Below are 57,671 nucleotides of genomic sequence, written 5' to 3' on the forward strand. Positions count from 1 at the left end.
CGCCGACGGGGTGGTCACCGAGGAGGTCGCGGCGGCCGCGCTGAAGGTCTACGACGTGGACGCGCTCGGCCTGGACCGGCTGGACCGGGCGGTGCTGCGGGCGCTGATCGAGTCCTTCAAGGGTGGTCCGGTGGGTCTGTCCACCCTCGCCGTCGCGGTGGGGGAGCAGTCGGACACCGTGGAGGAGGTGTGCGAGCCGTTCCTGGTGCGGGCCGGGCTGCTGGCGCGGACCCCGAGGGGCCGGGTCGCGACCGAGGCGGGCTGGGCTCATCTAGGCAAGACGCCGCCCACCGATGGCCGTGGTGGGGTGTTTCAGGGTGACCTGTTCGCCCGGGACGTATAAATATCCCTCGTGATGTGAACGTGACGTGTGCCGCATTCGTTATCTCCAGGTTGACCTACTAGACTCGCCGCCGTTCCAACCGGAATCTGCATATCGCCCCCGGCGCCCGCCCACTCGTCGCGCCGGCGGCTGACGGAAGGCCTTTCTTCGTGCTTGACGCAAGCGACGCGCCAGCGAGCGGCGGTAATTACTCGTTCCTGCTGATTCTCGTTCTGCTCTTCGGTTTCATGTATTTCGTCATGATCCGTCCGCAGCAGAAGCAGCGCCGCAAGGCCATGGACATGCAGAACTCGCTGGGCCCCGGCGACCAGATCGTGACCATCGGTGGCCTGCACGGCACCGTCACCGGCGTCACCGACGACCAGGTCCTCCTGGAGATCGCCCCGGATGTCGAGGTGCGTTTCGCGCGTCCCGCGATCGCCCGAGTCGTTCACAAGTCCGGTGAGGAGATTCCGGAGCCGGAGGCCGAGGCGCCCGTCGCCGACGACGCCACGCCGGAGACGACGGAGGCCGCTGACAAGCCGGAGGGCCCCGTCACCGAAGTGCGCAAGCAGGACTGACCCGTTTTTCCCACGCACCGGTCCGGCGGTGATCACGCCGGCCCGGTGCGTCAGCCCGCCGTTCGACCGTCGACGGCCGGTCACAGACACATAGCGCCGCGCAGCCACGCGGCCGAACACAGGGAGACCTAAAGCCGTGGCACGACCACCTCAGGGACAGATGCATCCTGGACGCCAACTCGGCGTGCTCGGTCTGGTCTTCGTCGTCCTGTATCTGCTCGTCTTCTTCGGCGCCGGTGCCGAGGGCTCGTGGAAGCAGCGGCTGGAGCCGAAACTGGGCCTCGACCTGATCGGTGGCACCCAGGCCACCTACATCGCCTCGCAGCAGGGCGCCCCGCCCACCCGGGAGGCGATGGAGCTGGCCCGGGAGATCATCGAGAACCGGGTCAACGCTCTCGGTGTCTCCGAGGCCGAGGTGGTCATCCAGGGCAACAACACCATCGTGGTCTCCCTCGCGGGTAAGGCCGACGACCAGCTCAAGGGTCTGGAGCAGGCCGCGAACATGCGGTTCCGGCTGCTCACCGGGGTGACCGGGGACGTGTCCTCGATCGCGCTGAACCCGCCGAGCCCGACCCCGAGCACCTCGGCCGGCGGTGCCGCGCCCGCTACCTCCGGTTCCCCGTCGGCGCCGGCGGCAAACCCGTCGACCGCCGGCTCCGCCGCCCCGGAGGCGTCGACCGGCGGTCAGGGCGGTGGCGCTCCGGCCCCGTCCGCCTCGGGCTCCGCCCCGGCCCCGGCGCCCTCGGGCTCCGCCGCCGCGCCGGCCCCGTCCGCCTCGGCCTCCGAGGCCCCGGTCTCGGCCAGCGTCCAGGAGCAGCGCGCCGCGGTCGAGCAGAAGGTCGGCGCCGCCGCCTGGGCCGCCGCCGAGAAGCTGACCGCCCCGGTCGACCTGAGCACCGACCCGGAGGCCGGCAAGCCGTTCAAGGCGTTCGCCACGCTGACGCCGCTCGAGGTCAACGCGCTCGACCCGCAGATGCAGTTCAACGTGCCGACGATCGGCTGCGCGGAGCAACTGGACAAGCGGCCGAACGGCTCGATCGACGCCATCGACAGCGAGGTCGTCGCCTGCTACCAGGGCGCCAAGGTGATGCTGGACAAGGCCGAGGTCGTCGGTGACGACATCAGCCAGGCCAGCCCGCAGCTGGACACGACCACCAACCAGTGGGTCGTCTCGATGGACTTCAAGAGCGCCGGCCAGAACAAGTGGGCCGCCCTGACCCGCAAGGCGTTCGAGGCGACCACCTCCGACCCCTGCTACATCGCCGCCAGCTCGCTCTACGGCGGCGTGGAGCACTGTGTGGTCGCCGTGGTCCTGGACAAGCAGATCGTCTCCGCCCCGCAGATCCAGGCGGTGCTGACCGGTCAGTCGCAGATCACCGGTGACTTCAACTCGGCCACCGCCAAGCAGCTCGCCGACCAGCTCAACTTCGGCGCCATCCCGGTCACCTTCGACGCCGGCCCGGCCCAGACCGTCTCCGCGACCGTCGGTGGCCAGCAGCTGGAGGCGGGTCTGCTCGCCGCCGCGATCGGCCTCGCCCTGGTGGCGGTCTACTCGTTCTTCTACTACCGGATGCTGGGCCTGGTCATCTTCCTGAGCCTGGGCCTCTCCGCGCTGCTCACCTTCGGCGCCCTGGTCTTCCTGGGCCGCTCGATCGGCTTCACCCTGACGCTGGCGGGTATCGTCGGCTTCATCGTCTCGTTGGGTGTGGCGGCGGACTCGTTCGTCATCTACTTCGAGCGATTGAAGGATGAGATCCACGAGGGTCGCAGTCCGCGCAGCGCGGTGCCACGGGCGTGGCACCGGGCCCGGCGCACGATCATCTCGGCGAACGCCATCACGATCATGTGTGCCGTGGTCCTCTACATCGTGTCGATCGGTCAGGTGCAGGGTCTGGCGTTCGCGCTCGGCCTCTCGACGGTCCTCGACCTGGTGGTGGTGTTCCTCTTCCGCCACCCGATCATGACGATGCTCGCCAGCACCAAGGCGTTCCTGTCGCCCAGGGTCAGCGGTCTCGGCCAAGCCCTGCGCAGCCACCAGCAGCAGTCCGAGGAGTCGGTCTCCTCGCGCGTGAAGGAGGCCTGACATGGCCAAATCGAGTTTGGCGAGTCGCCTCTATCAGGGCGAGGCCAACATCCAGATCATCGGCCGCCGCAAGATGTGGTTCACGGTGGCGGCGGTGCTCGTGGCGATCTCCATCGGCAGCTTCATCTTCCGGCAGTTCCACCTCGGCATCGAGTTCGCCGGTGGTAGTGAGTTCGGCGTCCCGGGCCAGGTCGCGGGTCAGACGCTGACCTCGGATCGGGTCTACGACTCGGTCGAGGCGGCGGTCCATGCCGTCGACCCGAACGTCCAGGTCAACGCCGCCCAGCAGGTCGGTGAGGGCGCGGAGGCCAACTTCAAGATCCGCACCGCGGTGCTCACCCCGGACCAGATGGCCGAGATCAAGGCCGCGATCGCCGCGGACCTGGGCTTCGAGGCCGGCCAGATCAGCGATCAGCAGGTCTCCTCGGCCTGGGGTGGCGCGGTCATCAACAAGGCCATCCTCGGCCTGGTGATCTTCCTGATCCTGGTCACGGTGTACCTGGTGTTCCGCTTCGAGTGGCGGATGGCGGTGGCCGCGCTGGCCTCGCTGCTACTCGACATGATCGTCACCGCGGGCGTCTACTCGCTGGTGGGCTTCGAGCTGACGCCGTACACGGTGATCGGCTTCCTGACGATCCTCGGTTTCTCGCTCTACGACGTCGTCGTGGTGTTCGACAAGGTGCAGGAGAACACCCGCGGGATCACGGCGGGCACCACCCGGACGTACGGCGAGGCCACCAACCTGGCCATCAACCAGACCCTGATGCGCTCGCTCAACACCGGCCTGGTCGCCCTGCTGCCGGTCGGCGGTGTGCTCTTCATCGGTGCCGGCCTGCTCGGCGCGGGCACCCTGAAGGACCTGGGCCTGGTGCTCTTCGTCGGTATGGGCATCGGCGTCGCGGCCTCGATCGTGTTCGCCGCGCCGGTGCTGAGCTACCTGAAGGACAAGGAGCCGCGGATCCAGGCGCACAACGCCCGGGTGCTGGCCCGCCGCGCGCAGCGCGTGGAGGAGGCCGCCGCCAAGGGTGAGAACCTGACCGCCGCCGACGAGGTGCCGGTCTTCGCGGGCAGCACCACTCCGCGGCCGGGCGCGCGCCCCGCGCAGAAGCGTGGCGGCAACCGGCCCGGTGGCAAGCGTCCCTGACGTCACCTGACGGCTCTCCGGCCCGCCACCCCGCAGGGGTGGCGGGCCGCTGTCATCTAGGCTGTCCGCCGTGAGTAGCGAGATCCCGCCGGTGAGCGGCGACAGCGGCCCGGAGTTGGCGGCACTGGTCGCCAGTGGCACCGTCGACGTGCCGGACTTCCCGAAACCGGGCATCCTTTTCAAGGACCTGATGCCGTTCTTCGGTGACGGCCCGACCTTCCGCGCGGTGGTCGACGGGATCGTCACCCACTGGGGTGCCGGGTCGTTCGACGTGGTGGCCGGGGTGGAGGCGCGCGGTTTCCTGCTGGCGTCCGCCATCGGGTACGCGACGGGTGTCGGCGTGGTCCCGGTGCGCAAGGCCGGGAAGCTGCCGCGACCGGCCTTCTCCGCCACGTACGCGCTCGAGTACGGCGAAGCCACCCTGGAGGTGCACGAGGGCGCGTTCGAGCCGGGACAGCGTGTCCTGGTGGTCGACGACGTGCTCGCGACGGGTGGCACGGCGGGTGCGACGATGGACCTGGTGGAGCGTGCCGGTGGGGTGGTGGCCGGCTTCACCGTGCTGATGGAGCTGGGATTCCTGGACGGCCGGGAGCGGCTCAGCCCGCGTAAGGTACACGCGCTGCTGACCGTTTGATCCGTCTTCGATGTTCTTCGCCCGGCTGGGCCTGCTTATTCGTAGGTTCGGCCGGGGTATTCAGCAGGGCGGTGCGGGTAGGATGGGCGAACCTTCAGAATTCGGTGATCCAGTTTTCGGTGACTCAGCTTCCGGTGATCCAGCTTCCGGTGATCCAGTTTCCGGCGAACGTGTGAGGAGACCGGTGTCCAGCGACGTCGCCCCTCCGGCGGAGGGCACGGTGCAACCGACCCAGAATTCGGGCGACGGTCCGCCCACTGATCCCGAGACCACCCAGCCTCTGGCGCCCGTCGACGAGCCGGCCAGCGGCTTCGGGCTGGCCAGCGCACCCACCGGCCGCCGGGTTCGGGCCCGGCTGGCCCGGTTCAACGCGCCGTGGCAGAGCACGCAGGTCAGCGAGGTTCTCGAGCCGCTGATCGCGACCCACCGCGCGAGCCATCCGAAGGCTGACGCCCGGGCGCTGCAGAAGGCGTTCGACGTCGCCGCCCGGTGGCATTCCGGGCAGTACCGCAAGTCCGGTGACCCGTACATCACGCATCCACTGGCCGTGGCGACCATCCTGGCCAACCTCGGGATGGACACCACCACGCTGGTGGCCGCGCTGCTGCACGACACGATCGAGGACACCGACTACTCCCTGGAGAGCATGCGCAACGACTTCGGCGCCGAGGTGGCGCTGCTGGTCGACGGCGTGACCAAGCTCGACCGGGTCAAGCTGGGGGACGCGGCCAAGGCGGAGACGATCCGCAAGATGGTGGTGGCGATGGCCAAGGACCCCCGGGTCCTGGTGATCAAGCTGGCCGACCGGCTGCACAACATGCGCACCCTGACCTTCCTGCCCCGCGCCAAGCAGGAGCAGAAGGCCAAGGAGACGCTGGAGATCCTGGCCCCGCTGGCTCACCGCCTCGGGATGAACACGATCAAGTGGGAGCTGGAGGATCTGGCGTTCGGCACGCTGTTCCCCAAGCGGTTCGAGGAGATCAACCGCCTGATCGGGGAGCACCAGCCGCAGCGTGAGGCGCTGCTGCGCCAGGTGACCAACCGGGTCCAGCTCGATCTGAAGTCGGCGAAGATCAAGGCCGAGGTGACCGGCCGGCCCAAGCACCTCTACTCGATCTATCAGAAGATGATCGTGCGGGGCCGGGACTTCAACGACATCTACGACCTGGTCGGTGTCCGCATCCTGGTCGACACGGTCCGGGACTGCTACGCCGCGCTGGGTGTGATCCACGCGAACTGGCAGCCGGTGCCGGGCCGGTTCAAGGACTACATCGCGATGCCGAAGTTCAACATGTACCAGTCGCTGCACACGACTGTCATCGGCCCGACCGGCAAGCCGGTCGAGATGCAGATCCGCACTTTCGCGATGCACCGGACCGCCGAGTTCGGCATCGCCGCGCACTGGAAGTACAAGGAGCAGAAGGGCGCGACGATCGTCGGCCCGCCGGCGCACATCGACGAGATGACCTGGCTTCGGCAGCTGCTGGACTGGCAGCGGGAGGCGAGCGACCCGTCCGAGTTCCTGGACGCGCTGCGGTTCGATCTCTCCAGCCAGGAGGTGTACGTCTTCACGCCGAAGGGCGACGTGATCCCGCTGCCGACCGGCTCGACCCCTGTCGACTTCGCCTACGCGGTGCACACCGAGGTCGGGCACAAGTGCATCGGCGCCCGGGTGAACGGCAAGCTGGTGCCGCTGGAGTCGCCGCTGTCGAACGGCGACGTGATCGAGATCTTCACGTCCAAGTCGGCGACCGCCGGTCCCACCCAGGACTGGCTCGGTTTCGTGAAGAGCCCGCGGGCCCGGACGAAGATCCGCCAGTTCTTCAACAAGGAGCGCCGCGAGGAGGCGATCGAGGACGGCAAGGAGGCGATCGTCAAGGCGATGCGCAAGCAGGGTCTGCCCTTGCAGCGCATGCTGACCAGCGAGAACCTGATGACGATCGCCCGCGATCTGCATCTTCCGGATGTCGCCTCGCTCTACGCCGCGGTCGGGGAGAGCGCCGTCTCCGCCCAGTCGGTGGTGCAGAAACTGGTCGCCGGGTTCGGTGGCGAGGAGGGCGCGGTCGAGGACATCGCCGAGACCGCCGTCGCGACCCGCCCGCCGCGCAACCGCAGTGCCGCCCAGGATCCGGGTGTGGTGGTGAAGGGCGTCTCGGACGTCTGGGTCAAACTGGCCCGTTGCTGCACCCCGGTGCCCGGGGACGCGGTCTTCGGTTTCGTCACCCGTTCCGGCGGGGTGAGCGTGCACCGGGAGGACTGCGCGAACTCGCAGGATCTGCGGGAGCAGCCGGAGCGGGTGGTGGAGGTCAGCTGGAAGCCGACGTCCGCGTCGACGTTCCTGGTGGCCATCCAGGTGGAGGCACTGGACCGGCACAAGCTGCTGGCCGACGTGACCCGGGTGCTGTCCGAGGAGCGGGTCAACATCCTCTCCGCGACGGTCACCACCACCCGGGACCGGGTGGCGGTGAGCCGGTTCACGTTCGAGATGGCCGACCCGAAGCATCTCGGTCACCTGGTCGCCGCGGTGCGCAAGGTGGACGGCGTGTTCGACGCCTACCGGGTCACCTCAGGGGCATGAAGAAGGAGGGCGGCCCCGGGGCCGCCCTCCTTCACCGAGTGATCAGGAGACCGTCATGGTCTTGATCAGGACTTCCTTCTTGGGGTGACCGCCGCCGGCGCTCTCCTTGAAGGCGCCGTCGTCGCCGGCCTTCACGACATCCTTGATGATGTCCATGCCCTTGGTGATCGAACCGAGCACGGTGTACGCCGGCTGCAGCTGGGTGTCCTCGGCGACGATGAAGAACTGGCTGCCGGTGCTGTTCGGCTGGCCGGTGTTGGCCATCGCGATGGTGCCCGCCGGGTACGGCTTCTCGGTGTCGGTCGGCAGGTTCTCCTCGGGCATGGTGTAGCTCGGCCCGCCGGTGCCGTCGGTCTCGCGGTAGCCGTCACCGGTGGCGAACGGGTCGCCGCATTGGAGGACCTTGAAGGTCTCCTCGTTGACCAGGCGGTGGCACTTGCTGTTGTCCATGTACTTCGCGGCGGCCAGGTGCTTGAAGCTGGCGCCGGTGCACGGGGCCTTGGCCAGGTCGATGGTCGCCTCGATCGGGCCCAGGCTGGTGTCCAGGGTGAGGGTGCTGGTGCCGGTGTTCGGCACGTTCACCTCGGGCGTGCCGACGTCCTTGACCTTGCCGCCGGTGGCCTCGTCGGAGGGGGTCCAGGAGCAGGCCACGGTGCCCGCCGGGGGACCGCCGGCCGCCTCGGTCTTCTCGTCCTTCTTCATGGACCGCACGATGAAGAAGGCGGCGCCGGCGATGACCACGACGGCGAGTGCCGACCCGACGATCGCCTGCCGTTGGCGGCGCTTGCGCGCGGCCGCCGATCGCTCGGCCATCTCCTTCTCGAGGCGGGCCCGCGCCGCCGCGCGCTGCCGGTCCTTGGTCGACGACACGGTGTCCTCCATGCTGCTCTCTGCCTCCGCGTTCACGACTGGACGCTCGCCGAGGGCGCGGCGCCGGCCGAGGCCGTGGGTGCCGTGCCGGCGTCCGTGCCGACGGTCAGGGTCTTGATGGTGATCTTGTCCTTGGGCTTGACCTTGTCGCCAGCCTCGTTCTCCACGGTCGGGATCTTGCCGATCGCGGCCAGCGTGTCCATGCCGCCGGTGACCGAGCCGAGGATCGAGTACTGCGGGTCGGCCGACGTGAAGTCCTTGTGGAAGATCAGGAACTGGCTGCCGTTGATGCCCTTCGGGTTGCCGACCACGGCGACCGTCCCCTTCGGGTAGGTCACCTCCGGGGTGGCTGCCGCGCTGGCACTCGGCTCCGGTTCCGGGAGGGGAGCCGGTGTGTTCTCGTCGTAGTAGCTGTACGTCGGGCCGCCCTGGCCGGTGCCGGTCGGGTCGCCGCAGTGCACCGCGCCGTCGGCGAGCAACTCGTGGCACTCGGTGTCGTTGAAGAAGCCGCGGGCCGCCAGGTACGAGAAGCTGGCGGCGGCGCACGGGGAGGACGCCACGTCGATGCTGACCACGATCGGCTCACCCTTGTCTGTGGTGATCGTCATGGTCTCGGTGCCGTCCTCCGGGAGGTCCTTGGTGGGCGGTGTCCCGGTCTCCTGGAGGGCGTTGTTGCTGTCCCGGCTCAACGGCGTCCACAGGCAGTCGTCGGAGGCGGTGGCCTCGGTCTGCTCGTCGCTGTCGAACGCGCCACCGATCCAGGCGCCGCCGGCGGCGATCAGAAGGACGGCCAGTGTGGTGCCGACGCCCGCCGTGATCCGGCGGCGGCGGTGCTCGCGGTCGGCGCGGCGGGCCTGTTGCCGGTCGTACTTCGCCCGCGCGAGCTTGCGCTGCCGATCCTTGCTGGAAGCCACCGAACGCCTGTCCTTCCCTGTGCCTGCCGGATGTCAAGGGGTGCGGCACGCCACACGCCCGCAAGAGTGTACGGGTACCTCCTGAGAAAGTGGCGTGCGCCCGCCCGGCTAGGCTCGTTACGATTTGCGCCCGCTGCAGAGAGGTCCGCCACCGTGCTCGTCACCGGCTTCCCGGCCGACGCCTTCGGCACCAACTGCTATGTGGTCGCTGTGAGCGAGGGCGAACAATGCCTGATCGTCGACCCCGGCATCGGTGTGCTCGACCGGCTGGAGGAGACCCTCGCGAAGCACCGGCTGCACCCGGCCGCGGTGCTGCTGACCCATGGTCACCTCGATCACACCTTCTCGGTGGCGCCGGTCTGTGGCGCCCGGGGCATCACCGCCTACGTGCACCCGGCGGACCGGGAGATGCTGGCCGATCCGTCGAAGGGCCTGAGCGCCGACCTGACGTCGATGTTCGGCGGCCGTCTCCGGTACACCGAGCCCGACGACGTGGCGGAGCTGACCGACGGCGGGACGCTGAGCATCGCCGGTCTGGAGATCACCGTCGACCACGCGCCCGGCCATACCGGCGGGTCGGTGCTCTTCCGGCTGCCCGGGGCGGGCTCGTCCTGGGAAGCGGAGCAGATCTGCCTCTCCGGCGACGTGCTGTTCGCCGGGTCGATCGGCCGCACCGACCTGCCGGGTGGCAGCACCCCGACGATGATGACCAGCCTGCGGGACAAGATCCTCCCGCTGGCCGACGACACCGTCGTGCTGCCCGGCCACGGACCGTCCACCACCATCGGCCGTGAGCGCGCGTCCAACCCGTACCTGCGGGAGCTGACCGCCGCGCCCGGCCGTGGTCTCTGACACTCTTCTTTCGCACTAGGAGCAACAGTGCCCATTTCCGGCTTCCCCGAATGGCTGCCGCCGCAGCGCATCATCGAGCAGCAGGTGCTCGACAGGATCAGATCCACTTTCGAGTTGTACGGCTACGCCTCCCTGGAGACCCGCGCGGTCGAGCCGCTGGACACCCTGCTCAGCAAGGGCGAGACCTCGAAGGAGGTCTACCTGCTGCACCGCCTCCAGGAGGAGGAGGGCGCCAAGCGGGACGACCAGCTGGGCCTGCACTTCGATCTGACCGTCCCGTTCGCGCGGTTCGTCACCGAGTTCCACGGCAAGCTGCAGTTCCCGTTCAAGCGCTACCAGATCCAGAAGGTGTGGCGGGGTGAGCGCCCGCAGGAGGGCCGCTACCGCGAGTTCCTCCAGGCCGACATCGACGTGGTCAGCCGGGACACCCTGCCGTTCCACTTCGACACCGAGATGCCGCTGGTGATCGGCGACGTCTTCAAGTCGCTGCCGATCCCGGACGCGACGATCCTGGTCAACAACCGCAAGGTGTGTGAGGGCTTCTACCGCGGGCTGGGCCTGGAGGACACCGCCCAGGTGCTGCGGACCGTCGACAAGCTCGACAAGATCGGCCCGGAGAAGGTGGCGGCGGCCCTGGTGGAGACGGCCGGCGCGACCGACGCCCAGGCCGCGGCGTGCCTGGCCCTGGCGGAGATCTCCACGACGGACGGTTCGTTCGCCGACCGGGTCCGTGCCCTGGGCGTCACCGACCCGCTGCTGGACGAGGGCCTGAGCGAGCTGCTCCAGGTGGTGGAGACCGCGAACGAGCACGCGCCGGGCCTGGTCCGGGCCGAGCTGAAGATCGCCCGGGGCCTGGACTACTACACCGGCACGGTGTACGAGACCCAGCTCAAGGGCTATGAGCGGTTCGGTTCGATCACCTCCGGCGGGCGTTACGACAACCTGGCGTCGGTCGGTAACACGCGCTTCCCCGGGGTGGGCATCTCGATCGGGGTGTCCCGGCTGCTCGGCCTGCTGTTCGGGCAGGACGCGCTGACCGTCTCCCGTTCGGTGCCGACCTGTGTGGTGGTGGCGCTGCCCAGCGAGGACGAGCGCGCCGCGTGTGACCGGATCGCGGCGAGCCTGCGCCGCCGGGGGATCGCCACCGAGGTGGCGCCGACGGCCGCGAAGTTCGGCAAGCAGATCCAGTTCGCCGACCGCCGTGGTATCCCGTACGTCTGGTTCCCCGGTGAGACCGGCACGGTCAAGGACATCCGCTCGGGCGAGCAGGTGGAGGCCGACCCGGAGACCTGGCAGCCGCCGGCGGCTGATCTTCACCCGCTGGTGTCCGCGCGCTGACCCTCCGTGATCATGGTCCGGCGGTTACCGTGAGCGGATGCCGCTGGACCAGACCGCGCTGCTGATCGAGCTGGAGCCCGTCGTGGCCACCAACCTCGACCGGCATCTGTCGCTCGCCAAGGAGTGGTTCCCGCACGAGTTCGTGCCGTGGAGCGAGGGCCGGACCTTCGACGGGGTGCTCGGCGGCGAGGCGTGGCGGCCGGAGGACTCGAAGCTGCCCGAGGTGGCGAAGACGGCGCTGATCGTCAACCTGCTCACCGAGGACAACCTGCCCTCCTATCACCACGAGATCGCCTCCCTGTTCGGCCGGGACGGCGCGTGGGGCACCTGGGTGCATCGGTGGACCGCCGAGGAGGGCCGGCACGGGATCGCGATCCGCGACTACCTGACGGTGACCCGTGGGGTGGATCCGGTGGAACTGGAGCGGGCCCGGATGGAGCACATGCAGTCCGGGTATGTGAACGTCAATGGGCACGAGATGCTGCACTCGATCGCCTACGTCGCGCTGCAGGAGCTGGCCACCCGGATCTCGCACCGCAACACCGGCAAGGCCACCGGTGACCCGGTCGCGGAGCAGATGCTGGCCCGGGTGGCGGCCGACGAGAACCTGCACATGATGTTCTACCGCAACATCCTGACCGCGGCCTTCGAGCTGGCCCCGGACCAGGCGATGCGGGCGGTGGCGAACGTGACGGCGAACTTCCAGATGCCGGGCGCCAACATCGAGGGCTTCGGGCGCAAGGCGGTGCTGATCGCCCTGGCCGGCATCTACGACCTGCGCCAGCACCGGGACGAGGTGCTGCAGCCGGTGCTGCGCCAGTGGAACGTGTGGGATCGCACCGACCTGCGCGATGACGGCGAGCGGGCCCGGGACGAGCTGTCCGCGCGGATGACCGAGCTGGAGACGCAGGCGGCCCGCTTCGAGGAGCGAAGGGCTGCTCGGACGAAGCGGCATTAGCCGGATGTTTCGGTTTTGTTCCGATTAACCTCAGCAGTGTGGACGGGACCAGCCGGCTTCTGATCATGGGCGGGGCCGCCGGGCCGGACCTGCTCGGGCGCTTCGTGGAGCTGTCCGGCGGGGCGGCCGCCCGGATCGTGGTCATCGCCACCGCCAGCGAGGCGCCGGCCACCGCCGAGCAGGTCTACCTGCAGCGCTTCTCGGAGCACGGCGCCGGCACCGTCCGGGCGCTGCGCCTGTCCTGCCGGGCCGAGGCCAACGGGCCCGCCGCCGGCGCGGTGCTGCGCGAGGCCACCGGGGTCTTCTTCACCGGCGGCGACCAGGAGCGGATCACCGGTGTCCTGGGCGGCACCGCGGTCGACTCGCTGCTGCACGAGCTGGTCGGCGCGGGCCGGGTGGTGCTCGCCGGGACCAGCGCGGGCGCGGCCATGATGGCCGGCACGATGATCGTCGGCGGCGACCGCCCCGGTGTGACCGCGGACAGCGTGCGCACCGGCCCGGGGCTGGAGTTCCTGCCGTGTGTGCTGATCGACCAGCATTTCGCCGAGCGGGGCCGGCTCAACCGGCTGCTCAGCGCGGTCGCCCGCTACCCGCACGAGCTGGGCGTGGGCATCGACGAGGACACCGCCATCCTGACCGGAGGCGACAGTTTCGAGGTTCTCGGCAGCGGGGCGGTGACGGTGGTCGACGCCGGCGCCGCCACCGACATCCGGGTCCCGCCGGCCGGGCCGATCGTGCTCGCCGGGGCCCGCGTCCACGTGCTGCCCGCGGGCTGCACCTTCCACCTCACGGGCCGCCGACCCGTCACCGGCCCGCCGTCCCCAGAACGGGAACGAGCCACATGAAGATCGAGAGCCTGCGCCGCCTGCGTGGCCCCAACGTCTACCTCTCCCGGCCCGCGGTGGTGGCCCGGCTGCGTCTCGGCGACCTGACCGGGGTGGAGACCGCCGACGTCACCGGGTTCACCGAACGCCTGCTGCGGGCGCTGCCCGGCCTGGCCGAACACCACTGCGCCGCGGGCACGCCCGGCGGGTTCGTCAGCCGGCTGCGCGGCGGCACCTACTTCGGTCACGTCGCCGAGCACGCCTGCATCGAGCTGTCCCAGCTGATCGGGCGGGACGTCACCTTCGGCCGGACGGTGGGCACCGAGGAGGCGGGCGTCTACGACGTGATCATGGAGTGCCCGGTCGACGAGTCACCGGAGTCGCCGGTGCCGGGGGAACTGCTGACCGCCGCCATCGACCTGGTCCGGCAGGTGCACGCCGGGGCCGGCCCGGCCGCCGGGCAGCTGGCCGCGCGGCTCGCCGGGCTGGCCGCCCTGGCCGAACGGGAGGCCACCGGCCCGAGCACCCGGTCGATCATCGCGGCCGCCCGCCGGCGTGGCATCCCGGTGGAACGTTTCGACGACCTCAGCCTGGTCCGGCTCGGCTGGGGGCACCGCCGCCGGATGGCCTGGGCCGCGATGACCGACCGGACCAGCGCGGTCGGTGTGGACATCGCCGGGGACAAACACGTCACCCGGCGGCTGCTGGACGAGGCGGGCATCCCGGTCGCCCCCGGCGGCGCGGCCGGCACCGAGGCCGAGGCGATCCGGCTGCTCGGCGAGCTGGGCGGCCCGGTGGTGGTGAAACCCCGCAACGGCCGGCACGGGCGCGGCGTGACCCTACACCTGACCACCCCGGAGGCGGTCGCGCGGGCGTTCGCCGCGATCGGCGGGGAGGCGGTGGTGGAACGGCAGCTCGACGGCCGGGACTACCGGGTGCTGGTGGTGGCCGGCGAGGTGGTTGCGGTGGCCGAGCGGGTGGCCGCACACGTCACCGGGGACGGCCGGTCCACGATCACCGCGCTGATCGAGGCGGTCAACGCCGATCCGCGGCGGGGGACCGGGCACTCCCGGGTACTGACCCGGATCACCGTGGACGAGACGGTCCGTGGAGTGCTCGCGCGGGACGGCCGTACCCCCGAATCGGTCCCGGCCGACGGTGAGGTGGTCCGCCTCCGCGACACCGCCAACCTCTCCACCGGTGGGACCAGCCGGGACGTGACCGACCAGGTGCACCCGGACGTCACCCGGATCTGCCGGCGGGTCGCCGCCCTGCTCGGCCTGGACATCGCCGGCATCGACCTGCGCCTGCCGGACGCCGGCGCCCCGGTCCCGCCCGGCGGTGGCGTCACCACCGCCGGGGTGATCGAGGTGAACGCGGTGCCCGGCCTGCGGATGCACCTGGCCCCGGTGGAGGGCCGGGCCCGCGACGTCGGCGACGCGATCGTGCGGGCGATGTTCCCGGGCGGGTCGGACGGCCGGGTGCCGGCCGTCGCGATCACCGGCACCAACGGCAAGACCACCGTCACCCGGCTGACCGCGCACCTGCTCAGCGGCGCCGGCACCCGGGTCGGCACGGCCACCACCGACGGCGTCACCATCGACGGCCGGGTGATCCAGGTCGCCGACGCCACCGGCCCGCGGTCGGCGCAGATGGTCCTCGGCGACCCGCAGGTGGAGGTGGCCGTGCTGGAGACCGCCCGGGGCGGCCTGCTGCGGCGCGGCCTCGGCTACGACTGGTCCGACGTCGGGGTGATCACCAACATCACCGCCGACCACCTGGGCCAGGACGGTCTCACCTCGATCGAGGAGCTGGCGCACGTCAAGGCGGTGGTGGCCGAGCGGGTCCGGGACGGCGGGACGCTGGTGCTCAACGCCGACGACCCGTGGGTGCGCAGCCTGGTCGACCGGCCCCGGGTGCGTGCCGACCGCAAACGGCTGGTCTGGTTCTCGCTGGACCCGCGCAACCCGGTGCTGACCGAGCATCTGGCCCGGGGCGGCGCCGCCTACGTGCTGCACGACGGCTGGCTGGTGCAGGCGACCGGCGCCCGGCGGACCCCGCTGACGCGCCTGGCCGAGGTGCCGGGGGCGTACGGCGGGGCGGCCCTGCACGTGGCCGCGAACACCCTGGCCGCGATCGCCGCCGCCCGGGCCCTGGGCGCCCGTCCGGAGCGGCTGGCCGACCGGCTCGCCGAGTTCGACCCGGCCACCGGCAACCCGGGCCGGGGCACCCTGTTCCGGCTCGGCGACGTGTCCCTCTACGTGGACTACGCGCACAACCCGGCGGCCCTGGCGACCACTCTGCGGACCCTGCACCGGGTGTGGGGGCCGGAGCGGTGTGTGGCCGCGGTGACGCTGCCCGGAGACCGGCGGGCGGATCTGCTGGCCGCGTCGGCGCAGGTGCTGGCGGACGGGCTGACCCGGGTGGTGCTCTACGAGGACGAGGACCGGCGGGGCCGGGAGCCGGGTGAGGTGGCCGGGCTGGTCGAGCGGGAGATGCGGGCCCGCCGCCCGCAGTTGACCGCGGTGCGCGCGGACGGGTTCCGGGACGCCGTGACCCGGGCGCTGGACCTGGCCGCGCCCGGTGAGGTGGTCCTGGTGATCTACGAGTCGTGGGGGCCGATGCGGTCGTACCTGACCGGGCTGGGCGCGGTTCCGGCCGGTACCGTGCCGGTGACGGCCGGGCGTGCCCCGCTGCCGTCGCCCGCCCCGGCGGCGGCCCTCCAGGTGGCCCGGCGGTTGACCGGCCTCCCGGCCCGTGGCTGACCCGATTGACAGATCTTGGACACATTTGATCTCCCTGCGTCACCGGTTGTTGACCGATCGTGAACAGGTCCTCTGTGGACTCACCCGTTCGGTGGAGACCGCAAGTTCCGACGAAGCGGGCATACGCCGGTGTCCCCGTGGCGCAGCGTGTCCCACTGGTTGCGGAACGCGGGCAACCGTGGGCAACCGACAGTAATTAGCCGCAGGTGGATCGGTATGTGACGGGTCGAACTGCGGACCGATAGGGACTAACATCCTCGCCGTCGATGGGGGATGCTCGGAGTCCGACGGTGGGCCCGAGCTCACCCGACGCCGGAGGCATGGCGGTGCGGTCCGGTGTTTTTCACAAGCGCGCATGTGGGGGCACATGAGCACGGCGGACCTGCCCGGCTCCGGACTGCTCGCCGGTCGATACCGACTGGTCGAGCGTCTCGGCGCCGGCGGGATGTCAGTGGTGTGGCGAGGGTTCGACGAGGTGCTCGGCCGGCAGGTCGCGATCAAGGTCCTGCCGCCGTCCACCAGCGCCGATCCCTCGTTCCGGCGCAGGTTGCGCGCCGAGGCGCAGGCGGCGGCCCGGCTCACCCATCCGAACATCACGAACGTCTACGACTACGGCGAGGCCACCACGGTCGACGGCGAGCCCGTGCCGTACGTGGTGATGGAGCTCGTCGACGGCGAGTCCCTCGCCGCGGTCCTGGCCCGGGTCCGGACCCTGCCGTGGCCGACCGCGGTGCGGATCAGCGCCGAGGTGGCCGCCGCGCTGGCCTCGGCGCACTCGCGGGGCATCGTGCACCGCGACGTCACCCCGGCCAACGTGATGCTGACCCCGTCCGGCGCCAAAGTGGTCGACTTCGGCATCTCGGCCCTGATCGGGGAGAACGACACCGACCCGGACGGCAGCCTGATGGGCACCCCGGCCTACCTGGCGCCGGAGCGGCTGGAGGGCGGCCAGGTCAGCCCGGCCACCGACGTCTACGCGGTCGGCCTGCTGATCTACCGGATGCTGATCGGCCAGCTCCCGTGGGACGTCGGCACCACCACCGCCCTGCTGCGCGCCCATCAGTACACCGAGCCCGAGCCGCTGCCGCCGGTCGAGGGCCTGCCGCACTCGGTCGACGCCCTGATCGCCCGCTGCCTGGAGAAACATCCGGCGGACCGGCCGTCCACCGCCGAGGTGGCCGGCGCGCTGTCCGGCATCGCGGCCGGGGCGCCGCTGATCACCTCCGGGTTCGACGCGGACTGGGAGGACGGCGAGGACACCTTCATCCTGCCGTCCGGTTACCCGTATTCCGGTTTCGGCCCGGCCGCGGCCGCCGCCGGTGACGTGGTGACCGGCCCGGTCGCCGCCGAGTCCGCGGTGACGCCGCCGGCCCGGCAGCCGTCGCTGCGCCCGGGCGCGGCGGGACCGCCCACCGCCCCACCCGCCGGGCGCCCGCCGGGCCGCTCGCACGGCCGTCTGCGCCGGGTCGTGGTGGTGGCCGGGACGGTCGCGGTGCTGAGCGGCCTCACCTACGGCTGGACCGCGATGGGCCAGCCGCACAGCGACAAACCGGCGGCCGGTTCGACCCCGCAGCCCACCCTGGTCCCGGCCTCCGGCGACTGCGTGATCAGCTACGCGGTCTGGTCCGACACCGGCACCCGGTTCAAGGCCCAGGTGACCCTCGCCAACCGGGACGACGCGCCGATCGAGGACTGGGATCTGTGGTTCCTGCTCCCCGGCGACCAGGTGCTCTCCGGCAAGGGCAAGATCCAGCTCGCGCAGGACGACAGGTCGGTCCGGGTCACCTCGGCCGCCTCGATCCAGCCTCAGCGCACCACCACGCTGCAGATCACCGGCCGCTACACGGAGAGCAACACGGCGCCGCTGTTCTTCAAGCTCAACAACCAGACCTGCGAGACGTACGTGTCGAGTAAGCCCGGTGCGCCGTCCCGCCCGGTCGAGGTGCTGCAGGACGGGCGCCGTCGTCTGGGCGACTCGACCACCGGGCCGGGCATCTCGATCGGGCCCAGCGGCAGCGTGATCATCAAGCCGACGCCGACGACGGGTGTCAGCACCTCGCCCACGCCGGGGACCAGGCCGAGTGGCAGCCCCAGCGCGTCGGAGTCGTCGAAGCCGCCGGGTGGGGGTGGCGGGCCGTCGATCTCGATCGAGCCGTCGCCGCCGCCGATCCTGACGTCGGACAACCCCGGCATCGGGGACCCGGAGACGAGCACGTCTCCGACCACGCCTCCGCTCGAGCTGGACTGCGACCTGGACTTCGACGAGGACTGCTGATCAAAACGGCGGGCCGAACGGCCTGTCGTGGCGTTACGGTGAACTCAGACCGACAGGCGCTACTGCCCGATTTGGGTGCCCGGTTCGTGGCATTCAGGCACGGCGTGGCTGCCGGCCTGCGCGGCACCCGAGTGGATGATGGGCGAGGACCCGGGTACTCAAGGGGTGTCAGCCGAGTTCCAGCAGGTCGTCGACATCGGGGAGTTCGACAGAAATGATCAGCACAGTGAAGGATCTGGCCGCCGAGGCGTTGTTCGTCTCGTACCTCCAGCCGTCCGAGTGCCCCACCCAGGCGGCGGTGGAGGAGGCGATCACGGTGACGATCCTGCGGTATGGCAGCGACGGCTGCGCCGCTGAGGTCGCCATCGAGTTCGGGGACCATCCGGACGTCGCGGTGCAGCGCATGACGTGGGTGCACGAGGAACTGGCCGAGGTGCTGGTTCCGCGGATGCCCGTGCTGCACTGATCCATCCCTCTTTTCGGACCCGGCCGTGATCACGGCCGGGTTCTGTGTTTAAACCGCCTCGGTCCGGGTTGGTCCTTCCTGGCCTGAGGTTTTTCGTGAAAAAACTCCACAAATGCAACCGAGTTCGGCCGCCGCTGCACCTTTCGGCGCTCAGTGTTCTTCTCGTCAGCCGGTTTCCACAGCCGGTTAGTACCAGCGAGGAGGACTACGTGACCACCACGACCGAACTCCCCGCCACCATCGGCGTCACCCACGACGCGCCCTCCGCGCGCGACATCGAGGACCTGATCCGCGAGAACATGCCGATGGTTGGCCATCTGGTCCGGGAACTGCTCAACCGGGTGCCCGGCCATGTCCACGCGGACGACCTGTCGTCCGCCGGGTTCGCGGCCCTGCTCGGTGCCGCCCGCTCCTTCGACGTGACCCGCGGCATCCCGTTCCATCGGTTCGCCGCCGTCCGGATCCGGGGCGCGCTGCTCGACGAACTCCGCGGCCAGGACTGGGCCAGCCGATCGGTGCGGGCCCGGGCCCGGCGGGCGGCGACCGCCCGTCAGGAACTCACCGCCGCGCTCGGCCGGACACCCAGCGATGCCGAGGTGGCCGAGATGCTCGGCATCGGGGTCTCGGAGCTCGCCAGTGTCGAGGACGACGTGCAGAAGGCCTCCCTGCTCAGCCTGCAGGGATTCCCCACCGGGGCGGCCGAGGAGATGGTGCCGGAGACGTCCGAGGGCCCGGAGGATCTGCTGCTCAAACGGGAGCGGCTGGGATACCTGCATCAGGCTATCCAGGCCCTGCCCGAGCGGCTGCGCCAGGTGGTGGAGGAGTCGTTTCTGCAGGAACAGCCGCTGAGCGAGGTGGCGTCCCGTCTCGGCGTCACCGAGTCCCGCATCTCCCAGTTGCGGACCGAGGCGCTGCGGCTGCTCCGGGAGGGCCTCAACAGCTCTCTCGCGCCGGAACTGCTCACCGTGGCCGCGGGGGGACCACGGACCAGGAAAGGTTGCCTGCAACGACGCCGCACCGAGTATTTCGCGAAGGTCGCGCAGCAGGGCAGCCTGCACACGCGGCTGGCGCTGACCGACGCGCACGGCGTGCCGATCGCGGTGGCGGCCTGAGGCGGTGGCGAGGGAGGGCGGTCCGATCCCGCCTTCCCTCACCGGCGATCAAACCCTTGCGGGGGTACGCCCACCGACCTCGCCGAACGGGTCCAGCACCGCCTTGACCCGCCGGATGTCCTCGCCGACAGCGGTGGCCAGCACCCCGGGCCCGGCCAGTCGCATGACCGCCGCGTCCGGGCCGGGCACCGACGGTTCGGGCAGTTCCGGGCCGGCCAGGACGAGCGTGCCGACCGCCCGCCCGCCACCGAGCACCGCCGCGCCGTCCCAGCCCGGAGCGCCGGGGCCGACGGCCAGCTCGTGCCGGTACAGGGTGACCCCGGCGTACCGGATCAGGGTGTCCGCCCGAACCGCGCCGGACGCCTCCCGGTGCCGCCCGCAGACCAGGTCGTCGCGCCACAGCAGCGTCCCGCCCTCGGCCACGTCCACCCGCGTCACCACCTCGTGGTCGCATCCGGCCGCGGCGATCAGCGGCTCGGGCAGCCAGCGCAGCACCCCACCGGCGGCCACCGAGGCGGTCACCGTCATCCGGGAGGCGGGCGCCGGCCGGCCGGGCAGGGCCAGCTGTGCCGCCACACTGAGCACGGTCAGCCGGGCGCCCGGCCCCACCTCGACGTCCAGCCGCAGCTCGTCGCCGCGCAGCGGCCCGGCGGCCCCGCCGACCAGGTGCACGGTCATCCCGCCGGGGTCCCGGGGGCCGGTCCGCCGCAGCAGCAGCGGCGACTCCCCGCGCAGCACGGCGAGCCGGGTCCCGCCCCGCCCGTCCGGCTCGGCGACGACCCGGGCCTCGGCCCGCATCAGACTCGTGCCGCGACCAGCCCGCGGATCCAGTCCGCGACCGGCGTGGCCTGCTTGTCCTCGGCCAGCGACAGGAACACGGTCGGCAGCTCGTGCCGCCGGGCCCGGGCGTCCCGGTCCATCACCGACAGGTCGGCCCCGACCAGCGGAGCCAGGTCCGTCTTGTTGATCACCAGCAGGTCGGCGGTGGTCACCCCCGGCCCGCCCTTGCGCGGCACCTTGTCCCCACCGGCCACGTCGACCACGAAGATCTGCTGGTCGATCAGCCCCTTGCTGAACGTGGCGGTCAGGTTGTCCCCGCCGCTCTCCACCAGCACCAGCTCCAGTGGCCCGAGCTTCTCCTCCAGGTCCTCCACCGCGTCCAGGTTGGCCGAGATGTCGTCGCGGATCGCGGTGTGCGGGCAGCAGCCGGTCTCCACCGCGCGGACCCGCTCCTCCGGCAGCACCCCGTTGCGCAGCAGGAAGTCGGCGTCCTCGGTGGTGTAGATGTCGTTGGTCACCACGGCCAGCCGCATCTCGTCACCGAGCGCCCGGCACAGGGCCGCCACCAGCGCGGTCTTGCCCGATCCGACCGGCCCGCCGATCCCGACGCGCAGCGCCCGGGGGCCCTTGTGCAGCGGCTCGTGCGGGTCGACGCCCGGCTCGGGGTGGGTGTGCGGAACCTCATCAGGGCCGTGTTCATGCAGTTCAGGATGCAAAGAGACGCACCTCCCAGGAAGCGTGGTGCTCGGCACCGATGTCGAGCAGGGGAGCGCCCGCGGCCGGCAGTTCGTCGACCGGGTCGCCGGACCGTGCCGCGGCCCGAGCCGCGATCCGGTCACATTCAGGAGCGAGCCGCGCCAGGAGCGCGTGCACCGCATACGGATCGAGCCCCAGCAACCGGACAGCCGCACTGGCCACCCCGGTGACCACCCCATGAGCAGCAGCGACAGCCGCCTCACCGGGAGTCAGCCCGGCAGCCGCCGCGAGAGCCCCGAGCGCCACCGGCTGATGGGGTTCCCGCCCCACCTCCGGAAGCCGCCACATGGCACGCCCGGCCCGCAACAGAGCCCGCCCCTGAGCCCGGGACGCCTTCCGCAGCGCGGGCGAAGGAGTCCGGGCGTCAAGCCCACCATCAAGATCAAACCATTCGCCGGTACGCCGGCAGGCCGCCGCGGCGAACGAAGCCGAGACGAGCCCACTGGTAGCGAGCTTCCCCCGAAGAAACCCGTCGAGACCCATAGTGTCCCGAACCCGCCCAGCCACGATCTGCGCTTCCAGCCCACCCGAGTGCGCATGCCCACCGGAGGGCAACCGCCCATCCGCAACCAGAAGCAATGTCGCGAGGCTCACCCGTCACTTCCCCTGCTTCCTGAGGTTCGGGGCCCGGCCTGGCCCACGGAGGGATCAAGCCTGACCGCCCGGAGTGGGCCAGGCCGGGCCCCGAACCGACCCATCAGAACAGGAAGTAACGCTGAGCCATCGGCAGCACGTCGACCGGGTCGGGCTCGACAACCGTCCCGTCGATGCGTACCTCGAAGGTGTCCGCCTTGACCTCGATCCGGGGCATCGCGTCGTTGCGGATCATGTCGGCCTTGCCGACCGACCGGGTGTCGGCCACCGGGACGAGCGCCCGCTTCACCCCGATCCGGTCGCTGAGCAGCGCGTCGATGGCGGCCGGGGCGACGAACGCGACCGAGGTCTGCGCCGGCACCACCCCGTACGCGCCGAACATCGGCCGCGGCAGCATCGGCTGGGGAGTGGGGATCGAGGCGTTCGCGTCGCCCATCTGCGCGTACGCGATCATGCCGCCCTTGATCACCAGAGCCGGCCGGACCCCGAAGAACGCCGGGTCCCAGAGCACCAGATCGGCCAGTTTGCCGGGTTCCACCGAGCCCACCTGCTCGGCCATCCCGTGGGCGCGGGCCGGGCAGATGGTGTACTTGGCGACGTACCGCTTGGCCCGGTTGTTGTCCGCCGCGGAGTCGCCCGGCAGCGACCCGACCCGCGCCTTCATCACGTGCGCGGTCTGCCAGGTCCGGGTGACGACCTCACCGACCCGCCCCATCGCCTGGGAGTCCGAGCCGATCATCGAGATCGCGCCGAGGTCGTGCAGGTAGTCCTCGGCGGCCATGGTGGACGGCCGGATCCGGCTCTCGGCGAACGCCAGGTCCTCCGGCACCGCCGAGTTCAGGTGGTGGCAGACCATCAGCATGTCGAGGTGCTCGCTGAGGGTGTTGCGGGTGTACGGCCGGGTCGGGTTGGTCGACGACGGCAGGATGTTGGGGTGCGACGCGACGGTGATGATGTCCGGCGCGTGCCCGCCACCCGCACCTTCGGTGTGATAGGCGTGGATGGATCGCCCGGCGATGGCCCGGAGTGTCTCCTCGACGAAACCGGCCTCGTTCAGGGTGTCGGTGTGGATCGCCACCTGGACGCCGGAGGCGTCGGCCACGCTCAGGCAGGCGTCGATGGCGGCCGGGGTGGTGCCCCAGTCCTCGTGCAGTTTGAAGCCGCCGGCCCCGCCGCGCAGCTGCTCCCACATCGAGTCGGCGGACATCGTGTTGCCCTTGCCGAGCAGCAGCACGTTGACCGGCCAGGAGTCCAGGGACTCCAGCATGCGGGCCAGATGCCAGGCGTTCGGGGTGACCGTGGTGGCCTTGGTGCCCTCGTCCGGCCCGGTGCCGCCGCCGATGATGGTGGTGATGCCGGAAGCCAGCGCGGTGTCCAGGATGGTCGGGCTGATCAGGTGCACGTGGCTGTCGATCGCGCCGGCGGTGAGGATCTTGCCGTTGCCCGCGATGATCTGGGTGCCGGCGCCGATGACCAGGCTGGGGTGCACGCCGTCCATGGTGTCCGGGTTGCCGGCCTTGCCGATGGCGACGATCCGGCCGTCGCGGATGCCGACGTCGGCCTTGACGATGCCCCAGTGGTCGAGCACGACCACGCCGGTGATCACGGTGTCCGGGGTGCCGTCGGCGCGGGTGGCCGCGGACTGGCCCATCGACTCGCGGATCACCTTGCCGCCGCCGAAGACGACCTCGTCGCCGGGCACCGGGCCGGCGCTGCGGTCCTCTTCGATCTCGATCAGCAGGTTGGTGTCGGCGAGCCGGATCCGGTCGCCGGCGGTGGGGCCGAGGAGCGCGGCGTACCGGGCACGGTCGAGGTGGGTCAACGTGGGCTCCCGTTGTGCTCGCCCTCGCCGGTGTCCTCGTCGAGGGAGCCGGCCGGCTCGATGTCGGTGGGGTCGGGTGCCGGCGCGGGCGGGGTCTCGTCCAGTGGCCCGCCGGCGAGGCCGCGCAGGCCGGGAACGACGCGCCGCCCGGCGAACGCCACCAGGGTGACGTCCCGGGGGATGCCCGGTTCGAACCGGACCGAGGTGCCGGCCGGGATGGCCAGCCGGTGGCCCCAGGCGGCGGTGCGGTCGAACTCCAGGGCCGCGTTGGACTCGGCGAAGTGGAAGTGCGAGCCGACCTGGACCGGCCGGTCGCCGGTGTTGCGGACGGTCAGGTCCACCGTCGGGCGCCCGGCGTTGATCTCGATGTCGCCGTCGCCGAAGAGGATCTCGCCGGGGATCACGAGATCGGCCCGTGCACGGTGACGAGTTTCGTGCCGTCCGGGAAGGTGGCCTCGACCTGCACCTCGGCGAGCATCTCCGGAACCCCCTCCAGCACGTCGTCGCGGGTGAGCACCCGCCGGCCGGAATCCATCAGCTCGGCGACCGTGCGGCCGTCCCGGGCACCCTCCAGCAGGAAGGCCGTGATGATCGCGGTGGCTTCGGGATAGTTGAGCCGCAGTCCACGCTCGCGGCGTCGCCGGGCCACGTCAGCAGCGACGTGAATGAGCAGCCGTTCCTGCTCGTGCTGGCTGAGGAACAAGGGAACCTCCTGATCGCGCCCCGGAATGCTCGCAGGTGGAAGTTTCGGACGTGTAACCCCGGACGACCGATCAAAACACGGAACGGCCCCGCCCTCGTGTGCTTACACACGGTGGCGGGGCCGTTTCCCGGCAAAGTTCTACTTCGGCAGCTTCGCTCCCAGCAGCGGGGCCAGCATGGTCGCGTACCGGGTGGTGATGTGGTCGTCGTCCCGCCAGACCAGCAGGTTGCCGACCACCGACGGGCAGTTCCCGTCCACACAGAACCACGGCGTCGGATCCACCACCTGGACACCCTGGGCCTTCACCGTCCTGGCGATCAGCGCCTGCCGCTCCGGCAGCGGCACCGACTCGCCGGCCTCCGCGACACACCGGGAGATCTTGCGGGAGTGCTCGGCCAGGCACTCCGGGACGTCCTGGCCGGGCCACGGGGTGTCCTGGATCATCACGACCCGGGTGCCCCGCGACTTGATCGCCCGGATGGTCTCGGTCCAGCCGGCCGCCCACCGCGGGTCGATCTCGGCGGCCGTGCCCTTCGCCCGGTCACCGGACGGGCTGACCAGCGGGTTGCCGTCGTTGGCCGCGGCCGAAGCCACCACCAGGTACGGCTTGGCCTGCTTGATCTCGGCGAGCACCTGGTCCCGCCAGACCGGGCACTGGGTGTAGGCGCGCTTCAGGGCCGGGCTGTAGACCTCGACGTCCGCCGCGTGGCAGGCGCTCTTGGTGCGCACCAGCAGCCGCCAGCCGCGCTCCTTGGCGATCGCGTCGACGGCCGGGAACCAGTGTGCGGCGTGTGAGTCCCCGTACAGGAAGACGGTCCTTCTGCCGTTGGGGTCGCCGAAGGCGCAGTCACTGGGCGCGGCGGTCTCCTCGTACTCCAGGTGGCAGTTGACGTTGTAGTAGTCCGGCTTGTCGCGGCGCGCGCTCTGCACCCGGGGCCGGGTGTTCTGCGGCAGTTCACCGGTGCCGACCGAGGCGGCGATGATCCGCTGGAGCTCGGCCTCCGGGTCGGCGGCGGCGGCCACCGCCTGGGTGGTGTCGATCGCCGGGGCGCCCTTGGCCAGCTGCGGCGGCTTCATCGTGCCGACCTGGGCGACCAGCGCGGCGAGGCAGGAGAGGGCGAGACCGACGGCGATGCCCCGGCGGGCCTTGGCCTTGGCCCACTTGTGGTTGCGGGCCGGGTTCTCGATCAGGTGGTACGAGCCGATCGCCAGCACCAGCGCGCCGACGGCCAGGCCGAGGTTCAGCGGGATGTTCGGCTCGGCGTCCAGCATGTGCGGCACGATCATCAGGACCGGCCAGTGCCACAGGTACCAGCTGTACGAGTACTTGCCGATCTGCTGGAACGGCCAGGTGCGCAGGATCGCGACCACACCGTGCCGGGTTCCGGTGGCGCCACCGGCGATGATCGCGGCCGCGCCCAGGACGGGCACCGCGGCGGCGTACCCCGGGAAGGGGGTCTCCTCGGTGTAGAGGAACGCCGAGGCCACGATGGCCACCAGGCCCACCCACGTCATGACCGCGGCCAGGGCCTTGGGCAGACCGGCGAGCCGGGCCGCGCCGACCGCGATGAAGGCGCCGATGGCCAGCTCCCAGGCGCGGGTGTGCGCTCCGAAGTAGGCCCACGGCGCGGACGAGGCGGTCTGGAGGACGCTCACCGTCAGTGAGGCGGCGACCACGACGATCAGGGAGATGACGACCGGTGCGCGGCGCTTGCCGAAGAGCAGCGCGAAGATCAGCAGCAGCAGCGGCCAGACCAGGTAGAACTGCTCCTCGACCGCGAGCGACCAGAAATGCTGCAGCGGGGAGGGCTCGGCGTCGGCGTTCAGGTACTGCACGCCCTCGTCCGCGAGCCGCCAATTGATGCCGTAGAAGGTCGCGTAGATGGCGTCCTTGGCGATCGAGTCGAACCGGGTGGCCGGCATCCACAGCCAGCTCGCCACCACGGTGACCAGCAGGACCACGGTGGACGCGGGCAGCAGGCGGGTGGCCCGGCGGGCGTAGAAGGTGGCGAGCGAGATCTTCCCGGTCCGGTCCAGCTCCTTGAAGAGAAGCGTGGTGATCAGGAAGCCGGAGATCACGAAGAAGACGTCGACGCCGACGTACCCGCCCTCGAGGCTGCCGATGCCGGCGTGCGAGAGCACGACCAGCACCACCGCGATAGCCCGCATACCCTCGATGTCCGGTCGGAAACCAAGGTGAGGACGGGCGGTCTGTTGCGCCGCGGAAGTAGAGTCCGGGCGGGCACTATTAAGTTGATTGTCGTAGGTGACCGACATGTCCTACCTAGCGTTGAGTGACCGGCCGGGAATCGGTGGCCGAGCTTACCCGCGAAGTCATAGGTCTTCCACAGCCGATTCATCACTTCTTCATCGCGAAACGCGCTCACACCCGCGCTGAGACATCGTCGATCGACAGCTCCACCGCGAGCGCGAAACCGGTGCCGCCGACCTGGCCAGGCCGGATCAGTCGGCGCATCGTGCCGGTCACCGCGGTGTGCGGCAGTTCACCGACCGGAACCACCAGAACTGCCCCGGTTCGCTCCACTTCGACCTCCGGAAGACCGGCCGAACGGAGGACGGCCCACCGGGTTCGCCGGCCGGGTCTCTGTCACGGCTCACCCGCCGACTGCCCACCCGCATCCGCCGACGGTCCGCCGGCTGACGGACCGTCATCGGAGGGTTCGCCGGCTGACGGGCCGTCATTCGACGGTCCGGTATTCGACGGCTCGTTCTCGGACGGTTCGTCGTCCGGCGGCTCGGGGATGACGGCCGGGGTGCGGGGCGAGGTGGTCCGGCGTGGTGGGTCGTGCCGGGTCGTCGCGGTCACCGCCGGCGGGGGAGAGGCCGAGAGGCCGGGCGTGCCGGAGACCGGCGGGGCGGCCGGAGAGCGCGGCCCGGAGAACCAGCCGTACGGGTCGGCGACGGCTATCGCTGTTCCGGCGCCGATCAACAGTGATGCCATCGTCGCGAGGACCACGCCCCAGATGTCGCGGCCCGTCTCTCCCGGCTTCGTGTCCGCCCGGCCGGTGACCTCTCCTCCGGCGTCCTCGCTCCCGGCGGCCTCCCGCGGGAGGCCGTCCGCCCCCGCACCCGCCTTCTGGTCGTCTTTCCGGGCGAATCTCGCCAGCCGGCCGAATCTCGTGGTCCCGGGGCCGGGGCCGGTAGCGACGGCAGCGGAATGGTCGCCGCCTCGGAAGCCAGCAGGGTGGAATCGCCGCCGCCCGCGGCGGAGGCCGCCGCCGCCAGCGCCGCGCCCGAGGGGTGGCGAGCCGCGGGATCCTTGGCGAGGCAACGCCCGACCAGCGCCCGGACCTTCGGAGGGACACCGGCCGGCAACGGCGGCGGTCGTTCCGTCACGTGCCGGAGGGCGATCGCCACCGGATCGTCACCGGTGAACGGCGGTTCGCCCGTCAGGCAGTGAAAGGCCACCGCACCGAGCGCGTACAGGTCGACGGCTGGGCCGAACTCCCGTTTGGAAACCTGCTCGGGGGCCATGTAGGAGGCGGTGCCGATGACGTTGCGGGCACCGGTCAAGGTCTCCGAGGCCGACGACCGGGCCACCCCGAAGTCGACGAGCACCACGTTGCCGTCCGGCTCGATGATCAGGTTCCCCGGGGTGACGTCCCGGTGCACGATCCCGGCCTGATGCGCGGCGTGCAGGGCCCGGGCCGCCTGCGCCACGATCGTCATCGTCTCGGCGGGGGAGAGCCGGCCCCCGGTGGCCAGCCGTCGTTCCAGGGACTGCCCGTCGATCCGGGCCATCACCAGGTAGGCGCCCTCATCCGTGGTCCCGTAGTCGTACACCGCCGCCACACCCGGATGCCGTAACGCCGCCATGGCCCGGGCCTCGTGAGCGAACCGCCGTTGAAAAGTGATCTGCGCGGAGACCCCGGCCAGCAGCACCTTGACCGCGACCGGCCGGTCCAGCACGGTGTCGACGGCCTGCCAGACCTCACCCATGCCACCGGCGGCGATCCGGTCCGCCAGCCGGTATCGCCCACCGAGCGAATCCCCCGCCGAGGGCATGCGCTCAGCCTAGCCCCTCATCCGCCCTGATCGATGCCTTCCCGTCCGTCGCCGTCCGCGTGGCCGTCCCCGTCGGGCGTCCCGGCCGTCCACCACGATGGTTCGAGAACGTGGTCAGCGGATGGTGGGTTTCAGGCGGCCTCGTCCTCGCCGGGGCCGGTCGTCTCGCCGTCCGGCTCCGGCTCGTCGTCCGGCTCCGCGGAACCGGTCTCGCCGCTGGTCGGCTCGGTGCCGGCCGGAGCCTCCGAGGTCTCGCCGCCGGTGGGCGCGGTGGTGGCCGGCGCCTGCGGGGACCGGGTCTTCTCCGGTTCGGGGGAGCGGGCCGGGGCGGTCTTCCCGCCTTGCTGAACCCGCTGCCCCGGCTCCTCTCCCCGAACCTGTTCGGGTGCTGTGCCCTGCTCACCGCCGCCATCGTTCTTCTCGGCCGGTGGGTCCACGCCGGCCGGTGCGACCGGGGTGCTGATCGAGGGTTGCGGCTCGTCGTCGAAGAGGCCGGCCGCACCGGCCAGGCCCGCCACGGCCGCACCGACGGCGACGACCGAGACCAGCACCAGAATCGGGACCAGCCACCGCCGCCGGCTGGCCGCCGCGCTCATACCTTCTTCCTCCGGTTGCCCGGGGGCAGCCGCCCGGCCCGGAACACCGTGACCGCCCGCGCCACCGGAGCCGGTCTGTTCGCTGGAGGGCACCGGGCTGACACCGAGCCAGGGGGCACCGGCCCGCGTCGCCGTCAGGTCGCCGGATGTTCCGGACCTCTCGTCACCCGTCATGGACCTGCCGGCGCCGGGCCCGGCGGGATACGCGGCGGCTCCGGCCCTGGAGATGGTCTCCGTTCGCTGGGTGCTGCCCAGACTCCGGGTGGTGTCCGCCACCTGGCCGGCTTCGGTCTGTTGGGTGGCGTCGGCTTGGTGGCCGGCTTCGGTCTGTTGGGCGGCTCCGGCTTGGTGGGCGGCTTCGGTCCGTTGGGTGGCTTCGGCTTGGTGGGCGGCTTCGGTCTGTTGGGTGGCTTCGGCTTGGTGGGCGGCTTCGGTCCGTTGGGTGGCTTCGGCTTGGTGGGCGGCTTCGGCCATCGACCCCGCCGACGGGAACCGCGCGCCCGGGTCCTTGGCCAGCGCCCGCTCGACCAGCGCGACGACGACGGCGGGAACATCGTCCGGCAGAGGCGGCGGCGGATCCTCGATGTGCTGCAGGGCGACCGCGATCGGATTGGCCCCCTGGAACGGCGGATGCCCGGCCAGACAGTGGTAGGCCAGCGCACCCAGCGCGTACACGTCGGCAGCCGGCCCGGTCTCCTGCCGGGTGATCTGTTCCGGGGCGATGTAGAGCGCGGTGCCGACGACCTCGCGGGCGCCGGTGAGCGTGGCGGACCGTGCCGATCGGGCCACCCCGAAGTCGACGAGCACCACCGTCCCGTCCGGTTCGACGATCAGGTTGCCGGGTTTGACGTCACGGTGCACGATCCCGGCGGCGTGCGCGGTCTCCAGGGCCCGGCCGGCCTGCGCCACGATGGCCATGGTCTCGGCCGGGTCGAGGCGCCCACGGTCGGCGAGCAGGTGGTTGAGGGGACGGCCGTCGACATGGGCCATCACCAGATACGCGTCCTCCGCCTCGGTGTTCCCGAAGTCGTAGACGGGCACCACCCCGGGGTGGCGCAGTGCGGCGAGCGCCTGTGCCTCGTGCCGGAACCCCGGATCGCTGGCCCGGTCGGCGAGCAGTGTCTTGACCGCGACGGGCCGCCCGAGCACGGTGTCGGTGGCCTGCCACACCTCCCCCATCCCACCGGCGGCGATCGGATCGTCCAGCCGGTATCGTCCGCCGAGCATCTCTCCGGGGTGAGGCATGGATGTTCCTCTACCCAGGAGAGCGCCCGGCTATCCGTGGGGTGTCAGGCCCCGGTGTAGAGAACGGCGTCGATCTCGATGTCGAAACCGACCAGCGGAACCGGCAGCGTGGTGCGTACCGGCAGGTTGTCGCCCTTGATGTATTGCCGGTAGATCTCGTTCATCTCCGGGAAGTCGGCGAAGTCGCGGAGGTAGACACCGACCCGCACGGCGTCGTCCAGGCTGGAGCCGGCCGCCTCGGCGACCGCTGCCAGATTCTGGAAGGCGGAGTGGGCCTGCTCGGCGAAGGTGCCGGTGATCCGGGTGCCGTCCGGCAGCGCGGGGATCGCACCGGCCAGGTAGATGGTGTCGCCGGCGACGACGGCGTGCGAATACGGGCCACCGGGCGGCGCCGCCTGGTCGGTCATCACAGCGCGCTTGGGCATCAGGAACTCCTCGGTTCTGTTCTCGGGAACTGTTCGGCCAGGCCGGCCACGTCGACAAGCGGCGTGGTGAGCAGGGCACGGATGTCGCGTCCGCGTCGGTCCAGGGCCGCGCGTTGCGTGTCGGTGAGGGGGATCCACGGTGCGGGCGGCGCGGGCAGTCGTGGTGGCAGGAGACGGCCGGCCACGAACGTCGCCTCGTTGATCAACCGCACCGGGGACGTGCGGACCTGCCGGTGCGCGTCGACGAGACCGAGCGGCTCCGGACGGACCTCGAAGACGGCGATGTCGGCGGGGTCACCGACGGTGAGGGAACCGCCGGGCAGGCCCAGCGCCCGGGCCGGCCGGGTGGTGACCGCGGCCACCACCTCGTCCAGCGGCACGCCGACGGCCAGCAGTTTCGCCATCGTGGTGGGCAGGTCGAAGACCGGTCCGTGCAGTGACCGGGCGTGCAGGTCGGTGGAGACGGTGTGTGGGGCCAGGCCCGCGTCGAGCTGCGCCTCCAGCACGTCGAAGGCGAACCCGCCGGAACCGTGCCCGAGATCCAGCAGCACACCGCGCTCAGCCGCGGCCCGCACCGCCGGGCCCAGCGGCGCCGCGATGCCGCTGGCGCAGTGGGTGACCAGATCACCGGGGCGCATCAGGTCGAGCACCTCGTCCAGCGCGGGCGGCGCGGTCCCGATGTGGGCCATCAGGGGCACACCGCAGGCCTCGGCCGCGGCCAGCCCGCGGCGCAGCGGCTCCACCCCGTTGTCGCCGACGGTCTCGCTGTCGATGCGGACCTTGACGCCGTGGAACAGCTCCCGGTCGGCCTGGATGGTGTCGATCGCCAGCGGCACGTCGCAGTTGGCCAGGTCACGGCTCTCGCCGGTGCGGCCGGCCAGGCCGACCGCGGAGATGTTGAGCAGGGCGTGGATCCGGACGCCGGCGGCCCGCGCGACCCGGCGCAGGCCGTCCACCGTGTACGCCCCGGCGGACCCGGCGTCCACCCAGGTGGTGACCCCGGAATACCAGGCGACGGGGTCCGGGTCGATGCCCCAGTAGCCGGGGCCGACGTGGGTGTGCGCGTCGATCAGGCCCGGGGTGACCAGACGCCCGGTGACGTCGACGATCCGGTGCGCGTCGCGGGGCAGGCCGGGGCCGACCGCGGCGATCAGCCCGTCGCGGACCGCGATGTCCCGCTCGTCGCCGGTGAACAGCAGATCCCAGCTCACAGCGCCGCCAGGATGGACAGGCGGTACAGCCGGGTGGGCCGGCCCTTGCGGTTCTCCTGGGCGCTGCCGGTCTCCTCGACCAGCTCCGCGGCGGTGAGTTTGCGGATCAGGCGGCGCCCGCTGGGATCGGTGATGCCGAGCGCGCGGGCCAGCTCGCCGGGGGAGATCGGGCGGCCCTCCAGACTCCGCTCGATCGCGGCCAGCCGGGAGAGCGTGGCGGGACTGAGCCCGGCCCGGCCGGCCAGCTGCTCCAGCGGGCCGTGCTCCCGGTAGGTGTAGGTGAGTGGGGTCCCGGAGGCGCCCATCGGGCCGATCGTCATGCCGTCGCCGGTGAAGAGGTAGGCCCCTGGGTCGGGGTCCTGCTCGGCCCGGGCCGCGGCCCGCTCGGCCAGGGCCACGCTCAGCCGTGCCGAGCTGCCCATGCCGAACCCGGCCACCGCGTCCGTCTCGCTGAGGATCGGCAGGCCCACCCACTGGCTGGTGACCGTCTCGAAGAGCGAGACGGGTGCCAGCACCAGAACGCCACGGACACCGTGCCGGTCGATCCAGGCGTCGGCGAACTCCGGGGTGCCGACCAGCAGCCGCTGCAGCGCCGGCCGCTCCTCCGGGGTGCGGGCCAGGAACAGGCCGACCGCGAAACGGTGGCTGTCGGCCTGCCTGTTGCGGATCCGCAGGGCGAGCTCGTGCAGGTCGGCGCGGATGGTGCCGGGGGTGGCGAGGGCGTGCAGGACCGGGGTGTGGCCGTCCAGCGCGGCGGCGACACCCATCCGGACACTGATCACATAGGGCGCGCCGGTCCTGGTCAGGTGCTGCCGGTGGAAGCCGACCACCTCGCTGATCGGCTGATCCGGGTCGAACGGCAGCGTGGAGATGGCGGTCCGGTCCAGGTTGAGCGCGGACGCCACCTCGTCGACCGTCTCGCTGGTGAAGGTGTCGACGCTGACCGGGGTGGCCGGCCAGCCGTTGCCCCGGGCGCGGGCCCAGGCCAGGGCCAGATCGAGCGCCGCCGAACGGGTGACCGAGAACGGCAGATCGGCGGGGATCAGATCGCGGGCCCGCGCGAACGGCACCAGGCCCATCAGCAGCCCGTCCAGCCGGTGACGGGTGAGCAGGCCGGCCACCCGGTCGCGGACCTCGTCCTCGCGCTCGTAGACCGCCCAGGCGAAATCGATGCCGGTCAGCGTGCTCGCCGCGTCGGCGAAGCGTGCCCGGTGGCCGGCGTGCACCACCAATCCGATCATGTCCGGCCCCGTCCCGTACTTGTTCCCAAGTGGTTCGTATGTCTCCGGCAAAGCGTGTCGGACCGGCTACGCCCGGGTCAAGTCAAATCCTTGTTTCGACGGTTAAGACGCAGATTCGGGGCTTGACGGCCAGTCTCCCGGCCGAGCACGCTAGGGCGCACAGAAACGAACCATTAACGCACCTGGCTCGAAATATAACGTTCGTTTGGAGTGCTGATGAGACTGCGCATCGCGGCGGCCGCCGCGCTGGCACTGACCCTGACTGCCTGTGCCCCGTCCACCTCCGCGCCGTCGAGCACCGCGACCGACGGCGGCCCGCGGACCGGCGCCCTCAAAGTGTGGCTCTTCGACGAGCCCAACCGCGCCCCGAAGGAGGAGGTCGTCAAGAAGGCGATCGCCGAGTTCACCGCGTCCCACCCGGACACCACCGTCGATGTGCAGTACATCGCCGTCGACACCCGCAGCGAGCGGTTCAAGGGTGCCTTCAACGACCCGGCCAGCGCGCCCGACGTGGTGGAATACGGCAACACCGACCTCCCGGAGTATGCGTCGGCCGGCGGCCTCGCCGCCCTCGGCCCGGTCGTCTCCGCCTGGTCCGAGGGCGCCGACCTGACCGCCGACGCCAAGGCCAGCGCCACCTACCAGGGCACCCTCCTCGGTGTTCCGTGGTATGTCGGGGTTCGCGCCCTCTACTACCGCACCGACGTCTTCGACGAGCTGGGCCTGACGGCGCCGGCCACGCTGGCCGAGCTGACCACCGCGGCCCGGACCGTCCGGGCGAAGAAGCCGGACATGTTCGGCATCGCGGTCGGCGGTAAGTACACCTTCGGCGCCCTGCCCTTCGTCTGGGCCAACGGCGGCGACATCACCTCGATCAACTCCGCCGGGTCCCGGGCCGGGCTCAAGGCCTACACCGACCTGATCGCCGACGACGTCTGCCCGCCGCAGAACTGCGCCGACCTGACCGGCGGCAAGACCGTCGAGCTGTTCGCCAGCGGCAAGGCCGCGATGGGCATCGCCGGCAACTTCAACCGGGCCGCCGTCGACGCCGGCGCCGCCAAGGGGAAGTACGCGGTGGTGCCCCTCCCCGGGGTCACCGCCGGTTCGGTCGCGCCCGCCTTCGCCGGCGGCAACAACCTGGGCATCATGAAGAACGCGCAGCGTCCCGCGCTGGCCGCCGACTTCCTGACGCTGCTGGCGAGCAAGAAGTACCAGGCCGAGATGTACGACGCGATGGGCAACCTGCCGACCCTGAAATCGGCAAGTGACGAGGTCGTCGCCAAGGACGCCTTCGTCAAGCCGTTCGTCGACACCATCAACGCGGGCACCAAGTTCGTCCCGCTCGACCCGGGCTGGGGCAAGATCGACGCCTCCGCCGTCCTGCCCACCATGATCGAGAAGGTGGCGACCGGCAAGGCCAGTGTCGAGCAGGCCACCGACGAGGCCGCGAAACTGATCGACGAGGCCCTCACCCAGTGAGCCGAGCACGCACCACCCGGGCACCACTGTGGCTGCTTCTGCCGGCCGCGGTGGTGCTCGGCGGCCTCTTCCTCTACCCGATGTACCAGCTCGGCCTGCTCTCGGTCCTGGACTTCACCCAGGCGCAGGTCAGCGGCGGGCAGCCGACCCGGTTCGTCGGCGCGGAGAACTACACCAGGTTGTTCTCCGACTCCCGGTTCTGGGACGTGCTGCTGGCCACGGTGCTCTTCGCCGCCGCGTGTGTGCTCGCCACCCTCGCGGTCGGCGCCGGCCTGGCCGTGCTGCTCACCCGGGTCAGCCGGATCCCGCGCCTGCTGCTGTCGCTGGCCGCGATGGCCGCCTGGGCGGTTCCGGCCGTCTCCGGATCCACCACCTGGATGTTCCTCTTCGACACGGATCTGGGCTTCGTCAACCAGCTGTTCGGCATCGAGGGCTTCAACTGGATGTACGACCGCTACACCGCCTTCGGCCTGGTCGGCGCGGTGGTGGTGTGGGCGTCCTTCCCGTTCGTGATGGTCACCCTCTACGCCGGCATCGAGGCCATCCCCAAGTCGGTGCTGGAGGCGGCCGCGCTGGACGGCGCGAGCACCTGGCGCACCTTCTGGCAGATCATGGTGCCGATCCTGCGGCCGGTGCTGGCCATCGTCGTCATCCAGTCGATCATCTGGGACTTCAAGGTGTTCACCCAGATCTACATCATGACCCGCGGCGGCGGTCTGGCCGGGCAGAACCTCACCCTCAACGTGTACGCGTACCAGCAGGCCTTCGCCTCCAGTGAGTACGGCCGCGGCGCCGCGATCGGCGTGGTGATGATGTTGATCCTGCTCGCCGTCACCCTCGTCTACCTCAGGGCGCTGCGCCGGTCGGGAGAACAGCTATGAGACTCGGTCGCCGCCTCCTGGACTCGCTCGCCGTCCTGATCGCGCTGGTCACGGTCTTCCCGATCTACTGGATGGTCCTCTCCGCGGTGAAACCGGCCGGCGAGATCCAGTCGCTGGACCAGCGACCGTGGACCCTCGCGCCCAGCCTGGACGCCTTCCGCCGGGTTCTCGCGGTCAACGACTTCGGCCGCTACCTGCTCAACAGCGTCATCGTCGCGCTCGTCGTGGTGGCGATCTCCGGGCTGATCGCCTTTCTCGCCGCGGTCGCGCTGACCCGGTTCCGGTTCCGATTCCGCACCACCATCCTGGTGACCTTCCTGATCGCCCAGATGGTCCCGATCGAAGCCCTGACCATCCCGCTGTTCTTCCTGGTCCGCGACATCGGCGGGGTGGTCCCCGGGATCGGCTTGAACACGCTCGGCTCGCTGATGCTGGTGCACACCGCGTTCACCCTGCCGTTCGCGATCTGGATGCTGCGCGGCTTCGTCCAGGCCATCCCCGACGAACTCGACGAGGCCGCCCAACTCGACGGCGCCGGCCGTTTCACCGTGCTGTGGCGCATCCTGTTCCCACTGGTCGCCCCCGGACTCGCCGCGGTCAGCGTGTTCTCGTTCATCCACGCGTGGAACGACTTCCTGTTCGCCCGCACCTTCATCATCAGCGAGGCGGACAATCAGACCCTGCCGATGGCGCTGCTGGTCTTCTTCAAACCCGACGAGAACGACTGGGGTGCGATCATGGCCGCGTCCACACTGATGACGGTGCCCGTGCTGATCTTCTTCCTCATCGTCCGGCGCCGCCTCGTCGCCGGTCTCGGAGGGGCGGTGAAAGATTGATTCCCCAACCTCATTCGGTACGTGTGACGCCCGGCCCCGCCCTGGCCGGTGAATCGGTCACCACCCGCATCGACCCGGCTCTCGCCCCCGAAGGCTACGTCCTCACCTGCGATCCGTCCGGCATCGAGCTGGTCGGCGGCTCCGCGGCCGGGGTCTTCTACGGGCGGCAGACGCTGCGGCAGCTGGGGCCGGACGTGCCGTGCGTGCGCGTCGAGGACTCACCCCGGTTCGCCTGGCGCGGCGTGATGCTCGACGTGGCACGGCACTTCATGCCGGTCCCGGACATCCTGCGGTTCATCGACCTGATCGCCTTCCACAAGCTCAACGTGCTGCATCTGCATCTCACCGACGATCAAGGCTGGCGGATCGAGGTGCCCGGGTGGCCACGGCTCACCTCGGTCGGCGCCTGGCGGCCGTCGACCATGCTCGGCGCCCGCGTCCACGAGATCTACGACGACCGTCCGCACGGGGGCTTCTACACCACCGAGGATCTGCGCTCGATCGTCGAGTTCGCGGCACGCCGCCATGTCACCGTGGTCCCCGAGGTGGACATGCCCGGCCACATGCAGGCCGCCATCGCGGCGTACCCCCGGCTCGGCAACGGTTTCGACGGCCCGGTCCGGACCGGCTGGGGCATCTCCCATCACGTGCTCAACCTGGCGCCGGAGACCCTCGACTTCTGCCGCCAGGTCCTCGACCACGTCTGTGACATCTTCCCGTCCGAGCTGATCGGCATCGGCGGTGACGAGTGCCCCACCGACGAGTGGCCCGGCGGCCGCGAACTCCAGACCGAGTTCACCGCCCGGATGGCCGACCACCTGGCCGGCCGGGGCCGCCGCCTGTACGGCTGGGACGAGATCCTGGCCGGCGGCGCCCCGGCCGGCGCGGTCGTGGCCGCCTGGCGCGGGGTGGAACCGGCCGAGGTCGCCATCCGCGCCGGCCACCAGGTGGTGTGCTGCCCCGACGTGAAGCTCTACCTCGACTACCGCCAGTCCGACGATCCCGGCGAGCCCTCACCGGTCGGCACACTGCTCACCCTGGAGGACGTCTACTCCTACGAGCCACCGGCCTCGCCGTTGGTGCTGGGCGCGCAGGCCAACATCTGGACCGAGCACATGGAGTCGTTGCGCCGCGTCGAATACATGGCGTTCCCCCGCCTGTGCGCCCTGGCCGAGGTGGTGTGGAGCCCGCCCGACCGGGACTTCGCCGACTTCTCCGCCCGCCTCCCCGGACACCTGACCCACCTGGACACCCTGGGCGTCAACTACCGCCCGCTGACCGGCCCCCGGCCGGAGGACGCCCGCCCCGGCGCCCCCGGCAACCCTCGAACCCTCCCCGACCGCCTGGCCGAACTGCACGAGATGACCGCGGACCTGCGGTGACCACCCGCCCGGCCCACCTCCCACCATCCCGCCCGAGCCACTCCCGCTCCACCAGACACCCCGGTCTCGACCAGGCCCGCCCCTAGCCCCGTCCCGCCCCTAGCCCCGTCCCGTCCCGCCCCCAGCCCTGTCCCGCGCCGTCCCGTCCCGTCCCGCGCCGTCCCTAGCCCTGCTCTGTCCCGTCCCGTTCTCGCCCCGTTCCTAACCCTGCTCTGTCCCGTTCTCGCCCCGTCCCGTTCTCGCTTCATTCGCTTCGGAAAGGCCACAGCGTGACCATCGACTGGCGTAGCAAGGGTTTCTGGCAGCCCGAGGGCACCTTTTCCGGGCCTGTCTCGTCCGGGCCTGTCTCGTCCGGGCCTGCCTCTTCCGGGCTCGGCATTTCCGGGGCCGGGGCCGGGGCCGGTCAGCTCGGCATCTTCGACGGCGGGTTCACCTGGCCGTTGATGGTGGTGCGCGGTACCGCGGTCGAGGCCAACATCGCCACGATGGCCGGGTATTGCCGGCGGCACGGCTTCGATTTCGCCCCGCACGCCAAGACCACGATGGCTCCCGCGCTCCTGACGGCCCAGTTGCGGGCCGGCGCGTGGGGGATGACCGTGGCCACACCCAACCAGGCTCTGGTGCTGAGACGGCTGGGTGTGGACCGAGTGCTGATCGCCAACCAGGTCCTCGACCCGACCGTGCTGCGCTGGCTGGCCGCCGAGACGGCCGCGGGCTGGGAGGTCTGGTTCCAGGTGGACTCGCCGGCCGGCGTGGAGGCGGCGGCCGCGACCGGCGGTCCACTTCGGGTCCTCGTCGAGTTGGGCCATCCCGGCGGCCGGACCGGAGTCCGCGATCTGGACCAGCTCGAAGCGGTGGCCCGCGCGGTAGCCGCCGCTCCGGGCGTGGAACTCTCCGGCGTGACCGGGTACGAGGGCCAACTCCAGAACCAGCCCGACGTGGACGCTTACCTGGACCGCCTGGTGGACGGCACCGCCCGTCTGGCCTCGGCCGGTCTCCTCCCGGCCCGGCCGATCGTCTCCGCCGGTGGGAGTGCCTGGTTCGACCGGGTCACCGATCGCCTGGCCCGGCTCGGTGTACCGGCCCAGCTCATCCTCCGCAGCGGCGCCTCGCTGACCCACGACGACGGTTTCTATCGTGAGCGGACCCCGTTCAACCGTGAGCCCGCGGAGGGCCCGCTCACCGCCGCGGTGGAGATCTGGGCCCAGGTGCTGTCGGCGCCCGAACCGGGGCTGGCGCTGGCCGGTATGGGCAAACGGGACGCCCCCTTCGACGAGGGCCTGCCGATCCCACAGGAGATCCGCCGCATCGACGGAACGCTGGAACCCGCCACCGGCCTGACCGTCACCAAACTGAACGACCACCACACCTACCTCGCCGTAGACGGCCTCACCCTCACCCCGGGCGATCTGATCCGTTTCGGCATCTCCCATCCGTGCACCGCCTTCGACAAGTGGCGCCAGATCCCGGTGGTCGATGACTCGCACCACGTGGTCGACGTCCTGCACACCCTCTTCTGACCAGCACCCGCCCTTCTGCCCTACTCCTTTCCACTGACGCCGTGACCGCTATTCCTGGATGCGGTCCGGAACGTGATCATGTGAGACTCCGGTCCGTGAAGACCCTGACACTCTGGCGGCCCACCGGCCCGGAGGAACTGGAACTGGTCCGTGCCTCCGGCTGGCGACGCTGGCCACCACGCCTGCCGGACCAGCCGATCTTCTACCCGGTACTCAACGAGGAGTACGCGGTGATGATCGCCCGGGACTGGAACGTCCCGGCCTCCGGCGTCGGCTACGTCACCCGCTTCGAGGTGGAGGCGGACTTCGCGGCCCGGTACCCCATTCGTCAAGCCGGTGGCGACACCATCCTCGAACTCTGGGTCCCCGCCGAGGAACTGGAGGACTTCAACGAGCACATCGTCGGCACCATCGAGGTGGTCCGCGAGTTCCGCTGAAGCCGGTGGGGCCCACCGATGTCGTACGGGCGACGGGTGAATCAGCGGGCCCCCGCCCGTACTGATGAAGGTCTTTCCCCTCGCGGGGGATAGTCGGCCGGATCGGTGCTGTTTACGGTGATTGAGCGCTGAACGAGCGCTTTCCGCCTCTGCGCCGCTGGAGTCCTTCATGTCGGTTTTCCGGGGAAACGCCAGCGAACCCACCACTCACCGTCCCGATATCGAAACCACTGATCCGTCGAGTGCGCCACCTCAGCCGGGTGCGCCACCTCAGCGTCACCCGGCCTCCCCCGTCCACGAGGCGTCTCCCGTTCACCCGGTCCTTCCGGGGCACCCGGCCCCTGGCGGCCACGCGGTCCCTGCCGGTCACCCGGCTCGCTCCGGGCATCGGGCCTCGCCTCGGAGCCCGGCACCCGCTTACTCCGATGGTCCGACCGAACCGCTCGGCATGCCCCGGCAATCCGCCTCGGAGCCACGGACCGCCACTGACGCCCGATATGTGCCCGCCGGTCACCCCACCCCCGTCACTGGGTTTCCGCCCGCCGGGCGTCCCGAGCCCGTACCCGGTTTCCCGACCAATGGTCACCCCGAGCCCGGCTCCGGTTTCCCGCCCGCCGGACGTCCCGTGCCCGTCCCCGGTTTCCCGACGGACAGCCGTCCCACGGCGGGCTCCAGGCTGGAGCCGGAATACCGTCCGGTCACCGACGGTGGGCCGTCGCCGGAGCACCGCCCGGCGGCCGGTATCGGCTCGTCGCGAGGCTGTCATCCGGCCGATGCCGGCTCGGAGCGGGCCTATCATCCGGCCGCCGATGCCGGCTTGGAGCAGGCCCATCACCCCGTCGCCGGCACCGGTCCGGTCCGGGGTCACCGCCTGGGCCCCGGCGCTTCTCCGGCGCCGGGGAAGCGTCCGATCGCCGATGCCGAACTGATCCCGCAAAGCCGTTCCGCCGCGGGTGCCGGGCTGACTCCGGAGGGTCATCCGGTCACGGACGCGATGTCGGCGGCGGCGGATGAGCGCTCCACTGACACCGCCGGATTCGTATCCGGCGATCGCTACGTCCCGGGTGCCGGGCCGGGCTTCGAGAGCCGGCCCGTCCTGGATGCCGACTCTGACCTCGAAAACGACACCGATCGCGGGGGACACGGATCCTCGGTTCGTGGCCGGCCCGCGTCCGGGAGGCGGACCAAGCGGCGGTCTGCGAGGCAGCCCGCGAAACGGTCCGAGGACATGGACGAACCCGGCGGCGTGGATCGGTCCGGGAGACCGCGCAGAAGTCGCCGCTTCGGGGTCGCCCTCGCGGTTCTGCTGAGCCTTGTCGCGCTGCTGGCCGCCGCGGGTTCCGGATTTCTCTCCTGGCGCACCCTCGAAACGGTCAAGGCGATCGTCCCGAGCCCGGCGGCCGCGATCGCACCGTCGGCCACGGCGACCGAACGTCCCCGCCCGCCGGACCCGGCCCGCTATCCGGTCGCCTACGCCAAGGAGCCGCTCCGTCTCGACCTGGTCTGTGCCGCTGTCGCTCATCTCGACCTCGACGAGCCGCGTGCCGAAGCGGCCGAGAACCTGGCCGATCTCAGATACGAGAGCCGCTGTGGCTCCGAAACGCCGAAACTGAGCCTCGGCGCCGGTGCCGCGGCGGCAAGCCGGCAGGTCAGCGGCGACACCGACGCTCCTGGTTGCGATCGGGCCGTCCGCACCAGCCCGCTCGGGCGCGGCCTGCAGACGGAGGTGAGGAAGGGGACGGCCCTCTGCGTCCTGACCGCGGCTGTACCGGCCGCACTGGTCCTCGTGGAGATCATCGACGTCGGCGGCTCCGGCACCGCCGGCCTGCGTGCCACTTCGTGGCAGGTACCGAAGTAGAGAGCGGTAACCGGCCCGTGGCACGCGGCGCGGGGCGCTCCTGACAGAATGTCGGGTGCGCCCCGCGAACTCTGTAAGGAGACGTTTCCGTGATCCGTACCCATGACGCCGGCACTCTGCGCGCGAGCGACGCCGGCACGACGGTGACGCTCGCCGGCTGGGTCGCGCGTCGGCGCGACCACGGCGGTGTCATCTTCGTCGACCTCCGTGACGCCTCGGGCGTCGTCCAGGTCGTCTTCCGCGAGGAGGACGCGCACGCGCTGCGCAACGAGTTCTGTGTCAAGGTCGTCGGCGAGGTCAACGCCCGCCCGGCCGGCAACGAGAACCCGGACCTGGCCACCGGCGGGATCGAGGTGGTCGCGAGTGAGCTGACCGTGCTGTCCGAGGCGGCCCCGCTGCCGCTGCCGGTCGACGACACGATCACCGCTTCCGACGACCTGCGCCTCAAGTACCGCTATCTCGACCTGCGCCGCTCCGGCCCGGCCAAGGCGCTGCGCCTGCGCAGCCGTGCCAACCAGATCGCCCGTGAGGTGCTGCACGCCCGGGACTTCAACGAGATCGAGACGCCGACGCTGACGCGCTCGACGCCGGAGGGCGCCCGCGACTTCCTGGTGCCGGTCCGCCTCCAGCCGGGCACCTGGTACGCCCTGCCCCAGTCGCCGCAGCTCTTCAAACAGCTCCTGATGGTCGCCGGGATGGAGCGTTACTACCAGATCGCGCGCTGCTACCGCGACGAGGACTTCCGCGCCGACCGCCAGCCGGAATTCACCCAGCTCGACATCGAGATGTCCTTCGTCACCCAGGACGACGTCATCGCGCTGGGCGAGGAGATCGTCTCCCGGCTGTGGAGCGAACTCGCCGACTACCAGGTCCAGCTGCCGATCCCGCGGATCACCTGGACCGACGCGATGAACCGTTACGGCTCGGACAAGCCCGACCTGCGGTACGGCGTCGAGCTGGTCGAGCTGACCGAATATCTCCGCGGCACCGCCTTCCGCGTCTTCGCCGGTGCGATCGACGCCGGCGGTTACGTGGGTGCGGTCGTCATGCCGGGCGGCGCCTCGCAGACCCGCAAGGAGCTCGACGGCTGGCAGGACTGGGCGAAGGCTCGTGGCGCCCGCGGTCTGGCCTACGTCGTCCTGGACGCCGAGACCGGTGAGCCGAAGGGCCCGGTCGCCAAGAACCTGTCGGCCGAGCACCTGTCGGGGCTGGCCGATGTCGTCGGTGCCAAGCCGGGTGACGCCGTCTTCTTCGCCGCGGCCACCGAGCGCCGCGAGGCGCAGGAACTGCTCGGCGCGGCCCGCATCGAGATCGCCAAGCGGGCTAACCTGATCGACGAGTCGTCCTGGGCCTTCTGCTGGGTGGTCGACGCGCCGATGTTCGAGAAGACCGACGAGGGCGGCTGGACCGCGGTCCACCACCCCTTCACCTCGCCGAACGACGAGTGGGTCGACAACTTCGAGACCGCGCCGGACAAGGCCCTCGCCTACGCCTACGACATCGTCGTCAACGGCAATGAGATCGGCGGCGGCTCGGTCCGTATCCACCGCGCCGACGTGCAGAGCCGGGTCTTCGACCTGCTCGGCATCACGCCGGAGGAGGCCGCTGACAAGTTCGGCTTCCTGCTGGAGGCCTTCAAGTACGGCCCGCCGCCGCACGCCGGCATCGCTCTCGGCTGGGACCGCACCTGCATGCTGCTCAGCGGCAACGAGTCGATCCGCGAGGTCATCGCCTTCCCGAAGACCCGTGGTGGCTTCGACCCGCTGACCACCGCACCGACCCCGATCACCGCGCAGCAGCGGCTCGAGGCCGGCATCGACGCCAAGCCGAAGGCCGCCGCGGGCACCCCCGGCACCGACGGGCAGGCCGCTCCGGTCCAGCACTCCAACTGATCGTCCGGTAGAACCGGCAGCCGGGAACATCCCGGCTGCCGGTTTTTTCATTTCTGCCGTGATCCGGCGCTGGTGGATCACGGAGCGCGCCGCGTGCGCACTGACTGACGTCGCTGTCATCCCAGAACCCCCGTTCCGTGTCGTGCTTGAGCGTGGCACCTCTGCGGCTTCCATGCAAAGAGATTATGCAAACAAGTTGTGCAGAGTAACTGTGCACAACTATCGTGGAAGCATGGTTGGCGAAGAGAAGACCGAGTTCGATGCGAGTGAGCGAACCGCCGAGCAACCAGCGGAAAACCCGCTGGGGTTGACATTCGTGCACCTCAGTGGCCGGCAGATCCAGATGCTCGCGCATCCTCTGCGGGTCCGGCTGCTGGGGCAGCTTCGGGCCGAGGGCCCGGCCACCGCCACGCATCTCGCCGAGGCGCTGACGACCAACAGCGGGGCGACCAGCTATCACCTTCGCCAACTCGCGGAGGCCGGCCTGGTGATGGAGGAGGAACGCGATGGGGGCGGCCGGCAGCGCTGGTGGCGTGCCGCTCATGACATGTCCAGTTGGCGGCGTGCCGACTACGAGGACGATCCCGACGCCATGGCTGCCGTCGAGTGGATGGAGACCCAGCAGGTCAACAGATTCGTCGAGACGGCTCGGGCCTGGTGGGACGCGCTGCCCGGCGAGCCGGCCGAGTGGCGGGATGCCGGCGGGATCTCCGACTACCTGCTGACCCTCGACCTGGAGCAGCTGCAGGCGCTGATGACCGAGGTGGGCGAGGTGATCGACCGGCATCGGGCGGAAGCACACGCCCATCCCCGGCCGGGTGCCCGGCCGATCGTTCTGTACGCCGCCGCGCTGCCGTCGATGGACGAGGCGGACGGCTACCACGCAGTCGACTGACCAGCGAGAGGTGGGTGTGAGAGATGACCGCGAGACAGGTCCGATTCCGTTACCTGACCCTGCTCGGGTTGCGCTGGCTCCCCGTGGGGCTGCTGATCCCGGTCTTCGTGCTGCTGGCGCTGGAGCGAGGGCTCGGTATCGCCGAGATCGGGTCGGTGGTGGCGATCCAGGGGATCGTCGTGCTTCTGCTGGAACTGCCGACCGGTGGATTCGCCGACGCGTTCGGCCGGCGGCCGGTGCTGTTGGTCGCCGGGCTGATCAACCTGATCGCGCTGGCACTGTTCCTGGTCGCCGATTCGGTGCTGTTGCTCGGGCTGTCCTATCTGCTGCAGGGGATCTACCGGGCTTTGGAGAGCGGGCCGCTGGAGTCCTGGTTCGTCGATCAGTCGCTGGCCGCGGATCCGGATGCCGACATCGAGGCCGGACTCAGCCAGGGCGGCACGGTCTCCAGCCTGGCGATCGCGGGTACCGCTCTGATCAGCGGCGGGCTGGTCTGGCTCGGTCCGATCGGCTTGGGGCCGTTGGGTGAGCTCAGCGCGCTGACCGTACCGGTGCTGGTCGCTCTGGTTCTCAGCCTTGCCGCCACTGTCGCCGTGGCGCTGCTGATGACCGAGGAGCGCCCGGCCAAGGGGAAGGCCGCGTTCGTCACCTCACTGCGTGGTGTTCCGGTGGCGGTCGTCTCCGCGTTGGCGCTGGCCCGCCGTTCACGGGTGGTGCTGGCGCTGATCTCGGTGGAGTTCCTGTGGAGCTTCGGCATGGTCACCTTCGAGCAGCTGATGCCGGTCCGGCTCAGCGAGGTCACCTCGATGGCGGGCGAGTTGACCGGCCCGGTCAGTTCGGCCGCGTGGGGAGCCGCGGCGGCGGGTTCGGCTCTCATCCCGTTGCTCACCCGCAAGCTCGGCGCCCGGTGGACCGGCTTCGCCCTGCGGATCGGGCAGGGACTGGCCGTCGCCGGGATGGGGCTGCTGGCCGGCCCGGCCGGGGTGATCGGGGCGTTCCTCATCTGCTACACGGTCCACGGCGCGTCCAACCCGGTCCATGCCGGGCTGCTGCACCGGCAGGTCGACGGGGAGTACCGCACGAGTCTGCTGTCCCTGAACTCGATGGTCGGGCAGCCGGGCTTCGCGCTCGGATCGATCGTGCTCACCGCGGTGGCCGCCCAGGCGGGCACCCCGGCCGCGATCGTCACCGGAGCGGTGGTGCTGGCCGTGGCCGCGCCGCTCTATCTCGTCAAGGCCCGGACAGGTTCGTCGGGGATGGAGTTTCGGGAGCAGCCCTCTCCGGGTACCAGCCTGTCACAGGCTCTCTGACCCCCGGAGGAATCGATGCTCGCCATCGCCGCAGCCGTCGTTTTCGGCATCTACCTGCTCGCTGATCTGCTCGACACGGACTTCGGTGCTCCCGACCTCTTCAACTTCGAGACCATGGGTTCTCTCGGTCTCCTGCTCCTCGCGCTGTACCTCGCGGGTGTCGGCAGCGGCCCGCGCGCGGGCGCGGGTTCGGGTTCCGGCCGCCGCTTCTACGGCCGCCGTCCCGGTCGCGGCTGACCTGAGCGGCCACCCGGCCGCCAGTCCTCCGGCCACTCCGGCCCGCCCTTCCCCCGGGGCGGGCCGGAGCCGTCTCCAAGGTCTGGAGCGGTATCCAGCGGAGGGCGGACTGAAGCCGCGTTCGAGATTCGGGGTGGTGTTCGGCACGGGGCGGACCGGAGTGGTGGCCAAGGTTCGGAGGTGTGTCGACGGCGGGGCCGGCCGGAGCCCGATCTCAAGGTCCGGAGACGCGTTCAGAGTGCCCTGCCGGATGCTCTGGGTGATCGACGACGGTCGGTGTCAGACACGCTCTGTAAGACTGTCGTGGCTGCTCGGGAGGGTTATCCACAGGCGGCAGGTGGCGTTTCGGATCGGGTCGGTCGGGCCGGTAGTGTCGGTTCTGATGGAAACGGATGGGCTCTTCTCCCTCGCGCCGCCGGACGAGCGGACCGCGGCACCGGACACCGCCGGTGCCGCCGGTTTCACGCGCTCCGCGGGCGCTGCCGGCTTCGAGCGTCCCGTGGGGGCCGCCGGTGCCGCCGGCTTCGGGCGTCCCGCCGGGGACTCACCGCTTCCGGTGCGGATGCGGCCCACCTCGCTCGACGAGTTGATCGGGCAGGAGCATCTGCTGGCGCCCGGAGCGCCGCTGCGTCAGCTCGTCACCGGCGCCAGCCCCATGTCGGTGATCCTGTGGGGACCGCCCGGCACCGGCAAGACCACCATCGCGCATCTGGTTGCCAACGCGACCGACCGCAAGTTCGTCGCGATGTCGGCACTCACCGCCGGGGTCAAGGACGTGCGCGCGGTCATCGACACCGCGCGGCGCGAGCGGCGATACGGCGGTCCACCGACCGTGCTGTTCATCGACGAGGTGCACCGGTTCAGCAAGACCCAGCAGGATTCACTGCTCGCGGCGGTGGAGGACCGGACGGTCACGCTGCTCGCGGCGACCACGGAGAACCCGTACTTCTCGGTCATCTCGCCCCTGCTCTCCCGCTGTGTGCTGCTGACCCTCCAGCCTCTCGACGAGGATGACGTCCGCCGTCTGATCCGGCGCGCCGTCACCGACGAGCGCGGGCTGGGCGGGGCGGTCACCCTCGCCGTGGAGGCCGAGGAGCATCTCGTCCGGCTGGCGTCGGGTGACGTACGCAAGGCTCTCACCGCTCTTGAGGCCGCCGCCGGGTCGGCGCTGGCCCAGGACGCCTCCGAGATCGACCTCGCCACCGCGGAGAAGGCGGTCGACGTGGCGGCGGTTCGTTACGACCGTGACGGCGACGCGCACTACGACGTGATCAGCGCGTTCATCAAGAGCATGCGCGGTAGTGATCCTGACGCGGCGCTGCACTACCTGGCTCGCATGCTGGTCGCCGGTGAGGACCCGCGGTTCATCGCCCGGCGGATCGTCATCTTCGCCAGCGAGGACATCGGCATGGCCGACTCGCAGGCGTTGCTGGTCGCGACCGCGGCCGCCCAGGCGGTGCAGAATGTCGGGTTGCCCGAGGCCGGACTGAATCTGGCCCATGCGGTGGTGCATCTGGCCACCGCACCCAAGTCGAACAGTGTCACCACCGCCCTCGGTGAGGCGATGGCCGACGTGCGAGCCGGCCGGGGCGGTCCGGTTCCGGCGCATCTGCGGGACGGGCATTACCCGGGTTCGCGGGGGCTCGGGCACGGTGTCGGCTATCGGTACCCCCATGACGACTCCCGCGGTGTGGTCCGCCAGCAGTATGTTCCCGACGATCTGGTCGGTACCGACTACTATCGCCCGACTGATCATGGTGCCGAGCGTGCGGTGGCCGAGCGTGTGCCGAGGCTGCGGCGGATCGTGCGGGGCCTCGGTCCGGGGGCGGGCCGCCCGGCGGGTGACCCACGGGCGGCAGGCGGTTCACGAGAGAGCGGTGCGAGCGATGGCACGGCCCGCGGTTCACATGGGGCCAGTGCGAGCGATGGCACGGCCCGTGGATCGCAAGGAATCAGTGCGAGCGGCGGCCCGGCCCGAGGTTCGCAAGGAGGTAGCGCGAGCGATGGCACGGCTTCCGGCTCGCAAGAGGGCGGTGTGGTCAGTGGTTCGCGGGGTGAGGGCGTAGGCGGTGGTGCGTCCGGGGAGCCGGGAGCGACGTCCGGCGCCGTGGACGGTGGGGGTAAGACGTCCGGTGAGACTGAGCGTGAACCGAAGTCGGGCATATCGGGCGTGGGTGCACCGGTTGCTGCCGTCACTCGTGGTGACGCACCAAGCGACGACGTGATTCACGTTACTTCGGGTGGTTCAGGAATCGCCGATGGTGATCATCCGAGTGGATCTTTTGAGACTGATGAGAAAGCGGATTCCGGGGCGCTGAGCAGCGCACTCGCCGATTCGGAGCCGGCCTCGGGCCGCCCGGCGGGTGGTGAATCAGCCTCGGATGAGTCACAGTTTTTGACGGACCCGACGTCCGGGAACACGAACGCGACTCCGTTGCGTCACGAAACCGTGGCGGGTGGTGTTGAAGTCGCTGGCCGGGATTCGGCGGCCGGTTCGCCGGGCGAGGGCACGACGACAGTGAACGAGACAGCGGGAGAGGAACCGGCTGTGACCGAAACAGCCGGGGCCGAGCCGGCCGATGACAGGCCGGCCAGACGGAGACCGGGCAGAGCGGCGGCTGGGCGGAGCCGGCGCGCGGGTGGTACCGGAAGCGTTGATGAGAGCGGCGACAGTGCCGGGAAGGAACAGCGGTGACAGGGCGGAGTGCCGATCGGCCCGACGACGACGCGGGTCCGCGCGAGGAGCAGGGCGGTAAGATCCGCCGTCGCTTCGGGCGTGGAGGTCGTGCCGAGCAGCCGGCCGTTCCCCAGGAGGTCTCCGGCGAGGAGACCGGCTGGCTCGACGACCTGCGGACGGCCAAGCAGGATCGCGGTGCGATCGGACCGGGGACCTTCCCCGGAGAGGCGCGGACCAGTAAGTCCGGGCGGATGGCGCCTGGGCCGGACGACATTCCGGATGACGACTTCGCGTTCCCCGGTGGGCTGGACGACGAGCCCGTGGCCGCCGAGGCGGACGGCTCCGACGCCCGGCCGAACCCGGCACAGCGTCCGGGACCGGCGGGTCCCGGTGCGGCTCCGGCCGGGCCGATGCCGCTGGGCCTGGCAGGCGCGCCGGTCAACCCGGGAGCCCCCGGTCAGCGTCCCGGTCCCGGTGGTCCGGGCCCACACCCGGGAGCGGGACCGGCGGTTCCGGTTTCACCCGGTGCCGGTCAGCGCGGGGCAGCCGGGGCGCCCGGTCAGGTTCCGCCGGGGCAGCGTTCCGCGGCGATCCCCCCGGGGCAGATCCCGCCGGGTGCGGTCGCGCCCGGCCAGATGGCCCCCGGCCCGGTCGCGCCGGGCCAGGCTCCTCCCGGTGGTGTCCCGGCCGGTCAGATGCCTCCCGGTCAGGGCCAGTTCGATCAACGAGGGCGGCGGGGTCCGGGCGGTCAGCGTCCGCCCATGGGCCAGATGCCGCAGCAGGGTCAGGGTGCCCCCGGTCAGATGCCGCCCGGCCCTGGCCAGATGCAGCAGGGGCCGGGTGGCCCCGGTCAGATGCCGTTCGGCGGTCCGGGTCCGATGCGGCAGGGGGCGGGCGTTCCCGGTCAGATGGCCCCGGGCCAGGCCGTGCCGGGTCAGGACCGTCCGGGCCAGCCGGTGCCGGGCCGGCCCGGTCAGATGCCGGCCGGTCAGATGCCTCCGGGCCAGAACGGGCCTGGTCAGATGCAGCCGGGCACGGGTGGTCCCGGTCAGATGGCCCCCGGCCAGGGCGGTCCCGGTCAGCTGCCGCAAGGCGGGCCGCAGGGGATGCCGCCGGGAGCCGTTCCCGGTCAGATGCCGCCGGGCGCTCGGCGGGGAGGCCCGCCGGGAGGTCGTGCCCAGGCCGGCCAGGAGCCGGGAGGTGGGCGTCGCCAGATCGACGCGGACCCGTCCGGGCAGATGTTCCCCGGACAGAACCCCACCGGTGGTACGGCCGTCCCGCTCTCCGGCAACGCCCCGGAGATCCCGGTGCCCCGTCCCGGGCAGCCCCCCGCCCGTGGTGCCGCCCCCGGAGTCCGTCCGGTGTCGCCGGGTCAGCGCCCGGCGGGTCCCGGCATCCGGCCGACCTCACCGGCGGGTCCCGCACGGGACCGTTTCCGCCCCGCGGACCCGGTCTCCGGCGGTCCTGACGCCGTGCACCGTTCCGGCCCTATCCCGGGTCCCGATGCCGTGCACCGTTCCGGCCCGATTCCCAGCCCTGATGCCGTACACCGGTCCGGTCCGATTCCGGCGCCGGGCGGCTTCGACGAGGTCCACAGCTCCGGGCCGATCCCGAATGTTTACGACGCTGTCCACCAGTCGGGGCCGATCCCGAGTGGCTACGACGCCGTGCACCAGTCCGGGCCGATTCCGAACGCCTATGACGCCGTGCACCAGTCCGGTGCCATTCCGAACGGCTACGAGCAGGGGCGTGGTGCGTCGGGCACCTATGGCTCCGCGGCGCCGGTGTCGCCGGGCGACGATCGATCCGGCCGGGTACGGAACCGCCGGGCGCGAGCCGACGAGGGCGGACCGGAGGAACTGGCCGGGCGTCACGGGCGGTCCGGTCCGGACGGTGACTACGGCCATCGACCGGTCTCCGGCGCGCCGGGTGACGAACGGGCCGGCCGTCACGGTGGTACGGGATGGGCCGGCACCGGCACCGGTTCGCACGCTTTCCCGCGTACCGGCGGTGAGACCGGTTCACACGCTTTCGTCCAGACCGGCACGGACACCGGCTCGCACGGGTTCGTGCAGCCGGGTGGCGAGACCGGAACCCACGGCAACATCCGCCGCGGGGGCGAGCCGGAGTCCGGCGAACCACGCCCGACCGGTGAGTCGCGCCGCCGTCGGAACGCGCGTCGTGGCGAGGATCCCGACGAGCCGGAGATCGGCGGTTTCACCGGTACGCCGGACGTCCCCGGCCCACGTCGGATCGGCCCGGGTGACGGGCGTCCGGTGCGAGCGGCTGCCGCGGTCCCGCCGGTCGTGCCGGGGAGGCAGGGTGCCCGTACCCCGGTGGTTCCCGGTCGTGCCGGAGCCATGGCCGACAGTACCTCCGGGGTGATCCAGCGTCCCGGAACCGGGCGTGTCCAGCGCGGACCGGGTGTGCCGCCGCAGGCGGGCGAGGACCGTGCGCCCACCGGTGGTGTCCAGGTTCCGGAACAGGCCGGTCCCGGCCGCCGGTCCCGCGCGGAGACCCCTGGTGGTCCGCAGGGCGCCGCGCCGTTCCCGGCCGGGGGAGAAGAACAGACCGGACGGCACGGCGGTGTACGGCCGGACGGCCCCGCCGCGGCCCGGGCCGGTGCACCGGTTCCGCCTCCAGGAAACGGCCCGGCACAGGCGATGGGTGCCGGCCGCGCCGTGGTCGGCCAGCCCGGCCCCGGCGGTATGCCACCCAACGGCCCCGGTGGCATGCCACCCAACGGCCCGGGCGGTATGCCGCCCGGTGGACCGGCGCGTGGTGGCGCTCAGATCCCAGGGCACGGGCCGGTGCGCGGTGGCGCGGCGGTACCCGGTCACGGCCCGGACGACGGCAACCCGGCAGCGATGGGACCGGCTGTCCCCGGCCGGGCTCGCCCCGGACACGGTTCCCTGGGCCCGGACGGCATGCCCGGTCCGGACGGTGGCACCGGCGCCGTCTCTCGGCACGGTGTACCGGGCGCGGATGCCGGAACCGGCCCGATGTCACGGCACGGCATGCCCGGCCCGGACGGTACCGGCGCGGTCTCGCGGCACGGCCGGCCCGGCCCGGACGGCAGTCCCACCGGATACGGCGATGGTGATGGCGGTACCGGTGCGGTGTCGCGGCACGGACGACTCGGTCCGGACGGTGGGTCGGCCGGATATGGCGATGGTGACGGTGGTACCGGTGCGGTGTCGCGGCACGGACGGCCCGGTCCGGAAGGCGGTCTGACGGGCTACGGCGACGGTGACGACGGCACCGGTGTGGTGTCGCGGCGCGGGCGGCCGGGACCGGACGGTGGCCCGGCTGGTTACGGTGATGGCGATGGTGGCACCGGTGTGGTGTCGCGTCGTGGGCGGCCGGGACCGGACGGTGGTACGGGTGCGGTGTCGCGTCATGGCCGGCCCGAATCGGACGGCTACTCGGACGGCGACGGAGGCACCGCCTCGGTGTCGCGGCGTGGAGTGTCCGGCCCGGACGGTACGGGTGCGGTGTCGCGCCATGGCCGGCCCGGCCCGGACGGTGGTCCGCTGGGTGACGGGGACGGCGGCACCGGAGCCGTGTCACGTCACGGCAGGCCGGGTCCGGACGGCGGTCCGGTGGGTTATGCCGGTATGGACGGTGGTACCGGCGCGGTCTCGCGTCATGGCAGGCCCGGTCCGGACAGCGACGCCACCGGGATGGCCGGTAACGGGATGGCCGGTAACGGCATCGCTGGTAACGGCATGGCCGGGCCGGACGGCGGGCACACCGGTGCGCGGCGTCGTGGGCCGGGACATCGTGGGGCTGGTCCCGGTGGTGGACCGTCGGGGCTTCCGCCCCGGCCGGGAGGCCCCGACGGGCCGTCCCGGGCGATGGGTGGCGCGTCTGTGCCGGGACAGGGTCCGGACGGGCCGTCCCGGGCGATGGGTGGTGCCGTGGTGCCCGGCCGGGCCGGTATGGGACCGGACGGCTCACCGCAGGGCATGCGAGGTGACGGGCGGGCCATGGGCGGTGCCCAGGTTCCCGGGCAGGGTCCGGACGGGCCGTCGAGAGCGATGGGCGGTGCCCAGGTTCCCGGGCAGGGCCCCGACGGGCCGTCGCGGGCGATGGGCGGTGCCGCTGTGCCCGGACGTGGCCCGCTGGGACCGGACGGCGCGGGTCGGCCGATGGGCCCCGGCCCGCGTGACGGCATGGGCCCGGCAGGCATGGGCCCGGACGGATCCGGTTCGTATGACGACAGAGGCGGGCCTGGTCCCCGGAACGGGATGGGCCCGGGGCCGCGCGACGGGTGGGGGCCTGGCGGTCCGAGAGACTCTGGTCCGCGTGACGAGCGAGGATACGACGATCCGGAGGATCCCGGCCCGTATGACGGCATGGGACCTGGTGGTCCCGGCCCGCGTGACGGTGGCCCCGGCCCGCGCGGCGGAGGTCCCGGCGGTCCGGGTCCACGAGGTGGCGGTCCCGGCGCGGGGATGGGTTCGGGTGGCCCCGGCCCGCGTGACGGTATGGGCGGCGGGCCGGTTCGGGGTGGTGCGGCCGTTCCCGGCCGGGCAGCGGTAGGGCCCGACGGTGGCCATGGGCAGATGGCGGGTCCGGGTGGGGCCGCCATGGGTTCGGCGCCCGCCGGGGAACTCCCGGCCGGACCCGGGCCGGCAGGCGCGGCTTCGGCCGGTTCCGCCTCGGTGGGTTCCGCTTCAGTGGGTGCCGCGTCGGTGGGTGCCGCGTCAGCGGGTGCCGCGGCGGCCGGTACCGCGCCGATAGGTGCTGCCTCTGCCGGTGCGGCGTCCGTGGGTGCCGCATCGGCAGGCGCTGCTTCTGTCGGTGCGGCATCGGTAGGTGCAACTCCGACCGGCGCGGCTCCGGCGGGAACTGCTTCGGTGGGTGCCGCCTCGGTGGGTGCCGCCTCGGTGGGTGCCGCGTCGGTGGGTGCCGCTTCTGTGGGTGCGGCGTCGGTAGGTGCGGCCCAGGTCGGAGCACCGGCCGGCAACAAACCGGGCGGCAGGGTTCCGGCCGTGCTCGCGCTCCCCGCGGGTCCCGGCGGGCAGTCCGGGCCGGGCGGGTCGAGTGGACCCGGCGGACAGCCTGGACCGGGCGGACCGAACGGGCCTGGTGGGACGAACGGGGCCGGTGGGCCGAACGGGGCCGGTGGGCCGGGCGGCGCTGATGGACGGCCGGGTGCCGTTCGAGTCGCCGCGGGGGCGTTGCCGCCGGGGAGTGACGGTGCGACGGCGACGGGTTCGCAGGCGGAGGACGGCCGGCCCCGGGTGGAGGAAGCCCCGGAAGGCGGCCTGGCCGGTCTGCGGTACAAGATGCGGACCCAGCGGCGCTGGCGTCTGGTGACCTTGGTCTCGACGGCCGTCATGGTGCTGCTGGTGTTGCCGGCCTTCTTCGGCGTACGGGCGATGAGCTCCGACCCGGTCTTCGCCTCGCTGGACCAGCTGCCGGTGGCCGAGTGGGCCGACAAGGAGCCGCAGGACCACGAGTTCGGCAGTGCCCTGTGCATCGGTGAGTGCTCGTTCCGGGAGCGGGTGGCCGCGTCGGACCGGCCGTTCCCGGAGACTGCCACGGCGTACTCGAAAGCGTTGAAGACCGCCGGCTGGACCGAGTGGAAGGCCGACGCCTGTGAGAAGCCGGCCAGCCCGGAGGAGCAGAGTCACAGCTGCTGGCGGCGGGACGAACTGACGCTGGACCTGTTCGTGGGCCTGCCGGACTGCGCGGTGGACCAGTTCGCCGCGGAGCAGAATCCGGCGGCCGGTGAGGAGGCGCTGGAGCCGCTGGAGCCGGGGGAGTGTGTGGGCTCGTCGGTGCGGATAAAGGTGCAGAACACGATCGTCGACACCCGGGGCCGGACGGACACCGCTCCGGGGCCGCTGGGGGAGACTCCGGATACGGTCCTGCCGGACACCGATTCCATCTTCCCGACACCCCAGACGTCGTGACGCGGGTGGTGGTCACGGACGGTAGGGTCTGCTAGTCGTCCCGCCGAAACGTGACCACCCGAATAGGAGTACGCGCCACATGAATGCCGGAGAAATCGCAGGTCTTGTCGCGGCAGGCGCCTTCCTCATGCTCGTCCTGGTGCTGGCCGTGCCGATCCTCAAGTTGGGGCGCACCATCGACGCCACCACCAACGCGATCAACGACGTGGTCGACCGCACCGGGCCGCTGCTGACCAATGTGAACCACACGGTGGAGAACGTGAACGTGGCGCTGAGCCAGGTTCAGGTCTCTCTGGACGGTGTGAACGTGCAGCTGGCCAAGGTCGACACGATGACCGAGCACGCCCAGAACGTGACGGCGAACGTCGCGAACCTGGTCACCGTGGTGTCCGCGGCCGCCGCGAACCCGCTGGTCAAGGTGGCCTCTTTCGGGTACGGCCTGCGTAAGGCCGCGAACGCCCGGCGGAGTGCCGAGGAGGAGCGCGAGGTTCGCGCCGCGATCAAGCAGCGCCGTAAGACCGCCCGCTGAGCTGAGAGAGGTCACACGCCATGAAGCGTCTGCTGTGGCTCGGTGTCGGCTTGGCCGTCGGCGCCCTGGTCGTCCGCAAGCTGAACCAGAAGGCCAACGAGTTCACCCCGACGGGCATCGCCACCTCACTGTCGGAATCCGCTGGCGGCCTCGTCGAGTCGATGCGTAGCTTCGTGGAGGACGTCCGCGAGGGCATGGCCGAGCGGGAGACGCAGATCCACGAGGCGTTCGCCGCGGGGGAGCTGTACGAGGACAAATTCGCCGACCTGCGTGACGACGCGCAGGACGGCTCGCAGGAGGGAAATCGATGAGAACGGCGGAAGTCAAGCGGCGCTTCCTGGCGCATTTCGAGGCGAACGGGCACACGGTGGTCCCGAGTGCCCCGCTGCCGGCTATCGATGACCCGAACCTGCTGTTCATCAACGCCGGCATGGTGCAGTTCGTCCCGTTCTTCCTGGGGCAGCAGGCCGCGCCGTACGACCGGGCCGCGAGTGTGCAGAAGTGCATCCGGACGCCGGACATCGACGAGGTCGGCAAAACCTCCCGGCACGGCACGTTCTTCCAGATGAACGGCAACTTCTCGTTCGGCGACTACTTCAAGGCGGACGCGATCCGGCTGGCGTGGGAGCTGTCGACCAAGCCGGTCGACGAGGGTGGTTTCGGTCTGGACCCGGAGAAGATCTGGGCGACCGTCTACCTGGACGACGACGAGGCCATCGAGATGTGGAAGCGGACCGGTCTGCCGGCGGAGCGGATCGTGCGCCGCGGCAAGAAGGACAACTTCTGGTCGATGGGCATCCCGGGTCCGGCGGGCCCGTGTTCGGAGCTGTACTACGACCGTGGCCCCGCCTACGGGCAGGAGGGCGGCCCGGAGGTCGACGAGGACCGGTACCTGGAGTTCTGGAACCTGGTCTTCATGCAGCACGAGATCACCGACGTGAAGTCGAAGGAAGAGTTCACGATCGTCGGTGACCTGCCGAAGCAGAACATCGACACCGGCATGGGCCTGGAGCGGATCGCGTCGATCCTGCAGGGTGTCGACAACCTGTACGAGATCGACGAGGTCAAGCCGATCCTGGCGAAGGCCGCCGAGATGACCGGCAAGGAGTACGGCAAGCAGTCCGGTCATGCCGCGTCGGAGAGCCACCCGGACGACGTGCGCCTGCGGGTGATCGCCGACCACGTCCGGACCGCGCTGATGCTGATCAGTGATGGCATCGTGCCGTCCAACGAGGGCCGCGGTTACGTGCTGCGCCGCATCATGCGCCGGGCGATCCGGGCGATCCGCCTGCTCGGCTGGCAGGAGCCGGCGCTGCCGATCCTGCTGCCGATCGCGCGGGACTGCATGTCCCCGTCGTACCCGGAGGTGGAGAAGGAGTTCGGCCGGATCTCCACCTACGCCTACGCGGAGGAGGAGGCGTTCCTCGCCACGCTGAAGGCGGGCACCACGATCCTGGACTCGGCGATCACCGAGTCCAAGTCGGCGGGGAGGTCCCAGCTGAGCGGGGACAAGGCCTTCCAACTGCACGACACGTACGGCTTCCCGATCGATCTGACCCTGGAGATCGCGCAGGAGCAGGGCCTGCAGGTCGACCAGGAGGGTTTCCGCCGGCTGATGGCCGACCAGCGGGCCCGGGCGAAGGCGGACGCGGCGGCGCGCAAGACGGGCCACGCGGACCTGTCGGCGTACCGTTCGGCGCTGGAGTCGGGCGGCGCGGTCGAGTTCACCGGCTACCAGGAGATCACCCGTGAGTCGCGGGTGCGTGCCCTGATCGGTGACAAGGGCCGGATCGAGGTGGCCGGCGAGGGTGACTTCGTCGAGCTGGTGCTGGACACCACGCCGTTCTATGCGGAGGGCGGTGGCCAGCAGGCCGACAACGGCGTGATCAACGTCGGCAACGGCCGGCTGGAGATCGTCGACGTGCAGCAGCCGCTGCCGGGCCTGATCGTGCACAAGGCGCGGGTGGTCCGGGGTGAGGTGCGGGCCGGTGAGACGGCTCTGGCCGAGATCGACGTGACCCGCCGTAAGGCGATCTCCCGTTCGCACACCGCGACGCACCTGGTGCACCAGACGATGCGCAACTTCCTCGGTGAGTCGGCGACCCAGGCGGGTTCGCTGAACGCTCCGGGCCGGCTGCGGTTCGACTTCCACACTCCGGGCGCGGTGAACCCGACGGTGCTCTTCGACGTGGAGCAGCAGATCAACGAGGTGCTGCTGCGCGACCTGGAGGTGAACGCGTTCGTCACCTCGCAGGAGGAGGCGCGGCGGCTGGGCGCGATGGCGCTGTTCGGTGAGAAGTACGGCGACGAGGTCCGGGTGGTCGAGGTCGGTGACTACGCGCGGGAGCTGTGCGGTGGCACCCACGTGTCCCGGTCCGGTCAGCTGGGCCTGGTGAAGATCCTCAACGAGCAGTCGATCGGTTCCGGCGTACGCCGGGTGGAGGCTCTGGTCGGTCTGGACGCGTTCAGCTTCCTGGCGAAGGAGCATCTGCTGGTGTCGCGCCTGGCGGATCTGTTCCGGGTGCCCGGCGAGCAGGTGGCGGACCGGGTCGAGCAGACCGTCACGGCGCTGCGGGACGCGGAGAAGGAGCTGGAGAAGCTGCGGGCGCAGATGGTCCTGGGTGGGGCGGGTGCGCTCGCCGGCCAGGCCAAGGACGTGCGTGGGGTGGCCTACGTGGGCACCGAGGCGCCCGAGGGGG

48 protein-coding genes and 1 pseudogene (2 of these 49 cut by a window edge) are annotated in these 57,671 nt (G+C 71.2%); 31 read left to right on the forward strand and 18 right to left on the reverse strand.

Going from position 1 to position 57,671, the window contains the following annotated elements:
• The 6 genes from ruvB to ACQ0O7_RS02970 all read left to right on the forward strand — a co-directional run.
• Positions 1-343: the end of a Holliday junction branch migration DNA helicase RuvB gene (gene ruvB / locus ACQ0O7_RS02945; protein WP_430780163.1), read on the forward strand. Its footprint begins 704 nt before the window's first position; only the last 343 of its 1,047 coding nucleotides appear in the window; its start codon lies beyond the left edge, outside the window; its stop codon occupies positions 341-343.
• Between the two features lie 149 nt (positions 344-492).
• On the forward strand, positions 493-903 hold the full coding sequence (gene yajC, locus ACQ0O7_RS02950; RefSeq protein WP_430780164.1) for a preprotein translocase subunit YajC: 411 nt from the start codon (positions 493-495) through the stop codon (positions 901-903).
• Positions 904-1,063: 160 nt separating this feature from the next.
• Positions 1,064-2,986, forward strand: coding sequence for a protein translocase subunit SecD (secD, locus tag ACQ0O7_RS02955; protein WP_430780165.1), 1,923 nt, complete (start codon positions 1,064-1,066; stop codon positions 2,984-2,986).
• Position 2,987: 1 nt separating this feature from the next.
• Entirely contained in the window at positions 2,988-4,130 is a 1,143-nt protein-coding gene (gene secF / locus ACQ0O7_RS02960; protein WP_430780166.1) for a protein translocase subunit SecF, read from the forward strand.
• Positions 4,131-4,200: 70 nt separating this feature from the next.
• A complete protein-coding gene (locus tag ACQ0O7_RS02965; RefSeq protein ID WP_430780167.1) occupies positions 4,201-4,764 on the forward strand; it encodes an adenine phosphoribosyltransferase in 564 nt (187 codons plus the stop codon).
• A 184-nt stretch (positions 4,765-4,948) separates the two neighbouring features.
• Positions 4,949-7,342 carry a RelA/SpoT family protein gene (locus tag ACQ0O7_RS02970; RefSeq protein ID WP_430780168.1) on the forward strand — a complete coding sequence of 798 codons (2,394 nt, stop codon included), beginning with the start codon at positions 4,949-4,951 and terminating at the stop codon, positions 7,340-7,342.
• A 42-nt stretch (positions 7,343-7,384) separates the two neighbouring features.
• On the opposite strand, the gene ACQ0O7_RS02975 is transcribed toward ACQ0O7_RS02970, so the two are convergent.
• Together ACQ0O7_RS02975 and ACQ0O7_RS02980 are read right to left on the reverse strand one after the other, a co-directional pair.
• Positions 7,385-8,212: a peptidylprolyl isomerase gene (locus ACQ0O7_RS02975; protein WP_430780332.1), complete on the reverse strand. Its 828-nt coding sequence runs from the start codon at positions 8,210-8,212 to the stop codon at positions 7,385-7,387.
• 32 nt (positions 8,213-8,244) lie between these two features.
• The gene (locus ACQ0O7_RS02980) at positions 8,245-9,126 is read right to left on the reverse strand and encodes a peptidylprolyl isomerase (RefSeq protein WP_430780169.1); all 882 of its coding nucleotides are present in this window, start codon (positions 9,124-9,126) and stop codon (positions 8,245-8,247) included.
• 153 nt (positions 9,127-9,279) lie between these two features.
• Between ACQ0O7_RS02980 and ACQ0O7_RS02985 the strand changes: the two genes are divergently transcribed.
• The 8 genes from ACQ0O7_RS02985 (at position 9,280) to ACQ0O7_RS03020 (ending at position 19,716) form a co-directional block, all read left to right on the forward strand.
• Positions 9,280-9,978: an MBL fold metallo-hydrolase gene (locus ACQ0O7_RS02985; RefSeq protein ID WP_430780170.1), complete on the forward strand. Its 699-nt coding sequence runs from the start codon at positions 9,280-9,282 to the stop codon at positions 9,976-9,978.
• 27 nt (positions 9,979-10,005) lie between these two features.
• On the forward strand, positions 10,006-11,316 hold the full coding sequence (hisS, locus tag ACQ0O7_RS02990) for a histidine--tRNA ligase (RefSeq protein ID WP_430780171.1): 1,311 nt from the start codon (positions 10,006-10,008) through the stop codon (positions 11,314-11,316).
• Positions 11,317-11,353: 37 nt separating this feature from the next.
• The gene (locus ACQ0O7_RS02995; protein ID WP_430780172.1) at positions 11,354-12,274 is read left to right on the forward strand and encodes an acyl-ACP desaturase; all 921 of its coding nucleotides are present in this window, start codon (positions 11,354-11,356) and stop codon (positions 12,272-12,274) included.
• Positions 12,275-12,312: 38 nt separating this feature from the next.
• Positions 12,313-13,119 (forward strand): cyanophycinase, encoded by an 807-nt coding sequence (locus tag ACQ0O7_RS03000; protein ID WP_430780173.1) that lies wholly within the window; start codon positions 12,313-12,315, stop codon positions 13,117-13,119.
• The gene (gene cphA, locus ACQ0O7_RS03005) at positions 13,116-15,863 is read left to right on the forward strand and encodes a cyanophycin synthetase (protein WP_430780174.1); all 2,748 of its coding nucleotides are present in this window, start codon (positions 13,116-13,118) and stop codon (positions 15,861-15,863) included. The genes ACQ0O7_RS03000 and cphA overlap by 4 nt, the downstream gene beginning before the upstream one ends.
• Before the next feature lie 367 nt (positions 15,864-16,230).
• Complete coding sequence (locus tag ACQ0O7_RS03010; protein WP_430780175.1) at positions 16,231-18,138, forward strand: serine/threonine-protein kinase; 1,908 nt, start codon at positions 16,231-16,233, stop codon at positions 18,136-18,138.
• A 214-nt stretch (positions 18,139-18,352) separates the two neighbouring features.
• Positions 18,353-18,604, forward strand: coding sequence for a hypothetical protein (locus ACQ0O7_RS03015; protein ID WP_430780176.1), 252 nt, complete (start codon positions 18,353-18,355; stop codon positions 18,602-18,604).
• Between the two features lie 209 nt (positions 18,605-18,813).
• On the forward strand, positions 18,814-19,716 hold the full coding sequence (locus tag ACQ0O7_RS03020) for a sigma-70 family RNA polymerase sigma factor (RefSeq protein WP_430780177.1): 903 nt from the start codon (positions 18,814-18,816) through the stop codon (positions 19,714-19,716).
• Between the two features lie 48 nt (positions 19,717-19,764).
• Here ACQ0O7_RS03020 and ACQ0O7_RS03025 read toward each other — a convergent pair whose 3' ends face one another.
• The 14 genes from ACQ0O7_RS03025 to ACQ0O7_RS03090 all read right to left on the reverse strand — a co-directional run bounded on the left by ACQ0O7_RS03025 (position 19,765) and on the right by ACQ0O7_RS03090 (position 33,115).
• Complete coding sequence (locus ACQ0O7_RS03025) at positions 19,765-20,514, reverse strand: urease accessory protein UreD (protein ID WP_430780178.1); 750 nt, start codon at positions 20,512-20,514, stop codon at positions 19,765-19,767.
• Positions 20,514-21,212 (reverse strand): urease accessory protein UreG, encoded by a 699-nt coding sequence (gene ureG, locus ACQ0O7_RS03030; protein WP_430780179.1) that lies wholly within the window; start codon positions 21,210-21,212, stop codon positions 20,514-20,516. Before ureG ends, ACQ0O7_RS03025 begins: the two co-directional genes overlap by 1 nt.
• Complete coding sequence (locus ACQ0O7_RS03035) at positions 21,202-21,735, reverse strand: urease accessory protein UreF (RefSeq protein WP_430780180.1); 534 nt, start codon at positions 21,733-21,735, stop codon at positions 21,202-21,204. The genes ureG and ACQ0O7_RS03035 overlap by 11 nt, the downstream gene beginning before the upstream one ends.
• Before the next feature lie 214 nt (positions 21,736-21,949).
• A complete protein-coding gene (locus tag ACQ0O7_RS03040; RefSeq protein ID WP_430780181.1) occupies positions 21,950-23,668 on the reverse strand; it encodes an urease subunit alpha in 1,719 nt (572 codons plus the stop codon).
• Entirely contained in the window at positions 23,665-24,072 is a 408-nt protein-coding gene (locus tag ACQ0O7_RS03045) for an urease subunit beta (protein ID WP_430780182.1), read from the reverse strand. The genes ACQ0O7_RS03040 and ACQ0O7_RS03045 overlap by 4 nt, the downstream gene beginning before the upstream one ends.
• Positions 24,069-24,371: an urease subunit gamma gene (locus ACQ0O7_RS03050; protein ID WP_430780183.1), complete on the reverse strand. Its 303-nt coding sequence runs from the start codon at positions 24,369-24,371 to the stop codon at positions 24,069-24,071. The genes ACQ0O7_RS03045 and ACQ0O7_RS03050 overlap by 4 nt, the downstream gene beginning before the upstream one ends.
• A gap of 138 nt (positions 24,372-24,509) precedes the next feature.
• Positions 24,510-26,540, reverse strand: a complete 2,031-nt coding sequence (locus tag ACQ0O7_RS03055; RefSeq protein WP_430780184.1) for an acyltransferase family protein — start codon at positions 26,538-26,540, stop codon at positions 24,510-24,512.
• 214 nt (positions 26,541-26,754) lie between these two features.
• Positions 26,755-26,916 carry a hypothetical protein gene (locus tag ACQ0O7_RS03060; protein WP_430780185.1) on the reverse strand — a complete coding sequence of 54 codons (162 nt, stop codon included), beginning with the start codon at positions 26,914-26,916 and terminating at the stop codon, positions 26,755-26,757.
• Between the two features lie 63 nt (positions 26,917-26,979).
• Positions 26,980-27,333, reverse strand: coding sequence for a hypothetical protein (locus ACQ0O7_RS03065; protein WP_430780186.1), 354 nt, complete (start codon positions 27,331-27,333; stop codon positions 26,980-26,982).
• Positions 27,318-28,397, reverse strand: coding sequence for a serine/threonine-protein kinase (locus tag ACQ0O7_RS03070; RefSeq protein WP_430780187.1), 1,080 nt, complete (start codon positions 28,395-28,397; stop codon positions 27,318-27,320). Before ACQ0O7_RS03070 ends, ACQ0O7_RS03065 begins: the two co-directional genes overlap by 16 nt.
• Positions 28,398-28,528: 131 nt before the next feature.
• Positions 28,529-30,238, reverse strand: a complete 1,710-nt coding sequence (locus tag ACQ0O7_RS03075; RefSeq protein WP_430780188.1) for a protein kinase domain-containing protein — start codon at positions 30,236-30,238, stop codon at positions 28,529-28,531.
• A gap of 44 nt (positions 30,239-30,282) precedes the next feature.
• Positions 30,283-30,663 (reverse strand): RidA family protein, encoded by a 381-nt coding sequence (locus ACQ0O7_RS03080; protein ID WP_430780189.1) that lies wholly within the window; start codon positions 30,661-30,663, stop codon positions 30,283-30,285.
• Positions 30,663-31,874 carry an amidohydrolase family protein gene (locus ACQ0O7_RS03085; RefSeq protein ID WP_430780190.1) on the reverse strand — a complete coding sequence of 404 codons (1,212 nt, stop codon included), beginning with the start codon at positions 31,872-31,874 and terminating at the stop codon, positions 30,663-30,665. The genes ACQ0O7_RS03080 and ACQ0O7_RS03085 overlap by 1 nt, the downstream gene beginning before the upstream one ends.
• Positions 31,871-33,115 (reverse strand): helix-turn-helix domain-containing protein, encoded by a 1,245-nt coding sequence (locus ACQ0O7_RS03090; protein ID WP_430780191.1) that lies wholly within the window; start codon positions 33,113-33,115, stop codon positions 31,871-31,873. The genes ACQ0O7_RS03085 and ACQ0O7_RS03090 overlap by 4 nt, the downstream gene beginning before the upstream one ends.
• Positions 33,116-33,331: 216 nt before the next feature.
• Here ACQ0O7_RS03090 and ACQ0O7_RS03095 point away from each other — a divergent pair, with 216 nt between their 5' ends.
• The 12 genes and pseudogenes from ACQ0O7_RS03095 to ACQ0O7_RS03150 form a co-directional block, all read left to right on the forward strand.
• Positions 33,332-34,594 (forward strand): extracellular solute-binding protein, encoded by a 1,263-nt coding sequence (locus ACQ0O7_RS03095; RefSeq protein ID WP_430780192.1) that lies wholly within the window; start codon positions 33,332-33,334, stop codon positions 34,592-34,594.
• Positions 34,591-35,475 carry a carbohydrate ABC transporter permease gene (locus tag ACQ0O7_RS03100; RefSeq protein ID WP_430780193.1) on the forward strand — a complete coding sequence of 295 codons (885 nt, stop codon included), beginning with the start codon at positions 34,591-34,593 and terminating at the stop codon, positions 35,473-35,475. Before ACQ0O7_RS03095 ends, ACQ0O7_RS03100 begins: the two co-directional genes overlap by 4 nt.
• Positions 35,472-36,311 carry a carbohydrate ABC transporter permease gene (locus tag ACQ0O7_RS03105; protein ID WP_430780194.1) on the forward strand — a complete coding sequence of 280 codons (840 nt, stop codon included), beginning with the start codon at positions 35,472-35,474 and terminating at the stop codon, positions 36,309-36,311. The genes ACQ0O7_RS03100 and ACQ0O7_RS03105 overlap by 4 nt, the downstream gene beginning before the upstream one ends.
• 23 nt (positions 36,312-36,334) lie before the next feature.
• Positions 36,335-37,693 carry a beta-N-acetylhexosaminidase gene (locus tag ACQ0O7_RS03110; protein WP_430780195.1) on the forward strand — a complete coding sequence of 453 codons (1,359 nt, stop codon included), beginning with the start codon at positions 36,335-36,337 and terminating at the stop codon, positions 37,691-37,693.
• A gap of 269 nt (positions 37,694-37,962) precedes the next feature.
• Positions 37,963-39,213 (forward strand): alanine racemase, encoded by a 1,251-nt coding sequence (locus ACQ0O7_RS03115; protein WP_430780196.1) that lies wholly within the window; start codon positions 37,963-37,965, stop codon positions 39,211-39,213.
• 95 nt (positions 39,214-39,308) lie between these two features.
• Positions 39,309-39,650, forward strand: a complete 342-nt coding sequence (locus ACQ0O7_RS03120) for a hypothetical protein (RefSeq protein ID WP_430780197.1) — start codon at positions 39,309-39,311, stop codon at positions 39,648-39,650.
• A 1,228-nt stretch (positions 39,651-40,878) separates the two neighbouring features.
• Positions 40,879-41,508: a hypothetical protein gene (locus ACQ0O7_RS03125; protein WP_430780198.1), complete on the forward strand. Its 630-nt coding sequence runs from the start codon at positions 40,879-40,881 to the stop codon at positions 41,506-41,508.
• A gap of 89 nt (positions 41,509-41,597) precedes the next feature.
• A complete protein-coding gene (gene aspS / locus ACQ0O7_RS03130; RefSeq protein WP_430780199.1) occupies positions 41,598-43,400 on the forward strand; it encodes an aspartate--tRNA ligase in 1,803 nt (600 codons plus the stop codon).
• Between the two features lie 343 nt (positions 43,401-43,743).
• Positions 43,744-44,295 (forward strand): ArsR/SmtB family transcription factor, encoded by a 552-nt coding sequence (locus ACQ0O7_RS03135; RefSeq protein WP_430780333.1) that lies wholly within the window; start codon positions 43,744-43,746, stop codon positions 44,293-44,295.
• Positions 44,296-44,318: 23 nt separating this feature from the next.
• Positions 44,319-45,605 carry an MFS transporter gene (locus tag ACQ0O7_RS03140; protein WP_430780200.1) on the forward strand — a complete coding sequence of 429 codons (1,287 nt, stop codon included), beginning with the start codon at positions 44,319-44,321 and terminating at the stop codon, positions 45,603-45,605.
• A 15-nt stretch (positions 45,606-45,620) separates the two neighbouring features.
• On the forward strand, positions 45,621-45,842 hold the full coding sequence (locus ACQ0O7_RS03145; RefSeq protein WP_430780201.1) for a hypothetical protein: 222 nt from the start codon (positions 45,621-45,623) through the stop codon (positions 45,840-45,842).
• Positions 45,843-46,224: 382 nt separating this feature from the next.
• Positions 46,225-47,790, forward strand: a pseudogene (locus tag ACQ0O7_RS03150) (replication-associated recombination protein A); the annotation flags it as partial.
• 1,247 nt (positions 47,791-49,037) lie between these two features.
• Here ACQ0O7_RS03150 and ACQ0O7_RS03155 read toward each other — a convergent pair.
• Both ACQ0O7_RS03155 and ACQ0O7_RS03160 read right to left on the reverse strand, forming a co-directional pair.
• On the reverse strand, positions 49,038-49,610 hold the full coding sequence (locus tag ACQ0O7_RS03155) for a hypothetical protein (RefSeq protein WP_430780202.1): 573 nt from the start codon (positions 49,608-49,610) through the stop codon (positions 49,038-49,040).
• Positions 49,611-50,540: 930 nt separating this feature from the next.
• A complete protein-coding gene (locus ACQ0O7_RS03160; RefSeq protein WP_430780203.1) occupies positions 50,541-51,101 on the reverse strand; it encodes a hypothetical protein in 561 nt (186 codons plus the stop codon).
• Positions 51,102-52,869: 1,768 nt separating this feature from the next.
• On the opposite strand from ACQ0O7_RS03160, the gene ACQ0O7_RS03165 reads away from it, so the two are divergent.
• The 5 genes from ACQ0O7_RS03165 to alaS all read left to right on the forward strand — a co-directional run.
• Positions 52,870-53,064 carry a hypothetical protein gene (locus ACQ0O7_RS03165; RefSeq protein ID WP_430780204.1) on the forward strand — a complete coding sequence of 65 codons (195 nt, stop codon included), beginning with the start codon at positions 52,870-52,872 and terminating at the stop codon, positions 53,062-53,064.
• A gap of 704 nt (positions 53,065-53,768) precedes the next feature.
• Positions 53,769-54,443 (forward strand): hypothetical protein, encoded by a 675-nt coding sequence (locus ACQ0O7_RS03170; protein WP_430780205.1) that lies wholly within the window; start codon positions 53,769-53,771, stop codon positions 54,441-54,443.
• Positions 54,444-54,522: 79 nt separating this feature from the next.
• Positions 54,523-54,972, forward strand: coding sequence for a DUF948 domain-containing protein (locus ACQ0O7_RS03175; protein ID WP_430780206.1), 450 nt, complete (start codon positions 54,523-54,525; stop codon positions 54,970-54,972).
• A 20-nt stretch (positions 54,973-54,992) separates the two neighbouring features.
• Positions 54,993-55,283 (forward strand): hypothetical protein, encoded by a 291-nt coding sequence (locus tag ACQ0O7_RS03180; protein WP_430780207.1) that lies wholly within the window; start codon positions 54,993-54,995, stop codon positions 55,281-55,283.
• Positions 55,280-57,671, forward strand: partial view of an alanine--tRNA ligase gene (alaS, locus tag ACQ0O7_RS03185; RefSeq protein ID WP_430780208.1) — the 5' portion only. The gene runs 290 nt beyond the window's last position; the window shows 2,392 of its 2,682 coding nt (coding positions 1-2,392); its start codon is at positions 55,280-55,282; its stop codon lies beyond the right edge, outside the window. Before ACQ0O7_RS03180 ends, alaS begins: the two co-directional genes overlap by 4 nt.

It is taken from the genome of Actinoplanes sp. G11-F43, assembly GCF_050589265.1.
GTDB lineage: Bacteria > Actinomycetota > Actinomycetes > Mycobacteriales > Micromonosporaceae > Actinoplanes.

Excerpts from the sequence above, each read along its gene's own strand:
- ACQ0O7_RS03180 (WP_430780207.1), top strand. The coding sequence starts at position 54,993 with ATGAAGCGTCTGCTGTGGCTCGGTGTCGGCTTGGCCGTCGGCGCCCTG.
- ACQ0O7_RS02995 (WP_430780172.1), top strand. The coding sequence starts at position 11,354 with ATGCCGCTGGACCAGACCGCGCTGCTGATCGAGCTGGAGCCCGTCGTG.
- ACQ0O7_RS03010 (WP_430780175.1), top strand. The coding sequence starts at position 16,231 with ATGAGCACGGCGGACCTGCCCGGCTCCGGACTGCTCGCCGGTCGATAC.
- secD (WP_430780165.1), top strand. The coding sequence starts at position 1,064 with ATGCATCCTGGACGCCAACTCGGCGTGCTCGGTCTGGTCTTCGTCGTC.
- ACQ0O7_RS03145 (WP_430780201.1), top strand. The coding sequence starts at position 45,621 with ATGCTCGCCATCGCCGCAGCCGTCGTTTTCGGCATCTACCTGCTCGCT.
- ACQ0O7_RS03105 (WP_430780194.1), top strand. The coding sequence starts at position 35,472 with ATGAGACTCGGTCGCCGCCTCCTGGACTCGCTCGCCGTCCTGATCGCG.
- ACQ0O7_RS03140 (WP_430780200.1), top strand. The coding sequence starts at position 44,319 with ATGACCGCGAGACAGGTCCGATTCCGTTACCTGACCCTGCTCGGGTTG.
- ACQ0O7_RS03065 (WP_430780186.1), bottom strand. The coding sequence starts at position 27,333 with ATGGCATCACTGTTGATCGGCGCCGGAACAGCGATAGCCGTCGCCGAC.
- ACQ0O7_RS03175 (WP_430780206.1), top strand. The coding sequence starts at position 54,523 with ATGAATGCCGGAGAAATCGCAGGTCTTGTCGCGGCAGGCGCCTTCCTC.
- ACQ0O7_RS03075 (WP_430780188.1), bottom strand. The coding sequence starts at position 30,238 with ATGCCTCACCCCGGAGAGATGCTCGGCGGACGATACCGGCTGGACGAT.
- ACQ0O7_RS03035 (WP_430780180.1), bottom strand. The coding sequence starts at position 21,735 with ATGGGTCTCGACGGGTTTCTTCGGGGGAAGCTCGCTACCAGTGGGCTC.
- ACQ0O7_RS03070 (WP_430780187.1), bottom strand. The coding sequence starts at position 28,397 with ATGCCCTCGGCGGGGGATTCGCTCGGTGGGCGATACCGGCTGGCGGAC.
- ACQ0O7_RS03165 (WP_430780204.1), top strand. The coding sequence starts at position 52,870 with ATGACGGCATGGGACCTGGTGGTCCCGGCCCGCGTGACGGTGGCCCCG.
- secF (WP_430780166.1), top strand. The coding sequence starts at position 2,988 with ATGGCCAAATCGAGTTTGGCGAGTCGCCTCTATCAGGGCGAGGCCAAC.
- ACQ0O7_RS03015 (WP_430780176.1), top strand. The coding sequence starts at position 18,353 with ATGATCAGCACAGTGAAGGATCTGGCCGCCGAGGCGTTGTTCGTCTCG.
- ACQ0O7_RS03135 (WP_430780333.1), top strand. The coding sequence starts at position 43,744 with ATGCTCGCGCATCCTCTGCGGGTCCGGCTGCTGGGGCAGCTTCGGGCC.
- ACQ0O7_RS03025 (WP_430780178.1), bottom strand. The coding sequence starts at position 20,514 with ATGCGGGCCGAGGCCCGGGTCGTCGCCGAGCCGGACGGGCGGGGCGGG.
- ACQ0O7_RS03055 (WP_430780184.1), bottom strand. The coding sequence starts at position 26,540 with ATGCGGGCTATCGCGGTGGTGCTGGTCGTGCTCTCGCACGCCGGCATC.
- cphA (WP_430780174.1), top strand. The coding sequence starts at position 13,116 with ATGAAGATCGAGAGCCTGCGCCGCCTGCGTGGCCCCAACGTCTACCTC.
- ACQ0O7_RS03080 (WP_430780189.1), bottom strand. The coding sequence starts at position 30,663 with ATGCCCAAGCGCGCTGTGATGACCGACCAGGCGGCGCCGCCCGGTGGC.
- ACQ0O7_RS03090 (WP_430780191.1), bottom strand. The coding sequence starts at position 33,115 with ATGATCGGATTGGTGGTGCACGCCGGCCACCGGGCACGCTTCGCCGAC.
- ACQ0O7_RS03095 (WP_430780192.1), top strand. The coding sequence starts at position 33,332 with ATGAGACTGCGCATCGCGGCGGCCGCCGCGCTGGCACTGACCCTGACT.
- ACQ0O7_RS03125 (WP_430780198.1), top strand. The coding sequence starts at position 40,879 with ATGGACGAACCCGGCGGCGTGGATCGGTCCGGGAGACCGCGCAGAAGT.